52 protein-coding genes and 4 tRNA genes (1 of these 56 cut by a window edge) are annotated in these 56,915 nt (G+C 71.0%); 49 read left to right on the top strand and 7 right to left on the bottom strand.

Features of this window, described 5'->3' with window-relative positions:
* The 8 genes from ACFVXJ_RS07425 to ACFVXJ_RS07390 all read left to right on the top strand — a co-directional run.
* Nucleotides 1-239, top strand: partial view of a DUF2637 domain-containing protein gene (locus ACFVXJ_RS07425; protein ID WP_389660017.1) — the end only. It extends 397 nt beyond the left edge of the window; only the last 239 of its 636 coding nucleotides appear in the window; its start codon lies off the left edge, out of view; it ends in the stop codon at nucleotides 237-239.
* A gap of 12 nt (nucleotides 240-251) precedes the next feature.
* Nucleotides 252-443, top strand: coding sequence for a mobile element transfer protein (locus ACFVXJ_RS07420; RefSeq protein ID WP_389660014.1), 192 nt, complete (start codon nucleotides 252-254; stop codon nucleotides 441-443).
* Nucleotides 444-460: 17 nt separating this feature from the next.
* Nucleotides 461-619: a hypothetical protein gene (locus tag ACFVXJ_RS07415; protein ID WP_136216955.1), complete on the top strand. Its 159-nt coding sequence runs from the start codon at nucleotides 461-463 to the stop codon at nucleotides 617-619.
* 23 nt (nucleotides 620-642) lie between these two features.
* Nucleotides 643-957, top strand: a complete 315-nt coding sequence (locus ACFVXJ_RS07410; RefSeq protein ID WP_389660011.1) for a hypothetical protein — start codon at nucleotides 643-645, stop codon at nucleotides 955-957.
* 89 nt (nucleotides 958-1,046) lie between these two features.
* Nucleotides 1,047-1,232, top strand: coding sequence for a hypothetical protein (locus ACFVXJ_RS07405; RefSeq protein ID WP_389660008.1), 186 nt, complete (start codon nucleotides 1,047-1,049; stop codon nucleotides 1,230-1,232).
* Nucleotides 1,229-2,593 (top strand): replication initiator protein RepSA, encoded by a 1,365-nt coding sequence (gene repSA / locus ACFVXJ_RS07400; protein ID WP_389660005.1) that lies wholly within the window; start codon nucleotides 1,229-1,231, stop codon nucleotides 2,591-2,593. The genes ACFVXJ_RS07405 and repSA overlap by 4 nt, the downstream gene beginning before the upstream one ends.
* Complete coding sequence (locus ACFVXJ_RS07395) at nucleotides 2,586-2,786, top strand: excisionase family DNA-binding protein (protein ID WP_389660002.1); 201 nt, start codon at nucleotides 2,586-2,588, stop codon at nucleotides 2,784-2,786. The genes repSA and ACFVXJ_RS07395 overlap by 8 nt, the downstream gene beginning before the upstream one ends.
* Nucleotides 2,786-3,931 (top strand): tyrosine-type recombinase/integrase, encoded by a 1,146-nt coding sequence (locus ACFVXJ_RS07390; protein ID WP_389659999.1) that lies wholly within the window; start codon nucleotides 2,786-2,788, stop codon nucleotides 3,929-3,931. The genes ACFVXJ_RS07395 and ACFVXJ_RS07390 overlap by 1 nt, the downstream gene beginning before the upstream one ends.
* A gap of 70 nt (nucleotides 3,932-4,001) precedes the next feature.
* On the opposite strand, the gene ACFVXJ_RS07385 is transcribed toward ACFVXJ_RS07390, so the two are convergent.
* A tRNA-Gly gene (locus tag ACFVXJ_RS07385) sits at nucleotides 4,002-4,072 on the bottom strand.
* A 178-nt stretch (nucleotides 4,073-4,250) separates the two neighbouring features.
* Between ACFVXJ_RS07385 and ACFVXJ_RS07380 the strand changes: the two genes are divergently transcribed.
* From ACFVXJ_RS07380 to clpX, 5 genes are all read left to right on the top strand, one after another.
* A tRNA-Pro gene (locus tag ACFVXJ_RS07380) sits at nucleotides 4,251-4,327 on the top strand.
* Between the two features lie 222 nt (nucleotides 4,328-4,549).
* Nucleotides 4,550-5,944: a trigger factor gene (tig, locus tag ACFVXJ_RS07375; protein ID WP_361310967.1), complete on the top strand. Its 1,395-nt coding sequence runs from the start codon at nucleotides 4,550-4,552 to the stop codon at nucleotides 5,942-5,944.
* 287 nt (nucleotides 5,945-6,231) lie between these two features.
* Nucleotides 6,232-6,849, top strand: coding sequence for an ATP-dependent Clp protease proteolytic subunit (locus tag ACFVXJ_RS07370; RefSeq protein WP_136216948.1), 618 nt, complete (start codon nucleotides 6,232-6,234; stop codon nucleotides 6,847-6,849).
* A 48-nt stretch (nucleotides 6,850-6,897) separates the two neighbouring features.
* Complete coding sequence (locus ACFVXJ_RS07365; protein WP_389659994.1) at nucleotides 6,898-7,572, top strand: ATP-dependent Clp protease proteolytic subunit; 675 nt, start codon at nucleotides 6,898-6,900, stop codon at nucleotides 7,570-7,572.
* Nucleotides 7,573-7,726: 154 nt separating this feature from the next.
* Nucleotides 7,727-9,013 carry an ATP-dependent Clp protease ATP-binding subunit ClpX gene (gene clpX / locus ACFVXJ_RS07360; protein WP_361310959.1) on the top strand — a complete coding sequence of 429 codons (1,287 nt, stop codon included), beginning with the start codon at nucleotides 7,727-7,729 and terminating at the stop codon, nucleotides 9,011-9,013.
* A 63-nt stretch (nucleotides 9,014-9,076) separates the two neighbouring features.
* Here clpX and ACFVXJ_RS07355 read toward each other — a convergent pair whose 3' ends face one another.
* Nucleotides 9,077-10,024: a hypothetical protein gene (locus tag ACFVXJ_RS07355; RefSeq protein WP_389659990.1), complete on the bottom strand. Its 948-nt coding sequence runs from the start codon at nucleotides 10,022-10,024 to the stop codon at nucleotides 9,077-9,079.
* Between the two features lie 93 nt (nucleotides 10,025-10,117).
* The gene (locus tag ACFVXJ_RS07350; protein WP_389659987.1) at nucleotides 10,118-10,759 is read right to left on the bottom strand and encodes a hypothetical protein; all 642 of its coding nucleotides are present in this window, start codon (nucleotides 10,757-10,759) and stop codon (nucleotides 10,118-10,120) included.
* Nucleotides 10,760-10,858: 99 nt separating this feature from the next.
* Between ACFVXJ_RS07350 and ACFVXJ_RS07345 the strand changes: the two genes are divergently transcribed.
* Nucleotides 10,859-13,480 carry a valine--tRNA ligase gene (locus ACFVXJ_RS07345; protein WP_389659984.1) on the top strand — a complete coding sequence of 874 codons (2,622 nt, stop codon included), beginning with the start codon at nucleotides 10,859-10,861 and terminating at the stop codon, nucleotides 13,478-13,480.
* 151 nt (nucleotides 13,481-13,631) lie between these two features.
* Here ACFVXJ_RS07345 and ACFVXJ_RS07340 read toward each other — a convergent pair whose 3' ends face one another.
* Entirely contained in the window at nucleotides 13,632-14,699 is a 1,068-nt protein-coding gene (locus ACFVXJ_RS07340) for a rod shape-determining protein (RefSeq protein ID WP_389659981.1), read from the bottom strand.
* A gap of 117 nt (nucleotides 14,700-14,816) precedes the next feature.
* On the opposite strand from ACFVXJ_RS07340, the gene ACFVXJ_RS07335 reads away from it, so the two are divergent.
* The 20 genes from ACFVXJ_RS07335 (at nucleotide 14,817) to galE (ending at nucleotide 39,445) form a co-directional block, all read left to right on the top strand.
* The gene (locus ACFVXJ_RS07335; RefSeq protein WP_389659978.1) at nucleotides 14,817-16,355 is read left to right on the top strand and encodes a bifunctional folylpolyglutamate synthase/dihydrofolate synthase; all 1,539 of its coding nucleotides are present in this window, start codon (nucleotides 14,817-14,819) and stop codon (nucleotides 16,353-16,355) included.
* A gap of 3 nt (nucleotides 16,356-16,358) precedes the next feature.
* Nucleotides 16,359-16,709 (top strand): DUF4233 domain-containing protein, encoded by a 351-nt coding sequence (locus ACFVXJ_RS07330; RefSeq protein WP_389659975.1) that lies wholly within the window; start codon nucleotides 16,359-16,361, stop codon nucleotides 16,707-16,709.
* Between the two features lie 62 nt (nucleotides 16,710-16,771).
* The gene (gene ndk, locus ACFVXJ_RS07325) at nucleotides 16,772-17,182 is read left to right on the top strand and encodes a nucleoside-diphosphate kinase (RefSeq protein WP_136216939.1); all 411 of its coding nucleotides are present in this window, start codon (nucleotides 16,772-16,774) and stop codon (nucleotides 17,180-17,182) included.
* A 329-nt stretch (nucleotides 17,183-17,511) separates the two neighbouring features.
* Nucleotides 17,512-18,531 (top strand): rod shape-determining protein, encoded by a 1,020-nt coding sequence (locus ACFVXJ_RS07320; protein WP_008738981.1) that lies wholly within the window; start codon nucleotides 17,512-17,514, stop codon nucleotides 18,529-18,531.
* Nucleotides 18,532-18,699: 168 nt separating this feature from the next.
* Nucleotides 18,700-19,644, top strand: coding sequence for a rod shape-determining protein MreC (gene mreC / locus ACFVXJ_RS07315; protein WP_389659972.1), 945 nt, complete (start codon nucleotides 18,700-18,702; stop codon nucleotides 19,642-19,644).
* Between the two features lie 13 nt (nucleotides 19,645-19,657).
* Entirely contained in the window at nucleotides 19,658-20,371 is a 714-nt protein-coding gene (mreD, locus tag ACFVXJ_RS07310; protein WP_389659969.1) for a rod shape-determining protein MreD, read from the top strand.
* Between the two features lie 13 nt (nucleotides 20,372-20,384).
* Entirely contained in the window at nucleotides 20,385-22,559 is a 2,175-nt protein-coding gene (mrdA, locus tag ACFVXJ_RS07305) for a penicillin-binding protein 2 (RefSeq protein ID WP_389659966.1), read from the top strand.
* A 7-nt stretch (nucleotides 22,560-22,566) separates the two neighbouring features.
* The gene (rodA, locus tag ACFVXJ_RS07300) at nucleotides 22,567-23,769 is read left to right on the top strand and encodes a rod shape-determining protein RodA (RefSeq protein ID WP_389659963.1); all 1,203 of its coding nucleotides are present in this window, start codon (nucleotides 22,567-22,569) and stop codon (nucleotides 23,767-23,769) included.
* Nucleotides 23,770-23,839: 70 nt separating this feature from the next.
* On the top strand, nucleotides 23,840-25,408 hold the full coding sequence (locus ACFVXJ_RS07295; RefSeq protein WP_389659960.1) for a CHAD domain-containing protein: 1,569 nt from the start codon (nucleotides 23,840-23,842) through the stop codon (nucleotides 25,406-25,408).
* A 73-nt stretch (nucleotides 25,409-25,481) separates the two neighbouring features.
* Nucleotides 25,482-27,407 (top strand): TIGR03960 family B12-binding radical SAM protein, encoded by a 1,926-nt coding sequence (locus tag ACFVXJ_RS07290; protein ID WP_389659957.1) that lies wholly within the window; start codon nucleotides 25,482-25,484, stop codon nucleotides 27,405-27,407.
* Between the two features lie 154 nt (nucleotides 27,408-27,561).
* Nucleotides 27,562-27,780: a type II toxin-antitoxin system VapB family antitoxin gene (locus tag ACFVXJ_RS07285; protein WP_389659954.1), complete on the top strand. Its 219-nt coding sequence runs from the start codon at nucleotides 27,562-27,564 to the stop codon at nucleotides 27,778-27,780.
* Nucleotides 27,780-28,211, top strand: coding sequence for a PIN domain nuclease (locus ACFVXJ_RS07280; RefSeq protein WP_389659951.1), 432 nt, complete (start codon nucleotides 27,780-27,782; stop codon nucleotides 28,209-28,211). The genes ACFVXJ_RS07285 and ACFVXJ_RS07280 overlap by 1 nt, the downstream gene beginning before the upstream one ends.
* 47 nt (nucleotides 28,212-28,258) lie before the next feature.
* Nucleotides 28,259-29,020, top strand: a complete 762-nt coding sequence (locus ACFVXJ_RS07275; protein WP_389659948.1) for a hypothetical protein — start codon at nucleotides 28,259-28,261, stop codon at nucleotides 29,018-29,020.
* A 131-nt stretch (nucleotides 29,021-29,151) separates the two neighbouring features.
* The gene (locus ACFVXJ_RS07270; RefSeq protein ID WP_361311376.1) at nucleotides 29,152-29,931 is read left to right on the top strand and encodes a TIGR03936 family radical SAM-associated protein; all 780 of its coding nucleotides are present in this window, start codon (nucleotides 29,152-29,154) and stop codon (nucleotides 29,929-29,931) included.
* A 233-nt stretch (nucleotides 29,932-30,164) separates the two neighbouring features.
* Complete coding sequence (locus tag ACFVXJ_RS07265) at nucleotides 30,165-34,190, top strand: ribonuclease E/G (RefSeq protein WP_389659945.1); 4,026 nt, start codon at nucleotides 30,165-30,167, stop codon at nucleotides 34,188-34,190.
* A gap of 278 nt (nucleotides 34,191-34,468) precedes the next feature.
* Entirely contained in the window at nucleotides 34,469-34,789 is a 321-nt protein-coding gene (rplU, locus tag ACFVXJ_RS07260) for a 50S ribosomal protein L21 (RefSeq protein ID WP_030159347.1), read from the top strand.
* Nucleotides 34,790-34,802: 13 nt separating this feature from the next.
* A complete protein-coding gene (gene rpmA / locus ACFVXJ_RS07255; protein ID WP_030840805.1) occupies nucleotides 34,803-35,057 on the top strand; it encodes a 50S ribosomal protein L27 in 255 nt (84 codons plus the stop codon).
* Between the two features lie 179 nt (nucleotides 35,058-35,236).
* A complete protein-coding gene (gene obgE / locus ACFVXJ_RS07250; protein ID WP_389659941.1) occupies nucleotides 35,237-36,682 on the top strand; it encodes a GTPase ObgE in 1,446 nt (481 codons plus the stop codon).
* A 66-nt stretch (nucleotides 36,683-36,748) separates the two neighbouring features.
* Complete coding sequence (locus tag ACFVXJ_RS07245) at nucleotides 36,749-38,374, top strand: glycosyltransferase family 2 protein (RefSeq protein WP_389659938.1); 1,626 nt, start codon at nucleotides 36,749-36,751, stop codon at nucleotides 38,372-38,374.
* A gap of 69 nt (nucleotides 38,375-38,443) precedes the next feature.
* Entirely contained in the window at nucleotides 38,444-39,445 is a 1,002-nt protein-coding gene (gene galE / locus ACFVXJ_RS07240; RefSeq protein ID WP_389659935.1) for a UDP-glucose 4-epimerase GalE, read from the top strand.
* Between the two features lie 69 nt (nucleotides 39,446-39,514).
* On the opposite strand, the gene ACFVXJ_RS07235 is transcribed toward galE, so the two are convergent.
* Both ACFVXJ_RS07235 and ACFVXJ_RS07230 read right to left on the bottom strand, forming a co-directional pair.
* Nucleotides 39,515-40,708 carry a glycosyltransferase gene (locus tag ACFVXJ_RS07235; protein WP_389659932.1) on the bottom strand — a complete coding sequence of 398 codons (1,194 nt, stop codon included), beginning with the start codon at nucleotides 40,706-40,708 and terminating at the stop codon, nucleotides 39,515-39,517.
* Nucleotides 40,705-43,575, bottom strand: a complete 2,871-nt coding sequence (locus ACFVXJ_RS07230) for a CDP-glycerol glycerophosphotransferase family protein (protein ID WP_389659929.1) — start codon at nucleotides 43,573-43,575, stop codon at nucleotides 40,705-40,707. The genes ACFVXJ_RS07235 and ACFVXJ_RS07230 overlap by 4 nt, the downstream gene beginning before the upstream one ends.
* Before the next feature lie 183 nt (nucleotides 43,576-43,758).
* On the opposite strand from ACFVXJ_RS07230, the gene ACFVXJ_RS07225 reads away from it, so the two are divergent.
* The 7 genes from ACFVXJ_RS07225 (at nucleotide 43,759) to ACFVXJ_RS07195 (ending at nucleotide 50,871) form a co-directional block, all read left to right on the top strand.
* On the top strand, nucleotides 43,759-44,769 hold the full coding sequence (locus tag ACFVXJ_RS07225) for a glycosyltransferase family 2 protein (protein ID WP_389659926.1): 1,011 nt from the start codon (nucleotides 43,759-43,761) through the stop codon (nucleotides 44,767-44,769).
* Nucleotides 44,770-44,936: 167 nt separating this feature from the next.
* The gene (locus ACFVXJ_RS07220) at nucleotides 44,937-45,365 is read left to right on the top strand and encodes a GtrA family protein (RefSeq protein WP_389660110.1); all 429 of its coding nucleotides are present in this window, start codon (nucleotides 44,937-44,939) and stop codon (nucleotides 45,363-45,365) included.
* Nucleotides 45,366-45,443: 78 nt separating this feature from the next.
* Nucleotides 45,444-46,571, top strand: coding sequence for a glutamate 5-kinase (gene proB / locus ACFVXJ_RS07215; RefSeq protein WP_389659923.1), 1,128 nt, complete (start codon nucleotides 45,444-45,446; stop codon nucleotides 46,569-46,571).
* A gap of 96 nt (nucleotides 46,572-46,667) precedes the next feature.
* Nucleotides 46,668-47,078: a hypothetical protein gene (locus tag ACFVXJ_RS07210; RefSeq protein WP_389659920.1), complete on the top strand. Its 411-nt coding sequence runs from the start codon at nucleotides 46,668-46,670 to the stop codon at nucleotides 47,076-47,078.
* Between the two features lie 638 nt (nucleotides 47,079-47,716).
* A complete protein-coding gene (locus ACFVXJ_RS07205) occupies nucleotides 47,717-48,991 on the top strand; it encodes a glutamate-5-semialdehyde dehydrogenase (RefSeq protein ID WP_389659917.1) in 1,275 nt (424 codons plus the stop codon).
* A 77-nt stretch (nucleotides 48,992-49,068) separates the two neighbouring features.
* Nucleotides 49,069-49,626 carry a hypothetical protein gene (locus ACFVXJ_RS07200; protein ID WP_389659915.1) on the top strand — a complete coding sequence of 186 codons (558 nt, stop codon included), beginning with the start codon at nucleotides 49,069-49,071 and terminating at the stop codon, nucleotides 49,624-49,626.
* Nucleotides 49,627-49,707: 81 nt separating this feature from the next.
* Nucleotides 49,708-50,871: a hypothetical protein gene (locus tag ACFVXJ_RS07195; RefSeq protein ID WP_389659913.1), complete on the top strand. Its 1,164-nt coding sequence runs from the start codon at nucleotides 49,708-49,710 to the stop codon at nucleotides 50,869-50,871.
* On the opposite strand, the gene ACFVXJ_RS07190 is transcribed toward ACFVXJ_RS07195, so the two are convergent.
* A complete protein-coding gene (locus tag ACFVXJ_RS07190) occupies nucleotides 50,858-51,958 on the bottom strand; it encodes a M48 family metallopeptidase (protein WP_389659909.1) in 1,101 nt (366 codons plus the stop codon). The genes ACFVXJ_RS07195 and ACFVXJ_RS07190 overlap by 14 nt on opposite strands.
* 150 nt (nucleotides 51,959-52,108) lie before the next feature.
* Between ACFVXJ_RS07190 and ACFVXJ_RS07185 the strand changes: the two genes are divergently transcribed.
* The 8 genes from ACFVXJ_RS07185 to ACFVXJ_RS07150 all read left to right on the top strand — a co-directional run bounded on the left by ACFVXJ_RS07185 (nucleotide 52,109) and on the right by ACFVXJ_RS07150 (nucleotide 56,826).
* Nucleotides 52,109-52,276: a hypothetical protein gene (locus ACFVXJ_RS07185; protein WP_389659906.1), complete on the top strand. Its 168-nt coding sequence runs from the start codon at nucleotides 52,109-52,111 to the stop codon at nucleotides 52,274-52,276.
* 117 nt (nucleotides 52,277-52,393) lie between these two features.
* Nucleotides 52,394-53,011 (top strand): nicotinate-nucleotide adenylyltransferase, encoded by a 618-nt coding sequence (nadD, locus tag ACFVXJ_RS07180; protein ID WP_389659903.1) that lies wholly within the window; start codon nucleotides 52,394-52,396, stop codon nucleotides 53,009-53,011.
* 30 nt (nucleotides 53,012-53,041) lie between these two features.
* Nucleotides 53,042-54,745 carry an LCP family protein gene (locus ACFVXJ_RS07175; protein WP_389659900.1) on the top strand — a complete coding sequence of 568 codons (1,704 nt, stop codon included), beginning with the start codon at nucleotides 53,042-53,044 and terminating at the stop codon, nucleotides 54,743-54,745.
* A gap of 118 nt (nucleotides 54,746-54,863) precedes the next feature.
* Nucleotides 54,864-55,310, top strand: a complete 447-nt coding sequence (gene rsfS / locus ACFVXJ_RS07170) for a ribosome silencing factor (protein ID WP_136215683.1) — start codon at nucleotides 54,864-54,866, stop codon at nucleotides 55,308-55,310.
* A gap of 86 nt (nucleotides 55,311-55,396) precedes the next feature.
* Nucleotides 55,397-56,017, top strand: a complete 621-nt coding sequence (locus tag ACFVXJ_RS07165) for a histidine phosphatase family protein (RefSeq protein ID WP_389660107.1) — start codon at nucleotides 55,397-55,399, stop codon at nucleotides 56,015-56,017.
* Between the two features lie 138 nt (nucleotides 56,018-56,155).
* Nucleotides 56,156-56,228 (top strand) — tRNA-Ala (locus tag ACFVXJ_RS07160).
* Nucleotides 56,229-56,371: 143 nt separating this feature from the next.
* Nucleotides 56,372-56,605, top strand: coding sequence for a hypothetical protein (locus tag ACFVXJ_RS07155; RefSeq protein ID WP_136215681.1), 234 nt, complete (start codon nucleotides 56,372-56,374; stop codon nucleotides 56,603-56,605).
* Between the two features lie 148 nt (nucleotides 56,606-56,753).
* A tRNA-Ala gene (locus ACFVXJ_RS07150) sits at nucleotides 56,754-56,826 on the top strand.
* Nucleotides 56,827-56,915: the final 89 nt, after the last annotated feature.

Raw genomic sequence — 56,915 nt, 5'->3', positions numbered from 1 at the left:
AAGTACCTCTGCCCGTGTTCGACCGGGCGACAGAACCCGGCGTACAGGACGCCCCGGTTCCCACTCTGTCTACCCCGACGCCGCCGGTCAGCGCTCCGCCCGCCCTCGTCGCCCACGCCCAGAAGATCGCCGCCGACCACCGCACCCGGACCGGCTCGGACATCGACACCGAGACCCTGCGCGCCCGGCTCGGCGTCCCGCCCCAGATGGCGGAAGCCATCGCCGCCCAACTCGCCTGACAGGAGACCGCCATGCCCGTCCGGATCAACTTCCGCTCCCTGATGAAGATCGGCCCCGTCCAGATCGGCACCTACCGCGACCGCCGTGGCCGCACCAAGGACACCGCCGTCTGCACCACCGACGGCTGCGGCTGGTCCTCCGATTACAGCTCCTCGACCGGCGCCCAGCTCGCCGCCCGCTCCCACCGCTGCCGCGTCAGCTGACCCGAAAGGCCAACGCCATGGACGTACCGCTCTGGTTCGCCCTCCTCGTCGTCGGTGTCCTCGGCTACAAGCTCATCCGCCCGCCGCTCTGGCTCGTCGCCGTGATCCTTCTCGGCGGCTTCCTGCTCGCGGACAGCTTCCTCGCCCCGGCCATCGACACCGCGATCAACAAGTAGCCCGCCCCGGAAGGAGAACAGCCGTGTTCAAGCCCCAGTACCCCCGGCCCGACACCTACGCCCCGGCGACCATCCGCCCCACCCCCACACCCGTTGAGCAGCCGGCATCGTCCCCGGTTCCCGCGAAGCACCCGACCGCCCTGGGCGGTTTGGTCCAGCCGTCGCCCGGCACCGCGCTCGCTCTCGCCGCCGGCGGAGTCGCTGGAGTCCTCGCCCTGGCCTCCGTCGCCGTCTCGCTGCTCCTGGCGGTCGCCGTCACCGCGGTCGCCCTGTCCGTCAGCGCCGTCGTCCTGCTCTTCCTCGTCCGCGCCCTGCGCCAGGAGTTCAAGAGCCACTGACCGGCCCCGGGACGGCCTCAACCGCCAAGTCTCCGCCGTCCCGGCGCCGTGCTCCTGCCCGATCCAACGAACCGGAAGGAACCCACATCATGGCCCAGCCCATGGCCTTGCCCGCCGAGCCCTGCCCCGACTGCGGCGGCTTCCCCGCCGTCCACATCACCCTCGGCGGCCGCGACCGCACCGGCGCCCTGCGCACCATCACCGCCCACTGCCCGGCTTGCCACGGCACCGGCATGCGCTCCATCCGCCGCCCCCGCCGGATGGTGGCCGCGTGACCGACCTGCTCCAGGACCCGGCCACCCTCGGCGACATGCTGAGGGTGGCCTCCGCCCCCGACTACCAGCGCTGGGCCGACCAGATCCACCGCACCGGCGGGTGCTCCGACCCCATCCACATCACCGGTTGGACCGTCGCCAAGGACAAGACCAGCGGCGAGATCCTCCACCGCTACTCCACCGAGACCGAACCGGGGGCCCGCCTGCGCATCGCCTGCGGCAACCGGCGCGCCTCCCGCTGTCCCGCCTGCGCGTGGACCTACGCGGGCGACGCGTACCACCTCATCCGGGCCGGGCTCGCCGGGGACGACCGCCGCGACATCCCCGCCACCGTCCGCGAACACCCCCGCGTCTTCGCGACCCTCACCGCTCCCTCCTTCGGCCCGGTCCACAACCGCCCGGCCGGTCGCCCTTGCCGCTGCGGCGTGCACCACCAGGAGGACGCCGCCGAACTCGGTACTGCCCTCGACCCGACCACCTACGACTACGCCGCGGCCGTCCTCTTCAACAACCACGCCGGGCAGCTCTGGCAACGCTTTACGACCCGACTGCGCCGCGAGATCGCCGCCTCCGCCGGGCTGACCCAAAGGGAGCTGCACGCCATCGCCCGGATCTCCTACGGCAAGGTCGCCGAGTTCCAGAAGCGCGGTGCCATCCACTTCCACGCCGTGATCCGCATCGACGGACCCACCGGCCCCTCCAGCCCGCCGCCCTCGTGGGCCAGCACTGGACTCCTGGACCGCTCGATCCGGGCCGCCGTCGCCCACTCGTACACGTCGATCACCGTCCCGGCCGTCGCCGACCAGCCCGCCCGGACCTTCCGCTGGGGCGCCCAGCTCGACGTCCGCCCCATCAAGGCGTTCGGCGACGGCTCCGACATCACCGAACAGGCCGTGGCTTCGTACGTCGCCAAGTACGCCACCAAAGCGGCTGAGAACACGGGCACCCTCGACCGCCGCATCGGCAACCGGGAGGCCCTGGTCCTCCTCGACGTCCCCGACCACACCGCCCGCCTCATCGGAGCCTGCCTCGACCTCGACCCGCTCTATCCGGACCGCCGCCTCGCCGCCTGGTCGCACATGCTCGGCTTCCGCGGCCACTTCTCCACCAAGTCCCGCCGGTACTCCACCACTCTCGGCGCCCTCCGCCAGACCCGCGCCGACTACCGCGCCGCGCAGGAACGCGAAGCACGCGGGCTCGGCGACGTCGAGCCGGACACCGTGCTCGTCCTCGCCTCCTGGCAGTACGCCGGCCACGGCCACAGCCCGGGGGAATCCGTCCTCGCCGCCACCATCGCCCGTGACATCCAGCTCAACCGCCAGACCGCCCGCGAAGCCCTGCAAGGAGAGCAGCATGAATGAGCGCTACCTCAGCGTCGTCCAGGTCGCCGAACTGCTGGGTACCACCGTGAGGTTCCCCCGCCGCCTGATCGAGGAGCGACGGATCACCTATGTGAAGGTCGGCAGGCACGTCCGCATCCCGGAGAGCGCCGTGCGGGAGTACATTGCCGCCCGCACCGTCGAGCCCCGCCGCCGTATGGGGGTGGCTGCCTGATGGCCGCGAAGCGCCGGCAGTTCGGGCGGGTGCGGAAGCTGCCCTCAGGTCGCTACCAGGCCCGGTACCTCGGCCCGGACGGGCAGCTGCGTCCCGCTCCGGAGACGTTCCGCACCAAGAGGGACGCGGATGACTGGCTTGCCGACAAGCAGACCGAGATGCGGCGGGGCGACTGGCACGACCCGGACGCGGGGAAGGTCCCCTTCGGGCCGTACGCCCTCGCCTGGATCAAAGAGCGCGAGCTGACCAGCACCACGCGGCAGCTCTACCGGTCCCTTCTCAAGCACCACCTGGAGCCGGTCCTCGGCTCCGTCAACCTGGCGGAGATCTCGCCGCCCCTCGTGCGGCGCTGGCGCGCCGACAAGCTCGCCGCCGGCACCGGGCCCACCACCGTGGCCAAGGCGTACGCCCTCCTGCGCGCCATCCTGGGCACCGCCGTGTCAGACCAGCTGATCCGGCGGAACCCGTGCCAGGTCAAGGGAGCCAGCACCGTCCACACGCCGGAGCGGCCGACCGCCACCGTGCAGGAGGTGTACGCACTGGCCGATGTGATTCAGCCGCGCTACCGCACCCTCGTGCTCATGGCCGGGTTCCTCGGCTTGCGCTGGGGCGAGCTGATCGGCCTGCACCGGCGGGACATCGACCTGGAGCACGGCACCGTGCGCGTCCGGCGGTCCGTCGCCGAGCTGGGGAACGGGCAACGGGAGATCAAGGCGCCCAAGAGCGCCGCGGGCAAGCGGACGGTCTCCATCCCCGGCGTGATCCTCCGGGACATCCGCGTGCACCTGAGTCTGTACGCCGAACCGGGGGCGGATGGGCGTGTCTTCATCGGGGCCAAGAAGGCCACCCCGCGCCGGAACCACTTCAACCGGCTGTGGCATAAAGCGTGTCGCGAGGCAGGGATCAAGGGGCTTCATTTCCATGATCTTCGGCACACGGGCAACACCCTGGCCGCGTCCACGGGAGCCAGCACACGGGAGCTCATGGCGCGAATGGGCCACAGCACCGCCCGCGCCGCGCTGATCTACCAGCACGCCAGTGCGGACCGGGACCGGCTGATCGCCGACGCACTGAGCGGGCTCGTGGAGAAGGGCAGAAAAGACACGGACGGGCGCAAGGGGCACGCGGGGGACACGGACGACTGATCACGGCCCCCGGAAACGACTCAGGGCCAGGCGGAGGAGACGTCCTCTGACCTGGCCCTTGAGTGTTCAGAGCGGGTGACGGGAATCGAACCCGCGTAGCTAGTTTGGAAGACTAGGGCTCTACCATTGAGCTACACCCGCAACGCGCGCGCCGCAGGTCCGGGGACCGCGGCACGGACAGCATCCTAGCGGGTCGTGCGGGGGGATCGCACACCACATTTCGGTCCGCCGCCCCGCTCGTGTGCCCGGGCGCGGCCGTATCCCCGGGAAACCCGCGCGTCGGACCGTCTTCGGGCATGTACCCTACGTGTCGCACCGACGGGGTGTGGCGCAGCTTGGTAGCGCGTCCGCTTTGGGAGCGGAAGGTCGTCGGTTCGAATCCGGCCACCCCGACCAGTAGCACCTTCTCCACGCAGTGTCCCCATGCTGCCGCCGGGCAGTGTCCCGGGCGCGCCTCACCGAAGATCGTCCCGGTGGTCGCGTTGTGGGCTGATTGCCGCTTGCGGTTACTATGCAAGCTGCGTGCCCGTGTGTCTGATGCCGGGCCGAATCCGCTGAACCGCTGAATCGCAGCGTGACGGCAGAACCCCCAGCAGTCAGCCACAAGGAGACCGAACCGTGAAGAGCGCCGTGGAGACCCTGAACCCGACTCGGGTTCGGCTCACTGTTGAGGTGCCCTTCGAGGAGCTCAAGGACAGCCTCGACGCGGCCTACAAGAAGATCAACCAGCAGGTCACGGTGAAGGGCTTCCGCAAGGGCAAGATCCCGGCCCGCGTCATCGACCAGCGCTTCGGCCGCGGTGCGGTGCTGGAGGAGGCCGTCAACGACGCCCTCCCGAAGTTCTACACCGAGGCCGTCAACGAGGCCGACCTGAACCCGCTGGGTCAGCCCGAGGTCGACATCACGGAGCTGAAGGACGGCGAGCTGCTGACCTTCACCGCCGAGGTGGACGTCCGCCCCGAGATCGAGATCCCGGACTACTCCGGCATCGAGGTCACCGTGGACGCCGTCGAGGTCACCGACGAGGACGTCGAGAAGTCGGTCGAGCAGCTGCGCGACCGTTTCGCGTCCACGAAGGACGTCGAGCGCGCCGCCCAGGACGGCGACGTCGTCACCATCGACCTGGAGGCCAAGGTCGAGGGCGAGGTGCTGGAGGACGGTGTCGCCCAGGACGTCTCCTACACCATCGGCTCGGGCGAGCTCCTCGACGGCATCGACGAGGCCGTCAAGGGCCTGGAGGCCGGTGGCGAGGCCACCTTCACCTCCCAGCTCAAGGGCGGCTCCGCCGAGGGCAAGGACGCCGAGGTCACCGTCAAGGTCACCAAGGTCTCCGCCCGTGAGCTGCCGGAGCTGGACGACGAGTTCGCGCAGATGGCGAGCGAGTTCGACACCCTCGAAGAGCTCAAGGCGGACAGCCGCAAGCGCCTCGAGAACATGAAGCAGTACGACCAGGCCACCCAGGCCCAGGAGCGCGTCCTGGAGAAGTTCCTGGAGCTCGCGGAGATCCCCGTCCCCGAGAAGCTGCTCGCGGACGAGGTGCAGACCCGCAAGCACAACCTGGAGCACCACCAGCTCGGCCAGATGGGTCTGGACCTGGAGAAGTTCCTGGAGATCCAGGGCAAGACGGTCGAGGAGTTCGACGCCGAGACCGCCGAGCAGGCCGTCAAGGGCATCAAGACCCAGTTCCTGCTGGACGCCCTGGTCAACAAGGAGAAGCTGGGCGTCAACCAGGAGGAGCTGACCGAGCACCTCATGCGCCGCGCGCAGTCCTCCGGCATGTCCCCCGACCAGTTCGCCCAGGCGGTCGTCGAAGGCGGCCAGGTCCCGATGCTGGTCGGCGAGGTCGCCCGCGGCAAGGCCCTCGCGGTCGTCGTCGAGGCCGCCAAGGTCGTCGACACCAACGGTGAGGTCGTCGACCTCTCCGACGACGAGGACGAGGTCGAGACGGCCGCCGAGACGGTCGAGGCGGCCGTGGAGGCCGACGCCGAGACCGAGGGCGACGAGGCCAAGTAACACCCCGGGCGGGCCCATACGCGCCGCCCGCCCCGCAGTGCCCCGGAGGGCCTGGACGCGGTCGCGTCCGGGCCCTCCGTCGTACCGCGGGAAGGGCCCGGGACCTTGCGCTCCGAGCGAACAGTTCGGGAAGCGGGATGGCGTTGTCCGACCTGCGCGTTAGGGTCCATGAATACGAGGGCACGGGAGTACCCGACGCCGGCGGACATCGTTCGCACCGGCTGGTCCGCGCCCCAGAAAGAGACGCTGAGACGGCATGTGGCCGTCGGAGACGAGCAGGTGGATACGTGACGAATCTGAAGCCTTACGCCGCGGGTGAGCCGTCCATCGGTGGTGGCCTCGGCGACCATGTCTACAACCGGCTGCTCAGCGAGCGCATCATCTTCCTCGGCCAGCAGGTCGACGACGACATCGCCAACAAGATCACCGCGCAGCTCCTCCTCCTGGCCGCCGAGCCGGAGAAGGACATCTACCTGTACATCAACAGCCCCGGCGGCTCGGTGACGGCCGGCATGGCGGTCTACGACACCATGCAGTACATCAAGAACGACATCGTCACCATCGGCATGGGCATGGCGGCCTCCATGGGCCAGTTCCTGCTCACCGGCGGTACGGCCGGCAAGCGCTTCGCGCTCCCGAACACCGACATCCTGATGCACCAGGGCTCCGCCGGCATCGGCGGCACCGCTTCGGACATCAAGATCCAGGCCCAGTACCTGCTGCGCACCAAGCAGCGGATGGCCGAGATCACCGCTCACCACTCCGGCCAGACCGTGGAGGCCATCATCCGCGACGGCGACCGCGACCGCTGGTTCACGGCGGAGGAGGCCAAGGAGTACGGCCTCATCGACGAGATCATCTCCGCCGCGTCCCTGGTCCCCGGCGGTGGCGGCACCGGGGCCTGATCCCCGGCCCCGCACCAGGCAAGCTCCCGCCCGCAGAACGCCACCAGGATGGTGAACACCCAGATGCACATGAACAACCTCTCTCCCGCGAGCGGCCTCTACACCGGCCCTCAGGTGGACAACCGGTACGTGATCCCGCGTTTCGTCGAGCGCACCTCGCAGGGTGTGCGCGAGTACGACCCGTACGCGAAGCTCTTCGAGGAGCGCATCATCTTCCTCGGCGTGCAGATTGACGACGCGTCCGCCAACGACGTCATGGCGCAGCTGCTGTGCCTGGAGTCGATGGACCCGGACCGCGACATCTCCATCTACATCAACAGCCCCGGTGGCTCCTTCACCGCGCTGACGGCGATCTACGACACGATGCAGTTCGTGAAGCCGGACATCTCGACGGTCTGCATGGGCCAGGCGGCCTCCGCCGCCGCGGTCCTGCTCGCCGCCGGTACCCCCGGCAAGCGCCTGGCCCTGCCGAACGCCCGTATCCTGATCCACCAGCCGTCCGGCGGCACCGGCCGCGAGCAGCTCTCCGACCTGGAGATCGCGGCCAACGAGATCCTGCGCATGCGCGACCAGCTGGAGACCATGCTGGCCAAGCACTCGACCACGCCGATCGAGAAGATCCGCGACGACATCGAGCGCGACAAGATCCTCACTGCCGAGGACGCACTGGCGTACGGCCTGATCGACCAGGTCGTCTCCACCCGCAAGAGCACCGCGGTCTGATCCTTGCCGCGAGTTGGCGTGGTCACGCTGTCGCATTCGGCGATGTGAACCACGTCAAGGGGGCCCCGTTGGGGGCCCCCGGCAAGGTACCGTCGGATATGAGGCACCAGGAGCCGCTGAACCAGGCGTCTCCCAGGCGAAGGGGAAGCACCTCGTGGCACGCATCGGTGACGGCGGCGATCTGCTCAAGTGCTCGTTCTGCGGAAAGAGCCAGAAGCAGGTGAAGAAGCTCATCGCAGGACCCGGTGTGTACATCTGCGACGAGTGCATCGACCTCTGCAACGAGATCATCGAAGAGGAACTCGCGGAGACCTCCGAGGTCCGCTGGGAAGAACTCCCCAAGCCCCGTGAGATCTACGAGTTCCTGGAGAGCTACGTCGTCGGCCAGGAGCCGGCGAAGAAGGCGCTCTCCGTCGCGGTCTACAACCACTACAAGCGGGTCCAGGCCGGCGAGAACGGCGGCGCGCAGGGCCGGGACGACGCGATCGAGCTCGCGAAGTCCAACATCCTGCTGCTCGGTCCCACCGGCTCCGGCAAGACCCTGCTGGCCCAGACGCTGGCCCGGATGCTCAACGTCCCGTTCGCCATCGCCGACGCGACGGCGTTGACGGAGGCCGGGTACGTCGGTGAGGACGTCGAGAACATCCTGCTCAAGCTGATCCAGGCGGCCGACTACGACGTCAAGAAGGCCGAGACCGGGATCATCTACATCGACGAGATCGACAAGGTCGCCCGCAAGAGCGAGAACCCGTCGATCACGCGCGACGTGAGTGGCGAGGGCGTCCAGCAGGCGCTCCTGAAGATCCTGGAAGGCACGACGGCCTCGGTCCCGCCGCAGGGCGGCCGCAAGCACCCGCACCAGGAGTTCATCCAGATCGACACGACGAACGTGCTCTTCATCGTGGGCGGCGCCTTCGCCGGCCTGGAGAAGATCATCGAGTCGCGTGCGGGCGCCAAGGGCATCGGCTTCGCGGCGACGATCCGCTCGAAGCGGGAGATCGAGGCGAGCAACCAGTTCCAGGAGGTCATGCCGGAGGACCTGGTGAAGTTCGGGATGATCCCCGAGTTCATCGGCCGTCTCCCCGTCATCACCTCGGTCCACAACCTGGACCGCGAGGCGCTGCTCCAGATCCTGATCGAGCCGCGCAACGCGCTGGTGAAGCAGTACCAGCGGCTGTTCGAACTCGACGGCGTCGAGCTGGACTTCGAGCGCGAGGCGCTGGAGGCCATCGCGGACCAGGCGATCCTGCGCCAGACGGGCGCGCGCGGTCTGCGCGCCATCATGGAAGAGGTCCTGATGTCGGTGATGTACGAGGTCCCGTCCCGCAAGGACGTGGCCCGCGTGGTCATCACCGCCGATGTGGTCCGCTCCAACGTCAACCCGACGCTGGTCCCGCGCATCGTCCCGAAGGACCAGGGCCCGCACGAGAAGTCGGCCTAGCCGCAACGGACATACGCGAAGGGGCGCCCCGGACAACCGGGGCGCCCCTTCGCGTCGTTTCGATCAGGCCTTGACGCGGGCGGTCTTGTAGAGCTTCGCGGTGAGATCCGCGGTCTGCTCCATGGTGTAGCCCGGCCTGCCGGCGAGGATGGAGGCCACGTCCGAGGCGCTGACGACGCTCAGCGTGCTGTAGTCACCCCAGATGCAGACGGGGACCGTCATGTCCTTGGGGCCCTTGGAGGCGGTGTCCTTGAAGGTCATCTTTATCTCCTGGCACTTCAGCACGGCCCCCTTGAACCCGGCGGGGTTGATCTCCTTGGGGCTCCCGACGAGTTCGGCGGTCACGTCCTTCTTGCCCTCGGCGGCCTTCAGCTTGGCCATGGCGAAGTACCCGTCCACGGTCTTCTCCGGGTCGGCGATCTGGCCGTAGACGCCCTGGAAGTTGAGGGCCTTCATCGACAACGGGTTCTTCGGGTCGCCCGCCAGGTACTCCATGCCCACCTGGGAGGCGTTCTTGATGCCCGCCGCTTCGGCTTCCTTCTTGTCCTGGTCGGTGAAGGGCTTCTGCTGGTACTTCGGGTCCTGCTTGAAGTCGTCCACCGACTGCGGTGCGACCAGCTTGTAGCCCTTGGTGTCCGCCGCCACCTTGCCCGAGGCGCCGCCGCCCTTGGTGAAGTACCAGCCGGCGCCCGCGAGGACCCCGAGGACGACGACCACCGCGATCACCACGCCGGCCTTCGACTTCTTCGGCGGCTGCTGCGGGGGCATGCCGCCGTAAGGGGGCTGCGCGGGCATGCCCGGCTGCGGGTAGCCGTACGGCTGCTGCGGGGGCTGCTGGGGGTAGCCCGGCTGCTGCGGGTAGGCCGGCGGCGGGGGCTGCTGGGGGTAGCCGTAGCCGGGCTGCGGGGCGGGCTGCCCGTAGGGACCCGGCTGCTGCTGCGGCGGCGGGCCCCCGTACGGTCCCGGCTGCTGCGGCTGCTGCCCGTACGGTCCCGGCTGGTTGTAACTCATGACCCGCGTCCCCCTCTAGGAACTTCTTATGTTGGTCATATCTTGGCCGAAGGCCCCGCAGGTCCGGGCTCCGGGCCCCCAGGCGTTACCGAACTACGACGCCGGGACCTCCATCACGCCCCGCAACGCCCGGGTCTGCTCCGCGAGCGCGGCGAGCGCGACCGGCTGGTTCTCCACGGGAACCGTGACCGTGACGAGCGAGCTGTGGTCCGCCCACATGCACGCCGGGAGCGTGCCGGCGCCGACGTGGACCGTGCCGCACCGCATGGCGGCTCCCTCCGGTGTCCCGGACGACTCCGTGACCGGGTCCGCCACCCCCATGTCGTGGAGGGCGCGGGTCAGCACCGAGCCGGGGTCCCGGTCGTCGAACCGGCCGGCCGCTCCGCTGACCACCAGCCGCGCGGTGCCCGACCCGTCGGCGTAGACCACGGCGACCTGCTTGGTGCCCGGCTTCTGCGGGCCCTGTCCCAGCTTGATCGCGTCGACGCGCGGCCCGGAGTCCTGGAGCGTCAGGCCCTGGAAGGAGACGGGCGGCGTCAGCCGGTACCGTCCGGCGTCGGACGGGCCGCCGTCGAGGACCGCGGTCACGGCCGCCTTGCCGGCGACCACGCCCACGATGGCCCCCAGCGCCACCCCGACCTTCACGAGCACGCGCTTCTTCGGCGGGACGTTGGGGACGGACGCGTAGGGATGTACCGAAGGGGCCGCGGCGGGCTGCCCGGTGATCTCGTTCATGAGCCCAGTCAGGCCGACCGGTCATGCTCCGGTCAAGCCGAGCCGCGCAGGGTGGAACGGATTCGTAACGCGGGTGGGGCCGCCCGTATCCTGTCGTGCGTGACCGAGAACACGCAGACACCCAGCAGCCCCCACTCCGAACTGCCGACCCAGTACGCGCCGGCCGAGGTAGAGGGGAAGCTCTATGAGCGCTGGGTAGAGCGTGGGTACTTCACGGCCGACGCGGCGAGCGAGAAGCCCCCGTACACGATCGTCATCCCGCCGCCGAACGTCACCGGCTCCCTCCACCTGGGCCACGCCTTCCAGCACACGCTGATGGACGCCCTGACCCGCCGCAAGCGGATGCAGGGCTACGAGTCGCTGTGGCTGCCCGGCATGGACCACGCCGGCATCGCCACCCAGAACAAGGTCGAGCAGCAGCTCGCCGAGGAGGGCAAGTCCCGCCACGACCTGGGCCGCGAGGAGTTCGTCGAGCGCGTCTGGCAGTGGAAGGAAGAGTACGGCGGCAAGATCCTCGGCCAGATGCGGCGCCTGGGCGACGGCGTCGACTGGTCCCGTGAGCGCTTCACCATGGACGAGGGCCTGTCCAAGGCCGTCCAGACGATCTTCAAGAAGCTCTTCGACGACGGTCTGATCTACCGCGCCGAGCGCATCATCAACTGGTGCCCGCGCTGTCTGACCGCCATCTCCGACATCGAGGTGGAGTACCAGGAGGACGCGGGCGAGCTCGTCTCCATCCGCTACGGCGAGGGCGACGACAGCCTGGTCGTCGCCACGACCCGGGCCGAGACGATGCTCGGTGACACCGCCGTCGCCGTCCACCCGGACGACGAGCGGTACAAGCACCTCGTCGGCCGGCAGATCAAGCTGCCGCTGACCGACCGCACCATCCCGGTCGTCGCCGACCCGCACGTCGACCCGGAATTCGGCACCGGCGCCGTCAAGGTGACCCCGGCGCACGACCCGAACGACTTCGCCATCGGGCAGCGCCACGGCCTGCCCAACATGACGATCATGGACGAGCACGGTGTCATCACCGTCCACGGCCCGTTCCTCGGCCAGGACCGCTTCGAGGCCCGCTCCGCGGTCGTCGGCGCCCTGCGCGAGCAGGGTCGGATCGTCGCCGAGAAGCGCCCGTACCTGCACTCCGTCGGGCACTGCTCGCGGTGCAGCACCACCGTCGAGCCGCGCCTGTCCCTCCAGTGGTGGGTCAAGGTCGAGACCCTCGCGAAGGCCGCCGGTGACGCGGTCCGCGACGGCCGCGTCGCGATCCACCCGCAGGAGATGGAGAAGCGCTACTTCGACTGGGTCGACAACCTCAACGACTGGTGCATCTCGCGCCAGCTGTGGTGGGGCCACCGCATCCCGGTCTGGTACGGCCCGGACGGCGAGGTCGTCTGCCTGGGACCGGACGACGAGGCGCCCACGGGCGAGGGCTGGACCCAGGACACCGACGTCCTCGACACCTGGTTCTCCTCCGGCCTGTGGCCGTTCTCCACGCTCGGCTGGCCGGAGCGGACCCCGGACCTGGAGAAGTTCTACTCCACCGACGTCCTGGTCACCGGCCACGACATCATCTTCTTCTGGGTCGCCCGGATGATGATGTTCGGCCTGTACGCCATGGACGGCGAGGTCCCCTTCAAGACGATCGCGCTGACCGGCCTGGTCCGCGACGAGCGCGGCAAGAAGATGTCGAAGTCCTTCGGCAACGTCGTCGACCCGCTGGACTGGATGGACAAGTACGGCTCCGACGCCGTCCGTTTCACCCTCGCCAAGGGCGCCAACCCGGGCACCGACGTGCCGATCGGCGAGGACTGGGTCCAGGCGTCCAGCAAGTTCGCCAACAAGATCTGGAACGCCACGCGCTTCGCGCTGATGAACGGCGCGACCATCGAGGGCTCGCTGCCGGCGCCCGAGGAGATGTCGGCGACGGACCGCTGGATCCTGTCCCGGCTGAACAAGACGGTCGCCCAAGTCGACGCGTACTACGAGGACTTCCAGTTCTCCAAGCTCAGCGAGGCGCTCTACCACTTCGCGTGGGACGAGGTCTTCGACTGGTACGTGGAGCTCTCGAAGACGACGTTCTTCGCGGGCGGCGAGGGCGCCAGGGTCTCCGGCCGCGTCCTCGGTGAGGTCCTCGACGTCACGCTGCGGCTGCTGCACCCGGTGGTCCCCTTCGTCACCGAGACGCTGTGGACCACCCTCACCGGCCGCGAGTCGCTGGTCATCGCCGAATGGCCGCAGGACAGCGCGTTCCGCGACGAGGCCGCCGAGGCCGAGATCGGGACCGTCCAGGCCCTGGTCCGCGAGGTCCGCCGGTTCCGCAAGGAGCAGGGGCTCGACGACAAGCAGAAGGTCCCCGCCCGCCTGGACCTGTCCCGCACCGCGCTGGTCGCGCACGAGGCGGCCATCCGCCAACTGCTGCGCCTCCAGCCGGAGGGCGACGACTTCAACGCCACCGCGACCCTCCCGGTCGGCGGCGCCACGGTCGCGCTCGACCTGTCGGGCACCATCGACGTGGCGGCCGAGCGCAAGCGGCTCTCCAAGGACCTCGGCGCCGCCGAGAAGGAGAAGCAGCAGGCGGAGGCGAAGCTGGGCAACGAGGCGTTCCTCGCCAAGGCGCCCGACAACGTCGTGGACAAGATCAAGGGCCGCCTCGCCAAGGCCGAGGGCGACATCGCCCGCATCCAGGCCCAGCTGGCCGGGCTGCCGGAGGCGTAGGCCGCTCCCGGGCCCCGTCCCGGGCGACATACGAAGGCCCCCGCACCGTCGATCGGTGCGGGGGCCTTCGCCGTACGCCGCTTCCCGTCCGGAGCGCGGGACATCACCCCCGTGCCGCGGTTGTCGAACCGCGGGGGACCGGCGCCGATGCCTACGGTTTGGCCGGGGCGAGCAGGCTGCCGAGCGTGTCCATGTCCTCCACGCACCGGCCCGAGCCGAGCACCACACAGTCCAGCGGCGCGTCCGCCACGAACACCGGAATGCCCGTCGCGGAGGCGATGCGCAGGTCCAGACCCGGCAGCAGCGCCCCGCCTCCGGTCAAGGTGATGCCGCGCTCCATCACGTCGCCGGACAGCTCCGGCGGGCATTCCTCCAAGGTGGCGCGCACGGCGGCGATGATCGCCGCCACCGGCTCGTCGAGCGCGGCCCGGACGTCGAGCGCCGTGAGCTCCAGGGTCTTGGGCATGCCACCGACCTTCTCCCGCCCGCGCACCGTGTGGGTGCGGCTCTCCAGCTCGGGCAGACCCGGCACCGGCCAGGCCGAGCCGACGGCGATCTTGACGTCCTCGGCGGTGCGCTCGCCGATGAGCAGCGCGTGCTCCCTGCGCACGTGGTCGGTGATCGCGGCGTCCATCCGGTCGCCGCCCACGCGCAGCGACCGTGAGGTGACGATGCCGCCCAGGCAGATGACGGCGACCTCCGAGGTGCCGCCGCCGATGTCCACCACCATCGAGCCGCGCGCCTCCGAGACCGGCAGCCCCGCGCCGATCGCCGCGGCCATGGGCTCCTCGATCAGGTGGACGGTCTTGGCGCCGGCCCGGGTGGACGCCTGGACGATGGCCCGCCGTTCGACCTGGGTGACCCCCGACGGCACGCAGACCACCATCCGGGTGCGCGGCCGGCGGCCGGGGACCGCCTTGCGCACGAAGTGCCGGATCATCTCCTCGGCGGCCTCGAAGTCGCAGATCACGCCGTCCCTCAGGGGGCGGATCGCGGTGATGGAACCCGGCGTCCGGCCGAGGGTCTCCTTGGCTTCCGTGCCCACCGCCAGGGCCGTCGTCGTGCCGGTCCTGACCGCCACCACGGACGGCTCATCGAGGACGATCCCGTGCCCCCGGGCGTAGACGAGGGTGTTCGCGGTCCCGAGGTCGATCCCTATGTCACGGCTGGACGCCGTCCGGTCCGCCCGGTCCGCCCTGTCCGTACTGGCCTGCGGCATTCGTTCCCCTCTCTGCTGCCGCAAGGCTCGCATAACGAGACGGTCGCGAAGGCGGCCGAAGGTCCCGAAACGGCCGGGCCGAAGGTCCCCCCGGTCCTCGTCCGTAGACTGGTCCCCGTGAGTGAGCAGCAGCCCGACAGCCACGGCCCCGATGACCTCGGCCGACCCTCCGACGCGATCGACGAGTTCGATCGGATCGTCGCGGAGGAATCCGACCGCGACCCCGACCTGGCGGTGATCGAGGCCGGCAGCCGCACCCTGCGCGCACACGGCGGAGCGCCACAGGGCGAGCAGGTGCCCGCCGCGCCCGCCGACCCGGAGGTGGCCAAGGCCCTCCAGGAGGTGGAGCAGGAGTTGGCCGGCCGCTGGGGCGAGACCAAGCTGGAGCCGTCGGTCTCGCGCATCGCCGCGCTGATGGACGTCCTGGGCGAGCCGCAGCGCGCGTACCCCTCGATCCACATCACCGGCACCAACGGCAAGACCAGCACCGCCCGTATGGTCGAGTCCCTGCTGAACGCCTTCGACCTGCGCACCGGCCGTTACACCAGCCCCCACGTGCAGTCGGTGACCGAGCGGATCAGCCTGGACGGGGCGCCGATCAGCGCCGAGCGGTTCGTCGAGACCTACCACGACGTCAAGCCGTACGTGGAGATGGTCGACGCGTCCGAGGAGTACCGGCTGTCCTTCTTCGAGGTGCTCACCGGGATGGCGTACGCGGCCTTCGCGGACGCGCCCGTCGACGCGGCGGTGGTCGAGGTCGGCATGGGCGGCTCGTGGGACGCGACCAACGTGATCGACGGCGCGGTCGCCGTGATCACCCCGATCAGCCTGGACCACACGGACCGGCTCGGCTCCACGCCGGCCGAGATCGCCGGGGAGAAGGGCGGCATCATCAAGCAGGGCGCCACCGTGATCCTGGCGCAGCAGCCGGTGGACGCGGCGCAGGTGCTGCTCAAGAAGGCCGTCGAGGTCGACGCGACCGTGGCCCGCGAGGGCATGGAGTTCGGCGTCGTCTCCCGCGAGGTGGCGGTCGGCGGCCAGATGCTGACCCTGCGCGGCATGGGCGGCGAGTACGACGGCATCTTCCTGCCCCTGTACGGCGCCCACATGGCGCACAACGCGGCGGTGGCCCTGGCCGCGGTCGAGGCGTTCTTCGGCGTCGGCGGCGAGCACGCCCGGGAACTGGACGCGGACACGGTTCGCCGGGCCTTCGCCTCGGTGACCTCGCCGGGCCGGATGGAGGTCGTCCGGCGCAGCCCCACCGTGGTCCTGGACGCGGCGCACAACCCGGCCGGGGCGCAGGTCACCGCGGAGGCGGTGACCGAGGCGTTCGGGTTCAGCCGGCTGATCGGCGTCGTCGCCGCGAGCGAGGGCAAGGACGTGAAGGGGGTCTTCGAGGCGTTCGAGCCGATCTTCGCGGAGGTCGTCGTCACGGAGAACACCAGCCACCGGGCGATGTCGGCCGACGAACTGGCGGCCATCGCCGTCGAGGTCTTCGGGTCCGACCGGGTACAGGTGGAGCCCCGGCTGGACGACGCGCTGGAGGCGGCGATCACCCTGGCGGAGGAAGAGGCCGAATACGGTGGGGCCGGGGTCCTGGTGACCGGGTCCGTGATCACGGTGGGCGAGGCCCGCCTGCTGCTGAAGAGGGGCTGAGGAATGCGCACACTGTGTGCTTCGACGCTGATCGGCGAGTTCTTCGTGATCGGTTTCGCGGGCCTGGTGGCCATGAAGGACCCGGACTTGACCCAGGCGACCGTGTGGGCGGTGTGCGGCGTCGCGATGCTGCTGTCCGTGCTGCTGTGCGGGATGCTGTCGCGCCCCGGCGCGGTCCAGCTGGGCTGGGCCCTGCAGATCGGGCTGGTCCTCAGCGGGTTCGTCGTGCCGACCATGTTCTTCCTGGGCGCGGTCTTCGCCGGCCTGTGGTGGTGCTCGGTGCACTACGGGCGCAAGGTCGACGCCGCCAAGGCCCGCTGGGCGGCGCAGAGCGAGGCGCAGGCCGAGGCGTAGACCGCCCCGGGGCCCCCTGTAGCCTCGTCGGACCGCACCCGTATGCCGCAAGGAGTTACCACATGACCCAGCGCACGCTCGTCATCCTCAAGCCCGACGCCGTCCGTCGTGGCCTGATCGGCGAGATCATCGGCCGCATCGAGCGGAAGGCCGGCTGGACCGTTCCCGCGCTGGAGCTGCGCACGCTGGACCAGGAGACCCTGGAGACCCACTACGGCGAACACAAGGGCAAGCCGTTCTACGAGCCCCTCATGGGGTTCATGGCGAGCGGCCCCGTCGTCGTCCTGGTCGTCGAGGGCGAACGCGTGATCGAGGGCGTCCGGCAGCTCGCCGGCCCCACCGACCCGATCGCCGCGGCGCCCGGCTCCATTCGGGGTGACTTCGGCACCATCACCCGGGAGAACCTCATCCACGCCTCCGATTCCGAAGCGTCGGCGGAGCGCGAGCTGAAGCTCTTCTTCCCCGCTCTCTGAGCCGAACCGGAACCCGCGCCGCGCCGCGGACACACCGGTGGTCCCGACGCGGCATCAGCCAAACAGCGCTCATGACCTGGGGCGACCGAAGTAATTTCGGTCGCCCTTCGGTATGACGGGCGGCGAGCGGGAACGCATGTGCAGGACACGACGTCACCACTAAGGGGGCGGGTATCCGTTCCGGCGGGATTGCCGGAGTCCCGTCGCGCGATGTCCGTACCCGCGGCACTACGATGGGGCCTCCACCCACACACCCACCTCGCCGACCTGACAGCAGCCGCTATCAACTGGAAGGCCAGACGCTCCTCATGGGGAACAAGGGGAACAACATGTCGTTCATCGGCCGTGACATGGCGATCGACCTCGGGACCGCCAACACGCTGGTGTACGTGAGGGGCCGGGGGATCGTCCTGAACGAGCCGTCCGTGGTCGCCATCAACACGAACACCGGTGGAATCCTGGCGGTCGGCTCCGAGGCGAAGAAGATGATCGGCCGGACGCCCGGCAACATCGTCGCCGTACGGCCCCTCAAGGACGGCGTGATCGCCGACTTCGAGATCACCGAGCGGATGCTCCGGTACTTCATCCTCAAGATCCACAAGCGCCGCTACCTGGCTCGTCCGCGCGTCGTGGTCTGCGTCCCCTCCGGCATCACCGGAGTGGAGCGCCGCGCCGTCATCGAGGCGTCCACCCAGGCCGGCGCCCGCCAGGTACACATCATCGAGGAGCCGATGGCCGCCGCCATCGGCTCGGGCCTGCCCGTCCACGAGGCCACCGGCAACATGGTCGTGGACATCGGCGGCGGCACCACCGAGGTCGCGGTCATCTCCCTCGGCGGAATCGTCACGGCACAGTCCATCCGGGTGGCCGGCGACGAGCTGGACAACGCGATCATCCAGCACATCAAGAAGGAGTACTCGCTCCTCCTCGGCGAGCGCACCGCCGAACAGATCAAGATCACCATCGGGTCGGCGTACGACCTCGACAAGGACGAGCACACCGAGATCCGGGGCCGCGACCTCGTCTCCGGCCTGCCGAAGACGGTCGTCATCTCCGCCGCCGAGGTGCGCAAGGCCATCGAGGAACCGGTCAACGCCATCGTGGACGCGGTGAAGACCACCCTCGACAAGTGCCCGCCGGAACTCTCCGGCGACATCATGGACCGCGGCATCGTCCTCACCGGCGGCGGCGCCCTGCTGCGCGGACTCGATGAGCGGCTGCGCCGTGAGACGGGCATGCCGATCCACATCGCCGAGGACCCCCTCGACTCCGTGGCCCTCGGCTCCGGCAAGTGCGTCGAGGAGTTCGAAGCACTCCAGCAGGTCCTGGACGCCCAGCCCCGGCGGTGATCGAAGTCCCCGTAACGGGGCATGTGGAACACAAGGATCCGCCGTACGGGCGCTACCGCGCCTGTGCGGCGGATCGTTGATATACAGGCACAGTCCGGTGCGAGCCCCGGCTCCGTCCGGAGCGGCTCCGGCACCGCGAATACCTACGAGGAAGGCACGCCGCCGCACGTGAGGGACACACGAGAGAGCCGGCTGCTCCTGGTGCTTCTGATCGCCATCGCGTTCGCATTGATCACGGTGGACATCAGGGCGGGCGAGGAGTCACCGGTCGACGGTGCCCGGCAGGCCGCCGCGACGGTCTTCGGCCCCGTGGAGAAGGGCGTGGCGACCGCGGTCGACCCCGTCGCCCACGCCATAGGCGCCGTACGGGACTCCGGAGAGCGCCACAACCGGATCAAGACCCTCGAACGCGAGAACACCGCGCTCAAGGCGAAGCTGGGCAGCGACGACCAGACCCGCAGCCGCATCCACGAGCTCGACGAGATGCTCAAGCGCGCCGGCGCGGGGCAGTACGGCATCAAGGGCGCCGAGGTCATCGGGATAGGAGCGGCCCAGGGCTTCTCCTGGACCGTCACCATCGACGCCGGCAGCAAGGACGGCATCGAACGCGACATGACCGTCCTCAACGGCGACGGCCTCGTCGGCCGCGTCACGACCGTCGGCCCCGACACCGCCACCGTGGTGCTCGCCAACGACCCCGACTTCACCGTGGGCACCCGCCTGGAGAAGACCGGGGAACTCGGCTTCGCCACCGGCCAGGGCGACCGCGCCCTGTCGGTGCAGATGCTGAACGGCAAGGCCAAGATCGCCCCCGGCGACCGGCTCGTCACCTTCGGCTCGCGCGGCAACAAGCCCTTCGTACCGGGCGTCCCCATCGGCGAGGTGGTCAAGGTCGACCCCTCGCGCGGCGACCTGACCCGCACCGTGTGGGTGCGTCCGTTCGTCGGCTTCTCGCGCCTGGACATCGTCGGCGTCGTGGTGATGCCGCCGCGCGAGGACCCGCGCGACGCGGTCCTGCCGCCCAAGCCCGAAGCGAAGCCCACCCCGACCGTCACCGTCACCGTGACCCCGTCGGCGTCCGCCAGTGCCCCCGCCAAGCCGGCCGACGAGTAGGAGCTGACCGCCCATGCGCTTCAACCGGATCCTGCTCTCGGCCACGCTGATCGTGGTCGCCCTCGTCATCCAGGTCACCGTCCTCGGCCGGCTCCAACTCCCCGGCGCCGTACCCGACCTGCTCCTGCTGACCGTCGTCGCGCTCGCCCTGGTCTACGGACACGTCAGCGGCGCCTTCGTCGGCTTCGGCGCGGGCCTCCTCGCGGACCTCGCCCCGCCCGCCGACCACGCCGCCGGACGGTACGCCCTCGTACTCTGCGTCATCGGCTACCTCGTCGGCCTGGTCCGCCCCGACAACGGGCGGTTCCGCTCCGCCTGGGGGCCCCTGACCACCGTGGTGGCCGCCGCGATCGGCTCCACCCTGCTCTACGCGAGCGTCGGCGCCCTCGTCGGCGACACGGCCGCCCGCCACGTGGGCATCACCGAACTGCTGTTCACCGCCACGCTCTACGACCTGCTCCTCGCGCCCTTCACCGTGCCCCTGGTCATGGCGCTCGCCCGCCGCGCCGAGAACGACCCGATGGCCGTAGACGCGGGCGGCGGACCGCCCATGGGCAAGGACATGTCCTCCGGCTGGCTCACCGGCGGCACCGGGCTGCGGATCGGCAGCCAGCGCGGCGGACTGCGGTTGAAGACCGCGCGCGGCCGGGCCAACCGGGCCGGCCGCATAAAGGGCGTCAAGGGCGTCAAGGGTGTCAAAGGCGTGAAGAGCGTCAGGAAGCTGTGACGGGGGACCAGGCGTGACCAATATTCCGGAGACCGGCCGCACCCCCCGGGTGCAGATCCGGCTCGTCATCATCCAGGTACTCGTCTTCTCGCTGCTGCTCACGCTCGGCGGCCGGCTCTGGTACCTCCAGATCCGCAACGGCACCGAGTACGCCGACGAAGCCAAGAACAACCACGTCCAGCAGGTCGTCCAGCCCGCCGTGCGCGGCTCGATCCTGGACGACCGCGGGGTGCCGCTGGCCGACAACGAGACGCGCCTGGTCGTCTCCGCCAGCCGCACCGAGCTGTCGAAGATAAAGGACAAGGGCAAAGGCGTCCTCACCCGGCTGGCCGGCGTACTGGACATGAAGCCGCAGGACGTCATGGACAAGGTCCGCCTCTGCGACTCCAAGACCCCGCAGCCCTGCTGGAACGGTTCCCCCTACCAGCCGATCCCGGTCACCCTGGAAGCCACCACGCAACAGGCCCTCCAGATCCGCGAACGCCCCGAGGACTTCCCCGGCATCACCGCCGAACCCACCGCCGTACGCCGCTACCCGGCCCCCGGCGGCGCCAACACCGGCCAGGTGCTCGGCTACCTCTCCCCGGTCACCGACGAGGAGATCCAGAAGGCGAAGAACACCAACTCGCCGTTCCTGCGCTCCGACCAGGTCGGCCGCTTCGGCCTGGAACGCACCTACGACAAGGAACTGCGCGGCAAGTCCGGCGTCACCCGCTACGAGGTCGACAACCTCGGCCGGGTCATCGGCGAGGCCAAGAACGACCCGGCCGTCCCCGGCGCCCACATCGTCACCAGCATCGACGCCCGCGTCCAAGGTGTCGCCGAGTACGAGCTGAACAACGCGATGGTCCAGGCGCGCAAGGAGATCGACCGCAACACCGGCGTCCCCTACAAGGCCGACGCCGGCGCCATCGTCGTCCTGGAATCCAAAACGGGCCGCGTCGTGGCCATGGCCTCCAACCCCACCTACGACCCCAACATCTGGGTCGGCGGGATCTCCGGCAAGGACTACGCCAAGCTCACCGCCAAGGAGTCCAACGTCCCGCTGATGAACCGGGCGATCCAGGGCCAGGCCGCCCCCGGCTCCATCTTCAAGGTCATCCCGACCACCGCCGCGGTCAACGCCGGGTACAAGTTCGACGGCAGCTACCCCTGCCCCAGCTCGTACTCCATCGGCGGCCAGGTCTTCAAGAACTTCGAGTCCCAGGGCCACGGCTCGATCACCCTCGGCCAGGCCCTCGAAGTCTCCTGCGACACCGTCTTCTACGGCCTCGCCCACCAGCAGTGGCTCAAGGACGGCGGCCTCAAGCCCGTCAAGCAGCCCGGCGACATCTTCTTCAAGACCGCCCACCAGTTCGGCCTCGGCGCCGAGACCGGCGTGGACCTGCCGGGCGAGGAGAAGGGCCGCGTCCCGGACCGCCAGTGGAAGCAGCGCTTCTGGGCGGCCAACAAGGACGAGTGGTGCAAGACCGGCAAGAAGGGCGGCACCTACGTCGAGCTGCTCAACTACGAGAACTGCCTCGAAGGCAACCTGCTGCGCGCCGGTGACGCCGTCAACTACTCCATCGGACAGGGCGACACCCTCGTCACCCCGATCCAGATGGCCACCATCTACGCCGCCATCTCCAACGGCGGCACCATGTGGAACCCCACCATCGGCAAGGCCATCGTCAGCGCCGACGGCAAGAGCGTCCAGGAGATCCAGCCCAAGGCGCACGGCAAGCTCCCCATGGACGAGAAGACCCGGCAGCAGATAGGAGAAGCGCTGGAGGGCGTCGCCACCCGCGGCACCGCCGCCTGGCGCTTCGGCGGCTGGCCGCAGAAGCAGATCCCGATGCACGCCAAGACCGGTACCGCCGAGGTCTACGGCAAGCAGACCACCTCCTGGTTCGCCACGTTCACCGACGACTACACGATCGTGATGACGATCTCCCAGGGCGGCACCGGCTCCGGCGCCTCCGGTCCGGCCGTGCGCAACGTCTACAACGCCATCTACGGCCTCGACATGGCCGGCAAGCAGGACCTGTCCAAGGCCCTGCTCCCCAAGCCGCAGGCGCAACTGCCGGCCATCCAGCCGGACGGCTCCATCGACGCCCCCGAGATCAAGCCGTACGTGCCGCCGTCCCCGGAGGACGCGCCACCGCCCCTCGCGGGACCGCCGGCGCCGCCCGTCGCGAAGCAGGACTGAGGACCCGATGCAGACCGCCAACAAGTTCTCCGTCTCCCGGTACGCGCCCCGGCAACGCGGGACGCTGACCCGGCTCACCGCACGCGACTCCGTCCTGCGCCGACTCGACTGGGCGATACTGCTCTCCGCGCTCGCGCTGTCGTTCATCGGCTCGCTGCTGGTGTGGTCGGCGACCCGCAACCGCACCCACCTCAACCAGGGCGACCCGTACTACTTCCTGGAGCGGCACGCCCTGAACACCGGCATCGGCCTGGTGCTGATGATCGGTACCGTCTGGCTCGGCCACCGCACCCTGCGGGGCGCGGTGCCGATCCTGTACGGGCTCTCGCTGGTGCTCGTCCTCGCCGTCCTCACCCCGCTCGGCGCCACCATCAACGGCGCCCACGCGTGGATCGTCATCGGCGGCGGCTTCTCCCTCCAGCCCTCAGAGTTCGTGAAGATCACGATCATCCTGGGCATGGCGATGCTGCTGGCGGCCCGGGTGGACGCCGGCGACCTCGAACACCCCGACCACCGCACCGTCGTGAAGGCGCTCTGCCTGGCCGCCGCCCCGATGGGCATCGTCATGCTGATGCCCGACCTCGGCTCGGTCATGGTCATGGTCGTCATCGTGCTCGGCGTACTGCTCGCCTCCGGCGCCTCCAACCGCTGGGTACTGGGCCTGATGGGCGCGGGCGCGGCGGGCGCCGTCCTCATCTGGCAGCTCGGCATCCTGGACGAGTACCAGATCAACCGGTTCGCGGCCTTCGCCAACCCCGAACTCGACCCGGCGGGCGTCGGCTACAACACCAACCAGGCGCGCATCGCGATCGGCTCCGGCGGACTGACCGGCTCCGGGCTCTTCAAGGGCTCCCAGACCACCGGACAGTTCGTGCCCGAGCAGCAGACCGACTTCGTCTTCACGGTGGCTGGGGAGGAGCTGGGCTTCATCGGGGCCGGGCTGATACTGGTGCTGCTCGGCGTGGTGCTGTGGCGGGCCTGCGTGATCGCCCGGGAGACCACCGAGTTGTACGGCACGATCGTCGCCGCCGGGATCATCGCCTGGTTCGCCTTCCAGGCGTTCGAGAACATCGGGATGACCCTCGGCATCATGCCGGTGGCGGGGCTGCCGCTGCCGTTCGTGTCCTACGGAGGATCGTCGATGTTCGCCGTGTGGGTGGCGGTGGGGCTCTTGCAGTCGATCAGGGTCCAGCGGCCGATATCGGCCTGATCCGGCCGCTTGGCGGGCGAGGCATCGTCTTCCGTTCACGTCGTGATCCGTCCAGGGCTACGTTCGAAGCATGGCGGACACGAAACGAGAGATCGAACGTAAATTCGAGTTCACGTCGGCCGCGGGGAAGACCGCAGGCCACGGCCCGGCAAAAGGCGCGCGGAAGGCCGGGGCGAAGCGGTTGCCGGACCTGACGGGCACGGCCGGCATCACGGCCGTGCGCCGTCAGGGCACCGTGACCCTCGACGCCGTCTACTACGACACCCCCGACCTGCGGCTCGCCGCCGACGGCCTCACCCTGCGCCGCCGGACCGGCGGCGCCGACGAGGGCTGGCACCTCAAACTGCCCGTCGCCCCCGGCGTCCGCGACGAACTCAGGGCCCCGCTCGGCGACACCACCGTCCCCCGCTCCCTCGCCTCCCTCCTGCGCTCCCGAACCCGCGACGCCGAACTGGTGCCCCTGGTACGGCTCGTCTCCCGGCGCAAGGTCAAGCACCTCCTCGACGCCGACGGAACCCTGCTGGCCGAACTGAGCACCGACACCGTCACCGCCGAACGCGGCCCGGCCCACGCCACCTGGACCGAAGTCGAGGTCGAACTCGCCGACGGCGTCGACCCCGCCCTGCTCGACGCCGTCGAGGAGACCTTCCGCGAGGCCGGCCTCAAGGTCAGCGACGCCCCCTCCAAACTGGCCCGGGCCCTCGCCGAGACCGGCGCCGCCCCGGCCGCCCGACCCGCACCCCGCCCCGCCGACGACAGCGCGGGCGCGCACGTCCTCGCGTACCTGCGCGCCCAGCGCGAGGCCCTGATCACCCAGGACCCCGCAGTACGCCGCGAGCTGCCCGACTCCGTCCACCAGATGCGCGTCGCCGGCCGCCGGCTGCGCGGCGCCCTCGCCACCTACCGCACCGTCCTCGACCGCACGGCCACCGACCCGCTGCGCGCCGAACTGCGCTGGTTGGCCGGCGAACTCGGCGCCGACCGCGACCAGGAAGTCCTCCGCGAACGACTGCGCACCCGACTGGGCGAGGTCGACGTCACCCTCCTGCTCGGCCCCGTCCGCGCCCGCCTGCGCGTCTGGGACACCGCCCGCCGCACCGAGACCCGCCTCCGCGTCCTCGCGGCCCTCGACAGCGAGCGGTACCTGACCCTCCTCGACTCCCTCGACGCCCTCCTCGCCGACCCGCCGCTACGCGAAGCAGCGGCCCGCCCGGCGGAAAAAGTCCTGGCCAAGGCGGTACGACGCGACCACGACCGGCTCGCCCGCAGGATCGAACGCGCCCTGGCCTCGCAAGTCGGGCACGAACGCGACCTGGCCCTGCACCAGGCCCGCAAGGCCGCCAAACGCGCCCGCTACGCGGCGGACGCCGCGGCCCCCGCGCTCGGCAAGCGCGCCGAGCGCCTCGCCAAGGCCACCAAGAAGGTGCAGACCCTGCTCGGCGACCACCAGGACGGCGTCGTCGCCCGTGAGGCCCTGCGCGGCCTGGCCGTCCAGGCCGCCGGCGCCGGCGAGACCACCTTCACCTGGGGCCTCCTCCACGGCCGCGAGGAAGCCCTCGCCGAGCGGTACGAACGGGAGCTGCCGAAGGTGTGGGCGAAGACCTCCCGCAAGGGCGCCGCCTTCGCCCGCGGCCGATGATCACCGCGGCCGGGGGCGACCGGGCCGCGCGGTACGCTTGAGAGTCGCCCCCTGCCCGCTTCACGAAAGTCGCGTGATGTCCGAGTCGGTCTTCCCACAGCTCGAAGCGCTGCTCCCGCATGTGCAGAAGCCCATCCAGTACGTCGGTGGTGAGCTCAACTCCACCGTCAAGGTATGGGACGAGTGCGACGTCCGCTGGGCGCTGATGTACCCGGACGCGTACGAGGTCGGTCTGCCCAACCAGGGCGTCATGATCCTCTACGAGGTGCTGAACGAGCGGGACGGCGTGCTCGCCGAACGCACGTACAGCGTGTGGCCGGACCTCGAAGAGCTGATGCGCGAGCACAAGGTCCCGCAGTTCACCGTCGACTCCCACCGCCCCGTCGGTGACTTCGACGTCTTCGGGCTCTCGTTCTCCACCGAGCTCGGCTACACCAACATGCTGACGGCGCTGGACCTCGCGGGCATCCCGCTGGAGGCCCGCAACCGTACGGTCGACCACCCCATCGTGCTCGCCGGCGGCCACGCGGCCTTCAACCCCGAGCCGATCGCGGAGTTCATCGACTGCGCGATCATCGGCGACGGCGAGCAGGCCGTCCTCGACATGACCGAGATCATCCGGACCTGGAAGGCCGAGGGCCGCCCGGGCGGCCGCGAGGAAGTCCTCCTGCGGCTGGCCAAGACCGGCCAGGTCTACGTCCCCGGTTTCTACGACGTCGACTACCTGCCGGACGGCCGCATCGCGCGCGTCGCCCCGAACCGGTCGGGCGTCCCCTACCGGGTCTCCAAGCACACGGTCATGGACCTCGACGAGTGGCCGTACCCCAAGCAGCCGCTGGTCCCGCTCGCCGAGACCGTCCACGAGCGGATGTCCGTCGAGATCTTCCGCGGCTGCACCCGCGGCTGCCGTTTCTGCCAGGCCGGCATGATCACGCGCCCCGTGCGGGAGCGAAGCATCACCGGCATCGGCGAGATGGTGGAGAAGGGCCTCAAGGCCACCGGCTTCGAGGAGGTCGGCCTCCTGTCGCTGTCCTCCGCCGACCACACCGAGATCGCGGACATCGCCAAGGGCCTGGCCGACCGCTACTCCGACGACAAGGTGGGCCTGTCCCTCCCGTCGACCCGGGTGGACGCGTTCAACGTGGACCTGGCCAACGAGCTGACCCGCAACGGCCGCCGCTCCGGCCTCACCTTCGCCCCCGAGGGCGGCTCCGAGCGGATGCGCAAGGTCATCAACAAGATGGTCTCGGAAGAGGACCTCATCCGCACCGTCGCCACCGCGTACGGCAACGGCTGGCGCCAGGTGAAGCTGTACTTCATGTGCGGCCTGCCGACCGAGACCGACGAGGACGTCCTCCAGATCGGCGACATGGCGGTCAACGTCATCGCCAAGGGCCGCGAGGTCTCGGGGCAGAACGACATCCGCTGCACGGTGTCGATCGGCGGCTTCGTACCGAAGCCGCACACCCCGTTCCAGTGGGCGCCGCAACTGTCGGCGGAGGAGACGGACGCCCGCCTGGGCAAGCTCCGGGACAAGATCCGCGCCGACAAGAAGTACGGCCGCTCGATCGGCTTCCGCTACCACGACGGCAAGCCCGGCATCGTGGAGGGCCTCCTCTCGCGCGGTGACCGCCGCATCGGCGACGTCATCCGCGCGGTCTACGAGTCCGGCGGCCGCTTCGACGGCTGGCGCGAGCACTTCTCCTACGACCGCTGGATGCGGGCGGCGGAGCAGACCCTGCCCGCGTACGGCGTGGACGTGGCCTGGTACACCACCCGCGAGCGCACCTACGAGGAGGTGCTCCCCTGGGACCACCTCGACTCCGGCCTGGACAAGGACTGGCTCTGGGAGGACTGGCAGGACGCGCTCGACGAGACGGAGGTCGACGACTGCCGCTGGACCCCGTGCTTCGATTGTGGCGTGTGCCCTCAGATGGACACCCAGATCCAGATCGGCCCGACGGGCAAGAAGCTCCTCCCGCTGACGGTCGTGAAGTGAGCTGAGCCCGCGCTTCGCGATATGCCCCCCACCGGATCCGGTGGGGGGCATATCTATTGGAGCCGTAGGTAAAGGTTTCTACATAGGACGGTCGAGTATATCCTGTGAAGGTGTGAGTGGGAATACTCCGCAGTCCGTTTCAGGAGGTGGCCGTATGGCCAAGACCGTGATCGACATCAACGAGGAAGCGCTCGCGCTCGCCGCGGAAGCGCTGGGTACGACCACGAAGAAGGACACGGTCAACGCCGCGCTGGCGGAAATAGGGGCACGGCTCCTTCGACAGCGGGCACTGGAACGGCTCCTCAAGCTCGATGAGGAAGGCGCCTTCGACAAGGGGCGGGAAGCCGGGTTCAAGCAGGAGGTGCGGGGATAGTGGGGAACTCGACCGAGGGGTCGTTCCTGATCGACACCTCCGCCGCGCACCGGATCACGCTGCCGGGGCCGTTCTCCGTCTGGCGCCCCGCGCTTGCCGCGGGACGGATCGGCATGTGCGCGGTGACCGAGGCGGAGGCACTGTACTCCGCCCGCTCCCCTGCCCAATACGCCGAGCTGCGGCAGGCGTTCGCCGACCTCTACGTCTGGCACGACATCCCGGATGACGTGTGGGAGAGGGTCCGGGCGGCCCAGGGCATCCTGGCCGAGGCCGGTTGCTTGCGCTCGGCAGGAGTCGTCGACCTGGTGCTCGCGGTCACCGCCGCGCGGCACCGGCTGACCGTGCTGCACTACGACCGCGACTTCGAGACGCTCGCCAAGCACACCGACCTGCGGACCCGGTGGTTGGCCGAGCCGGGATCGATCGACTAGCAGTCGCCGTGCGCAACGGTGCGGGGGTTTTCGGCGTCCCCGACGGTATGGAACATGAAGTGCGGCAGGGCGGCGGGGCCGGGGGCGGGTGCCTGGTGGTGCCCGTGAAGATCGTGGCGGTACTCGTCGTACTGCCCGTACGGGTGGTGTGGGAGCTGTTGGTCGGGTTCGCCCGTGCCGTCCACCGATACCTGCTGGGCCCCCTGTACACGTACGTCCTCGGGCCGGTGCTGCGCGCGCTGGGGCAGGTGGTTTCCTTCCTGCTCAGGCTGGTGTTCGTGTGGCCCTGGGTGGGGTTGTGGCGGTACCTGCTGGGGCCGCTGGTGCGCGCGCTGTACGGCTACCTGATCGCGCCCGTCGCCCGGGTGGTGTACCGGTACCTGCTGCGGCCCCTGGCGCTCGCCGTGTGGCGGTACCTGCTGGTGCCGGTCGGGCAGGGGCTCGCCTGGCTGTGCGTGCGGCTGTACCGGTACGTGCTGCGCCCGGTGGGGGAGGTCCTCGGCTGGGCGTGGGCGGTGTCGGCGCGGGTGGTGCGGGCGCTCGGGCGCGGGCTGCGGTGGGTCGGGTGGGTGCTCCTGGGGTGGCCGCTCTCGCAGGTGTACCGGTACGTGCTGACGCCGGTGGGGCACCTGCTGCGCGGGGTGTGGCGCACGGCCCGCGCCGCGGTGCGCGAGGCCCGGGCCGAGGTGCGGCGGATGCTGTTCGGTACTCCTCCCGGGGAACCGGCGAGGTCACGGGCGCGTACTCTGAGTAGTACGACAGCCGCCGCCGACGCGGCGCCCGCCGCCGAGTTCTCCCCGCCGCGCTGAGCCGCGCCAAGCGGGGGTGAGCCGCGACGGGGTCGACGGACCTCAGGGCGACGCGCGAGCCGCGGAGCCCCGCACAAGGAGAAGAACCACTGGGCAAGCGACAGCCCGAAGGCCCGCCTCCCGCACCGGTGGTGCAGCGCATCCGACTGCGCTACACCAAGCGCGGACGCCTCCGGTTCACCAGCCACCGGGACTTCCAGCGTGCCTTCGAGCGGGCCCTGCGCCGCTCGGAGGTGCCCATGGCGTACTCGGCGGGCTTCACCCCGCACCCCCGGGTCTCATACGCGAACGCCGCGCCCACCGGCACCGGCAGCGAGGCCGAGTACCTGGAGATCGCCCTCGCCGAGCCCCGCGACCCCGCGACGCTCCGCGAGCTGTTGGACGAGTCGATGCCGGTCGGGCTCGACATCGTCGACGCCGTCGAGGCCCGGACCTCCGGGCTGGCCGAGCGGCTCACGGCCTCCGTGTGGGAGCTGCGCCTGGACGGCGTGGACCTCGCGGACGCCGAGCGGGCCGTGACCGCCTTCCTCGCGGCCGAAACCGTCGAGGTCCAGCGCCGCACCAAGAACGGCATGCGGACCTTCGACACCCGAAGTGCCGTGGTCAGCCTCGAAGCGCATCCCGCCCCGGTTGATAGGCCACTGGACAATGCCTGTGCGATACTGCGGCTGGTTGTTCGGCATCTGACACCTGCCGTGCGACCCGACGACGTCCTGTCCGGTCTCCGAGCTGTGGCCGACCTGGCGCCGCCGGTCCCCGCAGCGGTGACCAGGCTGGCGCAGGGGCTCTTCGACGAGGAGTCCGGCACGGTGACCGACCCGCTCGCGCCCGACCGCGAGGCCGACACGGCCGCCCCACCCACGGCCGCCGTAGCGGCCGACGCGAAGGCTCTGGAAGGTCCCGCCGCGTAAGGAACGCCGTCGTCGCGCCGCCCTGGCACCCGGGAGCCAACCGGGTCGGGCAGCGCACAGACCTGAAGACTTCCGCCAGGCCGTACCGACAACGCGTACGGAACCGGCGGCCACGAACTGAGCTCCCGTGTGGCGAACGCGCCCCGGAGGCCGGCTCCACGCCCCTCGCGCGAAGCCGTGCCGGACCGGATGTCAGCCGCGGCGCCCGGGAGCGTGACGGGAGAACCGCCCGCATGCTCGACAACGAAACCGAGAACACCAACCCCACCGCCGCCGGCAACGCCGACAGCGGAACCCCGAGCGACAGCCTGCCGCCGCGCAGGCGTCGTCGTGCCGCGTCCCGGCCCGCCGGGCCGCCCGGCGCCGCTGCCGCGGAGGCCGCTCCGGCCGCCGCCGAGGGCGCACCGGCTCCCGCCGAGGAGGCCGCTCCGGCCGCCGCCCCGGCCCGTACCCGCCGCCGCGCGACCCGCGCCGTGGCCGCCCCGGTCGCCGACACGGTGGCGGAGGTGGTGGTCGAGGCTCCGGCCCCCGCCGCCGCTGCCGCCGCGGAGGCTCCGGTGGCGCAGGAGCCGGCCGCTGCCGCGCCGCGTGCCCGTCGTCGGGCCACCCGCGCAGTGACGGCCCCCGAGGCTCCGGCCGCGGAAGCCGTGCCGGTCGTGGAAGAACCCGTCGCGGAGGAGCCGGCCGCCCCGGCGCCGCGTGCCCGTCGTCGGGCCACTCGCGCAGTGACGGCCCCCGAGGCTCCGGCCGCGGAAGCCGTGCCGGTCGTGGAAGAGCCCGTCGTGGAAGAGCCGGCCGCCCCCGCGCCGCGTGCCCGCCGCCGGGCCACCCGCGCCGTGTCCACCCCGGAGGCTCCGGCCGCGGAAGCCGCCGCCGCGCCCGCCGCCGCGCCCGCTGTGGAGGAGCCGGTCGCCGCCAAGGCCACCGTCACCGTCGCGGACGCCGTCGACTCCCCGAAGCGCGGCGGACGCCGCCGCGCCACCCGCTCCGCCGCGCCGGCCGCCTCCGCGCAGCCCGCCGCCGCCGAGCCCGAAGCGCCCGCCGCCGCGGCCCCGTCGCGTGGCGCCCGCCGCGCCGCCCGTCCCGCCGTGGCCGTGTTCCAGGCGCCGGTGTTCGCCGAGCCGATGTTCCAGACCCCGGAGACCGCCGCCATGGCCGCCGCGGCCGCTGCCGCCGCCTCCCGGGCCGAGGAAGCCGAGGAGGAGGACGAGGCTGAGGTCGAGGCCCCGGCCGCCGCGGCCCCCGCCGCGCAGCCGGCCGGCCGTCGTCGCCGCCGCGGCCGTGGCGCGGTCGAGACCGCTCCCGCCGCCGAGTCGGCCCCCGCCGCCCCCGCCCCGGCCGCGTCCGCCCCCGTCTCGCTGGCCGACGTAGAGCTTCACGAGGCCGAGGAGTCCGAGGTGGAGGCCGAGGCCGCCGACCTCGACGACGAGGAGGGCGACGGCGAGCGCCCGTCGCGTCGCCGCCGTCGCGGTGGCCGTCGCCGTCGCCGCGGTGAGGCCGCCGACCTGGACGAGTCCGCCGATGAGGACGCCGAGGCCGAGGCCGAGCAGGAAGCCGACGAGGAGGCGGAGGAGGACGACGCCGACGAGTCCGGCGCCCTGGGCTCCAGCTCCAGCCGGCGTCGCCGGCGTCGTCGCCGTCGCAGCGGTGACAGCGGCACGGACGTCGAGGCGGCCGAGGAGGACGGGATCCGTACCGTCGTCAAGGTCCGCGAGCCGCGCCCGGCCCGCGAGAAGGCCGAGCCGTCGGACGAGGTGCAGTCCATCAAGGGCTCGACCCGTCTGGAGGCGAAGAAGCAGCGTCGCCGCGAGGGCCGTGAGCAGGGCCGTCGTCGGGTCCCGATCATCACCGAGGCCGAGTTCCTGGCCCGCCGCGAGGCCGTCGAGCGCGTGATGGTCGTCCGCCAGGCGGGCGAGCGCACCCAGATCGGCGTCCTCGAGGACAACGTGCTCGTCGAGCACTACGTCAACAAGGAAGAAGCCACCTCGTACGTCGGCAACGTCTACCTGGGCAAGGTCCAGAACGTGCTGCCGTCGATGGAGGCCGCCTTCATCGACATCGGCAAGGGCCGCAACGCCGTCCTGTACGCCGGCGAGGTCAACTTCGAGGCGCTGGGCATGGCCAACGGCCCGCGCCGCATCGAGTCCGCCCTCAAGTCGGGCCAGTCGGTCCTGGTGCAGGTCACCAAGGACCCGATCGGCCACAAGGGCGCCCGGCTGACCAGCCAGGTCTCGCTGCCCGGCCGGTACCTGGTCTACGTGCCCGAGGGCTCGATGACCGGCATCAGCCGCAAGCTGCCCGACACCGAGCGCGCGCGGCTGAAGACCATCCTCAAGAAGATCGTCCCCGAGGACGCGGGCGTCATCGTGCGCACCGCCGCCGAGGGCGCGAGCGAGGACGAGCTGCGCCGTGACGTCGAGCGCCTGCAGGCCCAGTGGGAGGACATCCAGAAGAAGTCGAAGCAGATCACGACGTCTTCGCCGAGCCTGCTGTACGGCGAGCCGGACATGACGGTCCGGGTCGTGCGTGACATCTTCAACGAGGACTTCTCGAAGGTCATCGTCAGCGGTGACCAGGCGTGGGAGACCATCCACGGCTACGTGTCCCACGTGGCGCCGGACCTCGCGGACCGGCTGTCGCGCTGGACCTCCGAGGTGGACGTCTTCGCGACGTACCGGATCGACGAGCAGCTCGCCAAGGCGCTCGACCGCAAGGTGTGGCTGCCCTCGGGCGGTTCCCTCGTGATCGACAAGACCGAGGCGATGATCGTCATCGACGTCAACACCGGCAAGTTCACCGGTCAGGGCGGCAACCTGGAGGAGACCGTCACCAGGAACAACCTGGAGGCGGCCGAGGAGATCGTGCGCCAGCTGCGGCTGCGCGACCTGGGCGGCATCGTCGTCATCGACTTCATCGACATGGTGCTGGAGTCCAACCGCGACCTGGTGCTGCGCCGCATGCTGGAGTGCCTGGGCCGGGACCGGACCAAGCACCAGGTGGCCGAGGTCACCTCGCTGGGTCTGGTGCAGATGACCCGCAAGCGGGTCGGTCAGGGTCTGCTGGAGTCCTTCTCCGAGACCTGTGTCCACTGCAACGGCCGCGGTGTCATCGTGCACATGGACATCCCGACCGCGGCGGGTGGCGGTGGCAACGGCAAGCGCTCCAAGCGCCGTGCCGGCCGCGGTCACGAGCACGACCACGAGATCGAGGCCGTGGACACGGTCGAGACCGTCGACGTCGAGGAGTACGAGGCCGAGACGGAGGCGGAGGTCGCGGCCGAGGTCGCGGCGCCGCGTGCGCTGCCCGAGCCGGAGTTCGTCGCGGGCGAGGAGCTGTACAGCAGCCCGGCCGAGGCGGAGGCCGCCGCGGGTGTCAGCAGCCGTCGCAACCGTCGCCGTGCGACCCGTAAGGCGACCGCTCCGGGGGGCGCCCCGCGCGGTGCGACCGCCGCACCGGCGCAGGCCCCGGCCGAGGCCGAGGCCGCTCCGGTGGCCCCGGCCGTCCCGGTGACCCCGGTCATCGAGGAGGAGCCGGTCGTGGCACCGGCCGACACCGTGCTGGAGCCGGCCGTGGAGGTCGTCGAGGAGGCCGTGGAGGCCGCCGAGACGATCGTGGCCACGCCGGTGGAGGAGGCCCCGAAGGGCCGTACGCGTCGCCGTGCGACCCGTAAGGCGACCGCCCCGGCGGGTGCCCCGGCGGCTTCGGCCGAGCCGGAGATCGTGGTCGAGGCCGTGGTCGAGCCCGAGCCGGCCCCCGTGGTCGAGCCCGAGCCCGCGCCGGTCGCCCCGGAGGAGGCCCCGGCCGAGCCCGTGGCCGAGGCGGCTCCGGCCCGTCCGCGTCGCCGTGCGACCCGTAAGGCCACCGCCCCGGCCGGTTCCCCGGCGGGCGCGGCCGAGGCGGCCGTCCTGGTCGTCGAGACGCCGTCGGCGGAGCCGCAGACCCCGGCCGAGGCGCCGGCGGAGGCGGAGCAGCCCGCGGCGCAGGCCGAGGAGGACGCTCCGGTCGTCGCCAAGAAGGCGGTCCGCAAGACCGCCGCCAAGAAGGCGACCACCACCGCGGCGAAGAAGGCCCCGGCCAAGAAGGCCCCGGCCAAGAAGGCGGCGGCCACCAAGACCGCCACCGCGAAGAAGACGGCCGCCAAGAAGGCCACCACGGCCACCACGGCGGCCAAGAAGGCCCCCGCCAAGCGGGCGACGAAGAAGACCGCGGCGGCCGAGCAGCAGACGCCGCCGTCGGTCTCGGCTCCCGCCGAAGGCTGATCCGTCGTACGGCCGTGGGCCCCCGCCGTCCGGCGGGGCCCACGGCCTTGCGGAGGCCGGTTTGACCCCCTGGAACCAGGCCCGTAACCTAGACCGTCGGCATGTCCCAGGCGATTTGTACGTCTGGTGCGCGTCGCGCTCCTGAGCACCTTCCTCCCATTCGCTGCGCTGTGCGCCGCACGGGAGAGGCCGCTCGTCCAATCCGGATCACCGTGGGCCCCGGCCCATGTGAGCGGCTGGCTTCAGGAGCATCCGTCCCGAGTGAGAGAGAGATCCGCGTGTACGCCATCGTGCGCAGCGGTGGTCGCCAGCACAAGGTTGCTGTTGGTGACATCGTTGAGGTTGACAAGATTTCCACTGCCAAGGTTGGCGACACGGTCGAGCTCTCGACCCTGCTCGTTGTCGACGGCGACGCCGTGACCAGCGACCCGTGGGTGCTGGCCGGGATCAAGGTTCAGGCCGAGATCGTGGACCACCACAAGGGCGCCAAGATCGACATCCTGCGCTACAAGAACAAGACCGGCTACCGCCGTCGCCAGGGTCACCGCCAGCAGTACACGGCGATCAAGGTCACCGGTATCCCCACGGCTGCGAAGTAAGAGGGACTGAGACATGGCACACAAGAAGGGCGCATCGTCCACCCGGAACGGGCGCGACTCCAATGCCCAGCGGCTCGGCGTGAAGCGCTTCGGCGGTCAGGTCGTTTCCGCCGGTGAGATCCTCGTCCGCCAGCGCGGCACCCACTTCCACCCGGGTTCGGGTGTCGGTCGTGGTGGCGACGACACGCTGTTCGCGCTGCAGGCCGGTTCGGTCCAGTTCGGCACGCACCGTGGCCGCAAGGTCGTCAACATCGTTCCGGCCGCCTGATCTCAGCTCTGCTGACCAGGCGTTCGTAACCTCCCGAGGGCGGATCTCAGCTCTTTCCGGCGCGAGCCGGGAAGAGAGGTCCGCCCTCGGCGCGTTGGTCATATAGACCACGTTTAATGGGCAGCGGTAGCAATACGGACTGCCCGGGACATATCCCGTATGTATCTGGAGGAACACCCATGACCACCTTCGTGGACCGCGTCGAGCTGCACGTCGCCGCGGGTAACGGGGGCCACGGCTGCGCCTCCGTTCACCGGGAGAAGTTCAAGCCGCTCGGCGGCCCCGACGGCGGCAACGGCGGCCGTGGCGGCGACGTCATCCTGGTGGTGGAGCAGGCGATCACGACCCTGCTCGACTACCACCACAGCCCCCACCGCAAGGCCACCAACGGCAAGCCCGGCGAGGGCGGCAACCGCTCCGGCAAGGACGGCCAGGACCTGGTCCTGCCCGTGCCGGACGGCACCGTCGTCCTCGACAAGGAGGGCAACGTCCTCGCCGACCTCGTCGGCCAGGGCACCACGTACGTCGCCGCCGAGGGCGGTCGCGGCGGCCTCGGCAACGCCGCGCTGTCCTCCGCGCGCCGCAAGGCGCCCGGCTTCGCGCTCCTCGGCGTTCCCGGCACCACCGGCGACATCGTCCTGGAGCTCAAGACCGTCGCCGACGTGGCGCTGGTCGGCTTCCCGAGCGCCGGCAAGTCCTCGCTGATCTCGGTGCTCTCCGCCGCCAAGCCGAAGATCGCGGACTACCCGTTCACCACCCTGGTCCCGAACCTCGGCGTGGTCACGGCCGGCTCGACCGTCTACACCATCGCCGACGTCCCCGGTCTGATCCCGGGCGCCAGCCAGGGCAAGGGCCTCGGCCTGGAGTTCCTGCGCCACGTCGAGCGCTGCTCGGTGCTGGTGCACGTACTGGACACCGCCACCCTGGAGTCCGACCGCGACCCGGTGGCCGACCTCGACGTCATCGAGGAAGAGCTCAAGATCTACGGCGGCGGTCTGGAGAAGCGCCCGCGCCTCGTCGTCCTCAACAAGGTCGACATCCCGGACGGCAAGGACCTCGCCGACATGGTCCGCCCGGACCTGGAGGCCCGTGGCTACAAGGTCTTCGAGGTCTCCGCGGTCGCCCGTACGGGCCTCAAGGAGCTCTCCTACTTCCTCGCCGAGGTCGTCGCGAAGGCGCGCGCCCGCAAGCCGAAGGAGGAGGCGACCCGCATCGTCATCCGCCCGAAGGCCGTGGACGACGCCGGCTTCACCGTCACCTACGACGAGGTCGAGGACGTCTACAACGTGCGCGGCGAGAAGCCCGAACGCTGGGTCCGCCAGACCGATTTCAACAACGACGAGGCCGTCGGCTACCTCGCCGACCGGCTCAGCCGCCTCGGTGTCGAGGACGCGCTCAAGAAGGCCGGCGCCCGCGCCGGTGACGGCGTGGCCATCGGCTCCGACGAGAACGCCGTCGTCTTCGACTGGGAGCCGACCATGATGGCCGGCGCCGAGATGCTGGGTCGTCGTGGCGAGGACCACCGCATGGAGGCCCCGCGTCCGGCCACGCAGCGCCGCAAGGAGCGGGACGCCAAGCGCGGTGACGCGGCGCAGCAGGAGTACGACGAGTTCCGCCCGTTCTGACGCCCGCCCCGGCGCTGACCGGTCCGGTTGAGGTGACCTTTACCCGGGTCGCCTAGGATCCACCAGGTGACCAGCACCAATGCCGCCACCGTTTCCGTCGTGGTGATCGCGTACAACGACGCCGGGCTCGTGGGCGAGGCCGTTACCTCGGCTCTCGCCCAGGGCCCGGTGGTCGCCGAGGTCCTCGCCGTGAACGACGCCTCCTCCGACGACACCGCGAGGGTGCTGGACGAGCTGGCGGCCCTGCACCCCCGGGTGAAGGTCCTGCACCGGACCGAGAACAGCGGCGGCTGCGGGACCCCGCGCAACGACGGGATCGCGGCCGCGACCGCCCCGTACGTCCTCTTCCTGGACAGCGACGACGTCCTGCCGCCGGGTGCGGCCGACGCCCTGGTCAGCGCCGCGCGGGAACACCGGACGCCGGTGACCGTGGGCGCGTGCGTGCGGCGCGAACTGCCGCAGTACCAGGACGTGCCGTGGGTGCCGGGGCTCTACACCCCCGGTGACGTGATCGAACGGCCCGCGCAGCGGCCCGGGCTGGTCCGCGACACCCTGTGCGTCAACAAGCTGTACGAGCGCGCCTTCCTGGACGCGCACGCGATCCGGTTCCCCGACGGCCGGTTCCGCTACGAGGACTTCGTCTTCACTGCCCGCGTGCTGGCCGCCGAGCCCCGCGTCGCGGTGATCGACGACCTCGTCTACGTCTGGCACGTGCGCCGCGGCGCCGCGCGGGTGTCGATCTCCCTCGACCGCAAGGACGTCGGCAACTGGCGTTCGCGCATCGAGGCCCACCGCACCGCCTCCCGGATCCTGACCGAGTCCTCGCCGGAGCTGGGGCACGCCTGCCAGGTCAAGTTCCTGGAGTACGACCTGCGCATGTACCTTCGCGAGATCGGCCGGGACCCCGAGTACCAGGCCGCCTGGTGGACCCTGACCCGGGACTACCTGGCCGGCTTCGCCGACGCCGACATCGAGGCCGCCGGGGCGCACGCGCGGTGGATCGTACGGGTCCTGCGGGCCACCGCGACCCCGCCCGGCGACCTCGACCGGCTCGCCCGCTTCGCCGCCGAACCGCCGCGCCTGGAGCCCCCCTACGCCACCGCCCCCGACGGGACGCCGGTGTGGAGCGAGGAGCTTCCGGTGGAGCTGGACCGGCTCGCGGAACTGCCGACCGAGGCACTGCCCGTCACCATCGACGCCCGGGCGGCGGGCGTCGCGTCGCTGCGCCTGCGGGTGCGCGACCTGTACGGGCGGCTCGCCGCGGCCGGCCCGCGCACCGCCCGGCCGCTGTTCGTGCCGCGTTCGGGCGGGGAACCCGTACACGGGGCGCCGGTGGAGCTGCGCCCCGCGGAGGACGGCGACGGCTGGGTCTGCGACGTGCCGTTCCACCTCACCACGCTGGCGGAGGCCGGGCGGCGGCAGGGTCGGCGCGGGATGCAGGCGTGGGGCGTGCGGATCGGCGTGGAGTGTGCCGACGGCAGCTCCCTGGTCACCTCCCCGCGCCCCCTGGACGACCTGCTGCGCCGACGCGCCCTGCCAAGTAGCCGGTACGGTGTTCTGTTGGCGCAGCCGTACCGGACGGCCGGCGGTTCGCTGGCGGTCCGGCTCGCGCCGGGGGCGGCGGGTGCGCTGAGCTTCGTACGCAACCGGCTCGGCCGGGCCGGGGCCAAGGCGGCGCCGCGGTCGGGCTGAGGGCCGGGTGACCTCCGCCGCCGGGACAGAGCAAGACCCACAGGACTGACAGGACTCGGGAGACTAGGCATGACATTTCTGATCACCGGTGGCGCCGGGTACATCGGCGCGCACGTCGTCCGCGCGATGCTGCTCGCCGGCGAGGAGGTCGTCGTCCTGGACGACCTCTCCACGGGCGACGAGAGCCGTGTCCCGGAGGGCGTGCCGCTGGTGATCGGCTCGGTCCTGGACCGGCTGACCCTCGACGAGACCATCGCGCGGCACAAGATCACCGGCGTGGTGCACCTCGCGGGCAAGAAGCAGGTCGGCGAGTCCGTCGAGAAGCCGCTGTACTACTACAACGAGAACGTGCAGGGCCTGACGGTCCTGCTCCAGGCCGTGGCCGCCGCCGGCATCCGCAACTTCCTGTTCTCCTCCTCCGCCTCCGTCTACGGCATGCCGGACGTCGACCTCGTCACCGAGGACACCCCGTGCCTGCCGCTGAGCCCGTACGGCGAGACCAAGCTGGCCGGCGAGTGGCTGGTCCGCGCCGCCGGGAAGGCGCACGGCATCTCCACCGCCTGCCTGCGCTACTTCAACGTGGCGGGCGCCGCGACGCCCGAGCTCGCCGACACCGGCGTCTTCAACCTCGTCCCGATGGTCTTCGAGCGCTACAGCGCGGGCGAGGGTGCGCGGATCTTCGGCGACGACTACCCGACCCCGGACGGCACCTGCATCCGCGACTACATCCACGTCGAGGACCTCGCGGACGCCCACGTGGTGGCCGCCCGCAAGCTCGCCGAGTGGGGCGCGCAGGGCCAGTACCAGGACCTCACCGTCAACATCGGCCGCGGCGAGGGCGTCTCCGTCCGCGAGATGGTCGAGCTGATGAACGCCCACACCGGGCACGACCTGGCCCCCGTGGTCACCCCGCGCCGCCCCGGTGACCCGGCGAAGGTGGTGGCCTCCGCCGACAAGATCGCCGCCGAGCTGGGCTGGAAGGCCAAGCACGACGTACGCGAGATGATCACCTCGGCCTGGGCGGGCTGGGAGGCCAACCGCGTCGGCGCCGTGGAGCAGGTGGGCAGGTAATCCGCTCGTACGAAGCCGCCCGCCCCGGATCGGTTCCGGGGCGGGCGGCTTCGTACGCAGGCGCGGAGGTCAGCGCTCCAGGAAGGAGAACAGCTCCTCCCAGCGGTCGGTGATCTCGGCGCTGGAGTAGCGGCGGACATCGCGGAACGCGGTGTCGCCCAGCCGGTCGCGCAGCCCCCCGTCCGTCATCAGCACGTCCAGGTGCCCCGCCAGCTCCATCGTGTTGCCGAGCCGGGCCAGCAGCCCGTCCTCACCGTGCCGCACGATCTCCCGCACGCCCGGCGCGCAGTCGAACGCGACCACCGGCAGGCCCGCGGCCATCGCCTCCAGCAGCGTGATGGGGAAACCCTCGGCCCGCGACGCCTGCGCGAAGACCGAAGCCCCGCGCAGCGCGCCCAGCACGTCGTCGGTGCTGCCCATCCACCGCACGGAGGCCTCGATGCCCAGGTCGGCGGCGTGCGCCCGCAGTTTCGGCTCCTCCACGCCCGCACCGTAGATCCGCAGGACCCAGTCGGGGTGGCGCGGAGCCGCGTCCGCCCAGGCGTCGAGGAGCAGGTCCATGCCCTTCTCGAACGCGAGGCGGCCGACGCTCGCGACGACCTTCTCGGTGCGCGGGGCGGGGGAGTCCGGCATGAACGGCAACGGGTTCGGCATGCTGTCCACGTTCTGCACGCCCGCCCGGATCCAGGCGTCCGCGTCCTCCGGCGTGAGCACCAGCAGCCGGTCGGCGTCCTTGAAGAAGCGGCGCACCCGCTCGCCCCGGGAGGACGTGTGGCTCGCCTCGTACGACTCGTGGCTCATGCCGATGAGGGTGAGCCCCTTGGTGTCGGCGAGCGCCACCCACTCCATCGCCCACACCTGCGTGACGATGACCACGGCGCCCGGGCGGGCGGCGCGGAACAGCGAGTTCAGCGTCTCGGCCTTGGCCCGCATCCCCGCGCGGCGGGCCGCCTGGCGACGCCGTTCGGGGGCGTTGAGCCGGCCCTTGATGCCGGTCAGCCTGCGCGCGCCCGGCGGACGGGTCGCGTACAGGGTCGTCGTCTCGTACGGGAGGTCCTGCGGGAACTTCTGCCGCAGCTCCTCCTCGACCGGCGCGATGCCGATGACGTGCACCCGGTGCCCGCGGTCGGTGAAGAGCCGGGCCATCTGGTGCGACCACGTGGTCACACCGCCGAGCTCGTCCACGCTGTTGGAGACGAGGAAGATGTCACGTCCGTCCGACGCGGGCGCGACGGCCGGTTCGGCGGCGCTCTGCTGGCTCACTTGCCGCTCCTGGTGAAGAACTTCTCGACGATCTGGCGGGCGGCGTCCCCGCGGTCGTACTCGCCGAACTCGGTGAGGAAGCGCCGGCGCGCCTCCGCGTACTTGACGTCGGCCTCGTCGAAGGCGGAGACGGCCTGCATCAGCTCGTCGGCGGTGGCCACGACCGGCCCCGGCGCCTTCTCCTTGAGGTCGAAGTAGGTGCCGCGGATGTCCGTCGCGTACGCCTCGTAGTCGTAGGCGAAGAACATCATCGGCCGGTCCAGGACGGCGTAGTCGAACATCACCGACGAGTAGTCGGTGATCAGGCCGTCGGCGAGCGCCAGCAGCGGGGTGATGTCGTGGTGCCGGGAGACGTCGATCACCCGGCCGGCGACCGACGGCGGCAGCGAGACGCTGTTCAGGTAGTGCGTGCGCACCAGCAGGACGAAACGGTCACCCAGCCGGTCCGCGAACTCCTCCACGTCGAAGGGGAAGGCGAAGTTCTCCACCGCGCCGTCGGCGGCCGCCCGGAAGGTCGGCGCGTACAGCAGCACCCGCTTGTCCGGGTCGATGCCGAGATCCGCGGCGAGCGACCCGCGGACCCGCTCCCCGCTCTCCACCTCGGCGCGGTGCGCCTCGACCAGGGCGTCGTTGCGCGGGTAGCCGCTGCGCATCAGCACCTCGTCGCGCAGCCGGAAGCCCTTGGCGAGGGTCCGGGCGTCGTGCTCGGAGCGGATCAGGAAGTGGTCGAAGCGGTCCACGGCCGCCTGGAAGCGGTCCTGGCCTGCCTTGCCCTGGGCCTTGGTGCGGGGCTCGTGGAAGCCCATCCGCTTGAGCGCCGAGCCGTGCCAGGTCTGGATGTACGTGGTGCCCGCGCGCTTGGTCAGCGCCAGTGGGAAGCCCTGGTTGTCGATCCAGAACTCGGCCTGGGCCAGCGCCCGCAGGTACGGCCAGCTCCAACGGCGCACCAGGGTGGCCTCCTTGGGGAAGCCGGTGGGCTTGCCGCCCGCGTAGGACCAGATCGCCTCGAACGGCACGCCCTGGCGCACCATCTCCTCGTAGATCGCCTTCGGGCTGTCGCTGTACTGCTTGCCCATGTGGCTCTCGAAGACGACGGTGCCCTTCTTGAGCGGCAGCTTCGAGAAGACCTCGTGGTAGACCTTCACCTTCTGCTCGCCCGAACCGATGTTGCGGCGGGCCCGCAGGGCCTTGCGCAGACCGCGCTTGACCACGCCGGCGGCCTTGCCGTGCATCGCGCTGTCGATCAGCGTCCGGGTGCGTACGGCGGCGGCGCCCTCGGCGGTCAGGACGTAGGAGAGGTTGCCCTTCTTGGTCACCTCCGGCTCGAAGCGGTCGGAGACCAGCCGGGTCAGCCGGGGCCGCACGCGCAGCCGGGCCGCCGATTCCAGGTCGACGCCGCCGACCGAGACGCGGGTGGTGATCCGCTCGGTGCCGGCCGTCAGCTTCAGCCGGACGTCCCAGACGGCGTCGATGATGCCCAGCGGGCGGACGGTGCCCGCGACATCGGCGGTCGCGGTCCACTCGATCGTGTCACCCGCGTGGCGCACGGTCGTCGCCGGGAAGGCGAACGAGCGCACGCCGATCTGGCGGCGGGCCCGGAATTCGAGGGTGGCCTTGAGCTCCTGCCCCTCCGGGATGCGGCCGAGCGGGTTGACGACGGCGCCGGACAGCGTCACCGTGCCGCGCCCGTCGTCCTCGTACGAGGTGAGGCGGTTGCCCAGGGACAGCGAGGGGAGCGCGGTGGTGTGGAAGCCCTGCTCGGTGACGTCCAGTATCCGGCGGCCCTCGGCGTCGTCGAGGTGGCCGGCGCACCAGTAGATCCGGCCGTCGCGTTCGGCCAGCGGGGACGTGAGGCGCCCCTTGTTGGTCATCGCGTCCGCGGCCAGCAGCAGGTTGTCCCAGTCCTCCTTGCCGAGCAGGTAGGCGCAGATGGCCTGGAGGTGGTTGACGCTGTCGTACGCGGCCGGGTCGATGCCGGCCAGGTAGCCGTTGGCCAGGCGGGCGAACTCCTGGCGGTACGCGTCGCCCAGCAGGGGCAGGTCGCGCAGGTGCAGCACCAGGTCGTGCTTGAGGAACTTGGCGTCCTTGGCGGTCTTGATGTCGGTGTGGCCCTTGGCGGCCAGCAGTTCGTCGACCCGCCGGTGGATCTCCATCCGGTGGACGAAGTTCGCGATCTCGTGGCGCCGGTTGCTGATCGACTTCGCCGCCGCCTTCTCGACCACGTTCCAGAAGTAGACGTGGTTGGGGATCAGCGTGATGCGGCGCGCGGCGACGTACGCCTGCGCGGAGAAGAGCAGGTCCTCGTAGTGGATGCCGACCGGGAACTCCAGGCCCTGCTCCAGCAGGAACGCGCGCCGGTAGCACTTGTTCGTGGAGAGGGTGTCGTACACCAGCAGGTCCGGGTACTCGGTGATCGACTCCAGGGTGCGGGTGCCCGAGTAGATCCAGGGGTACCACTCGGTGGTCTTGCCCCACCGGTTGTCCAGGTGTACGCGGACGCACATGCCGGAGACCAGGTCGGAGCCCGTCCGCTCGGCCGCGGCCAGCATGTTGCGGCAGGCGTTGCGTTCCAGCACGTCGTCGCTGTCCAGGAACATGACGTAGGTGCCGGTGGCCTGCCGGATGCCGTGGTTGCGCGGCGCGCCGCAGCCGCCGCTGTTCTCCGGCAGGCGAAAGGCCCGCACCCTGCCCGGATGCGCTGCTTCCAGTTCCTGGGCGACCGCGTAGGACCGGTCCTTGCTGCAGTCGTCCACGATCACGACTTCGACCCCGTGAAGGGTTTGGTCCAAAACCGACTGGACGGCTGTCGACAGACGCTCTGCGTCGTTATAGACGATGACGACCACGGAGACGTCAGGCACGTGCACCTCGATCCCTTTGTTCCATTCCGCCCTCGGACTCCGTCCGAGGGGACCCCCCGCCCGTCAAAGCTACCGTGTGTCACGCCAGACTCCGGCAGGCCGGCCCCGGCCGTGCATACTTCTGAGGAAGAGGTGTGTGGCGGGTCCGGTCGCCGACAATCACCCGTTCGGACCCAGCAGGAAGTGTTCATGACCAAGCTGTCGGTAGTTGTCCCTTGCTACAACGAAGAAGCAGTCATCGACAGTTTCGACGTCGAGATCCGCAGGGTCCTGGACGCGCTGCCCGTCACCTATGAGGTGTGTTACGTCGACGACGGCAGTCGCGACGGGACCCTGGAGAAGCTCCGCAAGATCGCCGAGGCGCACGGCGAGCAGACGCGCTACGTCTCCTTCAGCCGGAACTTCGGCAAGGAGGCCGGCATGCTCGCCGGCCTGCGCGAGGCCACCGGCGACGCCGTGGTGATCATGGACGCCGATCTCCAGCACCCGCCCGAGCTGATCGCCACCATGCTCGACTACCACCGGCAGGGCCACGACCAGATCATCGCCCGGCGCACGCGCGAGGGGGACAAGAAGGTCCGCTCCGCCCTCAGCCGGCTCTACTACCGCGGCGTCAACCGCTGGGTCGACGTCGAGCTGACCGACGGCGTCGGCGACTTCCGGCTGCTCTCCCGCGCGGCCGTCGACGCCCTGCTGTCGCTGCCGGAGTACAACCGGTTCTCCAAGGGACTCTTCTCCTGGATCGGCTTCGACACCGTCCACTTCGACTACCGCAACGCCCAGCGCGAGGCGGGGGAGACGAAGTGGAAGTTCGGCTCCCTGCTGAACTACGCCATGGACGGCCTGATCTCCTTCAACAACCGGCCGCTGCGGATCGGGATCTGGCTCGGCGTGTCCCTCGTGGGGCTCACCGGGCTCTACGCGCTGTGGATCACCGTGATGGCGATCACCCACGGCGTCGAGTCCCCCGGGTACGTCACCCTCGTCGCGCTGATCACGGGCCTGGGCGGCGTGCAGATGATCATGCTGGGGTTGATCGGCGAGTACATCGGCCGCATCTACTACGAGACCAAGCGCAGGCCGCACTTCCTGGTCAAGGAAGCACACGGCGCGGGGCGGGACGGCACCGCCCGAGGCGCGGCCGTGAGCGGGGCCGGGGCCGTCGGCGAGGCCGTGATCGTGGAGCGCGGTCGCGGATGACCGACGGCACCCGGGGCACGAACGGCACCGGCGGCACCGGCGGCACCGGCAGCCCCTCCGGCCCGTCCGGCCCGTCCGGCCCGTCCGGCCCGTCCGGCCCGTCCGGCCCGTCCGGCCCCTCCGGCCGGTCCGGCCCCTCCGGCACCCGGCGCGAGCAGCTCGGGCAGATCCTCCGCTTCGGCCTGGTCGGCGGGGTGAACACCGGCACCTTCTTCGGCATCTACCTGTTCCTGCACCCGTGGATGCCGTACTTCGCCGCGTACACCCTGGCCTTCCTGCTCTCGATGGTCGGCTCGTTCTTCATGAACACCTACTTCACCTACCGGACCAGGCCGACCTGGAAGAAGTTCGCCCTCTTCCCGCTGACCAACGTCACCAACTACGTGATCCAGTCGGTCGGCCTCTACGCCCTCGTCACCTGGGCCGGGATGGACACCCGGATCGCCCCGCTGGTCGCGGCCGTGGTGGCGATCCCGTTCACCTTCCTGCTCTCGCGCAAGATCCTCGTCCCCGGGGCGGCCCGGGCGGCGGCCGGGCCGGGGCCGGACCGGGCCGGCACCGGTCAGGACCCGGCCCACAGCTCGTCCACGCTCTGAAACCGCCGCGCGGCGCCCTCCGGCCACCCCGTAGATTGAGGGCGCAAGGATCAGGCAGGCAAGGGGCAAGGGGAAGACGTGTCAGCGGCTAGGCAGAGCGTCGTGGACGCCCGCAGGATCGTCGTCAAAGTGGGCTCCTCCTCGCTGACCACCGCGGCGGGCGGACTCGACGCCGACCGGGTGGACGCGCTGGTAGACGTCCTGGCCAAGGCCCGCAGCGGTGGCGAGAAGGAGATAGTCCTCGTCTCCTCCGGCGCCATCGCCGCCGGCCTCTCCCCCCTGGGACTGCGCCGCCGGCCCAAGGACCTCGCCCGCCAGCAGGCCGCCGCGAGCGTCGGACAGGGACTGCTCGTCGCCCGTTACACCGCCTCCTTCGCCCGCTACGGCATCCGCGTCGGCCAAGTGCTGCTGACCAGCGACGACACCAGCCGGCGCGCCCACTACCGCAACGCCTACCGGACCCTGGACCAGCTCCTCGTCATGGGCGCCCTGCCCGTCGTCAACGAGAACGACACCGTGGCCACGGACGAGATCCGGTTCGGCGACAACGACCGGCTGGCGGCCCTCGTCGCCCACCTGGTCCGCGCCGACCTGCTGGTCCTGCTGTCCGATGTCGACGGCCTCTACGACGGCGACCCGTCGCTCCCCGGCACCACCCGCGTCGAGGAAGTCCGCGGCCCGGAGGACATCGCCCACGTCTCGATCGGCAGCGCGGGCAAGGCGGGCGTCGGCACCGGCGGCATGGTCACCAAGGTCGAGGCCGCCCGGATCGCGGCGGCGGCCGGTGTCCCGGTGGTCCTCACCTCCGCCAGCCAGGCAGCGGACGCCCTCGCCGGGCGCACCACCGGCACCCTCTTCCACGCGACGGGCCGCCGCTCCGCCGACCGGTTGCTGTGGCTCCAGCACGCCTCGACCCCGCAGGGACACCTCGTACTCGACGACGGCGCGGTGCGGGCGGTCACCGAGCGCGGCAGCTCGCTGCTGCCCGCCGGGATCGCCGCGGTGGAGGGGGAGTTCGTCGCCGGTGATCCCGTGGAGCTGCGGTCCGCGGACGGTCGCGCGGTGGCCCGGGGCCTGGTCAACTTCGACGCCAAGGAACTCCCGAGGCTGCTGGGGCGCTCCACCCGCGAGCTCGCGCGAGAGCTCGGACCCGAGTACGAGCGGGAGGTCGTCCACCGGGACGATCTGGTGCTGCTGGAGGGCTGAGGTTCGGTAAAACCGCCGCACGGCAGGCCAAGGACTGGTCAACTGTGAGAGGCAGACGGACACGCGGGGCGTGGTGGAGCAGACAGGAGGCGGCTGGTGAGGCGAGCGCTGACCAGCGTCGGCACCGGGGACGGTGACGGCGGCGGAGGCGGGCATCAGGGCGACACCTCCCGTCTCTGGCACGTGACCCTGAGCGTCTCCGGCAAGCCGGCCCCGCTGTGCGAGGTGCGGCGCGGGCTGGAGCAGCTCGCGCATGATCACCCGTTTCTGTTGACCAGCCGGTATGCCGATGATCATGCGGAGATCCGGTACTGGGAGGAGGCCCGCGACCTCCACGACGCGGCGGCCGTCGCCCTGCGGCTGTGGGGCGAGCACCGCTCCTCGGCGCGGCTGCCCCCGTGGGAGATCGTCGGCCTGGAGGTCATCGACCGCGCGACCTACCACCAACGCGTGGCCGAAGGTTACGGCCCACCCCCGGCCCACCCGGTCGGCGTGCACCCGTATTAGACGCGTCCCTCGCACCGGTCAGCGCCGGGACGCTTCCCGGGCTTCGGCCCGCTGCGGCGGCCTCCGACCGCCGGACGAGGGGCGGGGTCCCGTGGCTGCCTGTCTCGGAGGCCGTTCCGTCGCCCCGCGCTTGAGGGCCCGGCGCCGGCGGGCCGGACGTTCACCGCCGAACTCGGGGACTTGAGGCTCCGGCCCCTGGCATTTCCAGCCCCGCCGGCGTTTGAGGCGCGGGGGTCCGGGCGGAGTCCCGGGAGGCGGTGAAAGGGCGGGGCGGGGAGAAGGCCCGCGCAGCGCACCCCGGCTCCGCCGAGTCCGGGGCCCGGAGGCCAAGGCCGACCGTTGCCGGGCCACCGCCCCGGCCAGGGCCGCGGCTCAGCTCGGCGCCCGGCTGCGGCTCCGCCCGGCCGGGCATTCGCAGTTCGTCCGGCGTTCGAGGACCGGGTCCGGGCGGAGCCCGAGTGGCTGCCGTGCAGCGGCTCACTCTCCCCGCTCGGCCGAGCAGGGGGCGGGGCAGACCCCGCACTGCCGAGGGGCAACGGGTCGGTCCCCTTGGTGCCCGGTGGAGCCCCGCGGCGGGACGCGTCTCGCGGGGTGAAACCGCGTCGGGTGGCGACCCGCCGGGGATTACCCTGGGCCGCATGACCTCGTACGACGCCCCCAGCCCCGTCACCGCCACCGCGCGCGCCGCCCGGACCGCCGCCGCGGCCATCGCCCCGCTCCCGCGGTCCGCCAAGGACGCCGCCCTGCTGGCCATCGCGGACGCGCTGGAGGCCCGTACCGCCGAGATCGTCGAGGCCAACGCCGTCGACACCGCCAAGGCCGCCGCGGCCGGCACGAGCGAGACCGTCATCGACCGTCTCACCCTCACCCCCGAGCGGGTCCGCGCCATCGCCTCCGACGTGCGCGACGTCGCCGCCCTCCCCGACCCCGTCGGCGAGGTCGTCCGCGGCTCGACCCTCCCCAACGGCATCGACCTGCGCCAGATCCGCGTCCCGCTCGGCGTCGTCGGCATCATCTACGAGGCCCGTCCCAACGTCACCGTCGACGCCGCCGCCCTCTGTCTCAAGGCCGGCAACGCCGTTCTGCTGCGCGGTAGTTCCTCCGCCTACGCCTCGAACACCGCCCTCGTCGGCATCCTCCGCGACGCGATCGTCTCCGCCGGCCTCCCCGCGGACGCGATCCAGCTCGTCCCCGGCGAATCCCGCGACTCCGTCCGCGAGTTGATGCGCGCCCGCGGCCTCGTCGACGTCCTCATCCCGCGCGGCGGTGCCTCGCTCATCAAGACCGTCGTCGAGGAATCCACCGTCCCGGTCATCGAGACCGGCACCGGAAACTGCCACGTCTACGTCGACGCCCAGGCCGACCTCGCCATGGCCGTGGACATCCTCGTCAACTCCAAGGCCCAGCGGCCCTCCGTCTGCAACTCCGCCGAGACGCTCCTGGTGCACCGCGACATCGCCGCCGCCTTCCTGCCCCTGGCCCTCGACGCCCTCGCCGACGCCGGCGTCACCGTCCACGGCGACGGCGAGGTGCTCTCGTACGCCGAGGGCACCAAGGTGACCGCGCTGCCCGCCACCGACGAGGACTGGGCCGCCGAGTACCTCTCGTACGACATCGCCGCCGCCGTCGTGGACTCCCTCGACGCGGCCGTCACCCACATCCGCCGCTGGACCTCGGGGCACACCGAGGCGATCGTCACCACCTCGCAGGCCGCCGCCCGCCGCTTCACCCAATTGGTCGACTCGACCACGGTCGCCGTGAACGCCTCCACCCGGTTCACGGACGGTGGTCAGTTCGGCTTCGGCGCGGAGATCGGCATCTCGACCCAGAAGCTGCACGCCCGCGGCCCGATGGGCCTTCCCGAGCTGACCTCGACCAAGTACATCGTCACCGGAGACGGTCACATCCGGTAGCCCGGCCGGCCACGCGGTGTGGCCGGATTTCCGGTTACACCCTGCCCAAAGCGGCCCCCCAGGTCTACGCTGTTCCCGTGCCGGACGACGTGGGGGGCAAGCCGTTCCCGGACGACGGTGAGCCCGACGACGACCGCGGAGGCGCGGATCAGGACTTCGCCTCCGTGGTGTTCGACGAGGCCTTCGTCCGGAACGCCGAGATTCACGAACCGAGCGCGGCCGAGCGCCAATGGGCCGCCGACCGGGCCCGCGCGGAAGCCGCCGAGGCCGCGCGCGTGGCCGGTGGCCGGCCCGGCGAGGACGACCACGAGGCATTCGGATACGGGCCGCCCGGCGCCTTCGGCATCGACGAACCCGGTTGGGAGCACGGCGCCTACGGCCCCGGCTACCCGGAGGGTCCCTACGGGGCCTACGGGGGCCGGCTGCGGCCCTACCGCGGTCGCTCGCCGTGGCTGCGGCCGGTCGCCTGGGTGTTGGCCGTCGTCATGGGCCTGGGCATGGTCGCCCTGGCCTTCAGCGCGGTGTACCGCAGTGCCGAAGGCGACCCGGACCCGGCCCCCGTCCCAGCCAGTACCCCGCTGCGTGAAGTCACCGGCGCGGGGGCGTTTATGTACCCCGTCGGCCGCCAACCCTGAAAGTACGACCCCTTGAGCACGACCCCACTCGCGTGATCGGAGCCGGGGGCTTCTCTGAAGCGGGGACAGCGGGGAGAAGCGATGGCCGTTCCAGGAGATCCGCCCAACGGCACCCCCGACGGAATCGGCGGGGGCGACGACGACTTCCGGCCGGACGAGTACCGGTCCGTGGTGTTCGACGAGGAGTTCGTGCGCGCCGCCCGGCTCCAGGAGTTCTCCGCCGAGGAACGCATGGGCGAGCACGCCCGAGCCGTACGCAGCCGCTCCCTCTGGTCCGGCGGCGGCGTCGGGCACCGCACCGGCGCGCCCGGCAGGGGCGCCCGGCAGGGCATGCTGCTCGTGCTGCTCATCGCCACCGCCTTCGCGGTCGCCGTGTACATGGGCCTGCGCAACCCGTACCTGCCCGCGCCCCAGGGCGAGGCGCAGCCGCTCGCGAGCGTCGTCGTCCCGCTCGCGCCGACCGTGCCCGTGCCCGGTGGACGCCCCGCCGACCTGTTCGCGAACAGCCCCGCGGCGCAGTACCTCGTCGGGGCGGCCGGGATCAGCCTGCCCGCCGTGCGCCGTACCCCGCATTTCAGCGAGAGCCAGGTCCTCTCGGCGCTGTCCATCGCCAAGGACTACCTGGTGCAGTCCTCGCTGGACCCGGACGTCCTGGCCGGCGCCGCCTCCCGGCCCGTACGGGTCCTGCTCGACCCGGGGCAGGACGCCCAGTTCGACCAGAGCATGACCTCGCCCTCCGGGGACGGCCGGCACGCCGCCACCGGCTGGCTGGTCCGCTTCGACGCCGGGACCGCCGCGCTCGCCGACGCCCGCGTACGGGTGAACGGCACGCTCGCCTTCGATGAGGTCACCCCGGACGCGTTGCAGGTGACCTCCGACCACACCTTCGTCTACGCGGTGCGTCCCGCCAGCGGGTCGCCGGCGGCCGCCGACGGAGCCTCGCTCTTCACCGTGCGGCGCGAACTGCAGATGCGCTTCGACCGCGCCGACCTGACCGCCCGACGCACGGAGCTCGTCGCCGCCTACGTGATGGCCGGACCGCAGGACTGCGCCGCCGACCCGGCGGCGGGTTTCAAGCCGCTGCTCGCCGGGGCCGGCCCGACCACCGTCGGCCCGCCGGCCAGCGATCCGTACGCCGGCGGTCAGCCGAGGCGCGCGGCCGGGCTGTGCGGCGTCCTCGCGACCCCCGCGACCCCGGACGCCGCCGTCCCGAGCGCGCCGGACGGCGCGACTACGCCTCCGTAGCCCCGCCCTTGCCGGCGTCGCCCCTGCCTTCGTCCCGGCGCCCGGCGGCTCCGTTGGAACCGGAACCGGAGCCGGTGAACGCGTCGCGGAGCTTGCCGCCCAGGTCGCCCGCGCCGCCGGCGATGTCGCCGACCAGCTTCATCAGCGGATCCTTGCTGCCGCGCACCGAGTCGGCGTAGTGCGAGGCGGACTCACGGAAGGAGTCGCTCACCGACGCGTCCTTGTCCTCGTCCCGCCGCGGGTAGTGGCCGTCCATGATCCGCTGGTAGTCCCGGCTCTGCGACCACTTCTTCAGCTCGGCCGCGCGGACCGTGGTGAAGGGGTGCGTACGCGGCAGCATGTTGAGGATCTTCAGCACGGAGTCGCGCAGGTCACCGCTCGACTCGTACTCCTCGGCCTGGGCCAGGAAGGCGTCCACGTTCATCTCGTGCAGGTGGTGACCGCCCGCCAGCTTCATCAGGCCGCGCATCGACGCGTGCGCGTCCTGTCCCACCAGCAGCCCGGCCCGGTCCGCCGACAGCTCCGACTTGCGGAACCACTCGCGCAGCGCGGTGACGATCGCCATGATCGCCACATTGCCCAGCGGGATCCAGGCCACCTTGAGCGCCAGGCCCGTCAGGAACAGCAGGACCGTGCGGTACACGGCGTGCCCGGACAGCGCGTGACCCACCTCGTGGCCCACCACGGCCCGCATCTCCTCCTCGTCGAGCAGCTCGACGAGGCCCGTCGTCACCACGATGATCGGCTCGTCCAGCCCGATGCACATGGCGTTCGGCTTGGGGTCCTGCTGTACGTACATCTGGGGGACCCGCTCCAGGTCCAGGACGTAACAGGCGTCGAGCAGCATGCCGTGCAGGTGGGGGAACTGCGTCTCGCCCACCCGGACCGAATCGGAGAGGAACAGCAGTCGCAGGCTCCGCTCCGGCAGCAGCCCGCTGAGGGCCTTGAACACCGTGTCGAAGCCGCTGAGTTTGCGCAGGGCGACGAGGGCGGAGCGGTCCGCCGGATGCTCGTACGCCCGCGAGGAAATGCCGGGGAACCTCCTGCGGTTCCGGGCCGGTACCTTCTCGGTTCCGGTGTTCGTCATAGCGCCCTCCCCCTGGATAGACCTGGACAGACACGTCTGCTCACGCGTCCATCCTCTCCAACGCCTGAGTCGGCGTGAGCGTGCCCGGGGCCCCCGCATACGATGTGAGGGAAGTCTCCGCTCCCTCCCGACTCGATAGGTACCTGCCTGATGAGCCTCTCCACCACCACCCACAACCTGGTCGTTCTCGCCTCGGAGGGTGCCGAGCAGCACGGCGGCAACCACGACAGCCTGAGCCCCTACCTGACCGGTGGCGGCGCCTTCTGCATCCTGCTGCTCCTGCTCTGGGTGACCACGCGCCTCAACCGCGACCGCTAGGCCCCGTTGTCCTCGCCGTCCTCGCGGTCCCCGCGCGACGCCCGGCAGCCCGTGTCCCCGGGCAGCCGCTCGGACGCGGGTCGGGGCCGGGCCACCGGGCCAGTAGGCTCTGCGCTCATGGGAGAGCAGGGAACGCCTACCGGCCCGGTCAAGCGCCGTCTCGGCGTGATGGGCGGGACATTCGATCCGATCCACCACGGACACCTGGTGGCCGCCAGCGAGGTGGCCGCCCTCTTCCACCTCGACGAGGTGGTGTTCGTACCGACCGGCCAGCCGTGGCAGAAGTCGCACAGCGTCGTGTCGCCGGCCGAGGACCGCTACCTCATGACGGTCATCGCGACGGCCTCGAACCCCCAGTTCTCGGTGAGCCGGATCGACATCGACCGCGGCGGCCCGACCTACACCATCGACACGCTGCGGGACCTGAGCGCCCTCAACCAGGACTCGGACCTGTTCTTCATCACCGGTGCCGACGCCCTTGCGCAGATCCTGACCTGGCGCAACGCCGAGGAGCTGTTCGCCCTCGCGCACTTCATCGGGGTGACCCGGCCGGGCCACGTGTTGACCGACGACGGGCTGCCCGAGGGCGGTGTCTCCCTCGTCGAGGTGCCCGCGCTCGCGATCTCGTCCACCGACTGCCGGGCGCGCGTGGCGCAGGGCGACCCCGTCTGGTATCTGGTGCCGGACGGTGTGGTGCGCTACATCGACAAGCGTGAGCTGTACCGGGGAGCCTGAGCTTCCGGTTCCGGAGAGAGGGGCCCCGCGGTGAACGACCGACAGGATCCGTACGACCCGTACGCCGCCCAGGAGCAGCAGCAGTTCATCGGCTACGACCCGTACGGTCGGCCGGTGTACGGGCGAGGGCCGGCCCAGGCCCCCGACGCCGCCCAGGAGGCGTACGAGCAGCCGTACGGATACGCGTACGAGGGCTACGCCCCCCAGCAGCCCGCCTACCCGCAGCAGCAGCAGGCGGCGGCGCCGGACCCCGGCGCGCAGGACGGCACGTACGGCCGGGAGCAGTACGCCCACGGCGCGGGCCACGGGTACGACACGCAGCAGGCCCGGCAGTGGATCCCCCAGCAGCAGGCGCCGCAGCAGCCGGCCCCGGACCCGCGGCCCGCACCGCACGTCCCCGAGCCGCGCCGGGCCGCCCCCGAGGCCGCCTCCGAGGCCGGGCCCCGTCCCGCCCGCGCCGCCGAGCCCCAGGCCGGCCGGGACTACCGCACCGAGATGTTCGCCTTCATCGACCAGCCGGACGAGGAGTCCGAGGACGTCATCGACTGGCTCGCCTTCACCGAGAGCCGTACCGAGCGGCGCGAGGAGGCCCGCCGCCGCGGCCGCAACCGGATCGTCGCGCTGATCGTCGTCGTCGCCCTGTTCGTCGTCGGCGGCGTCGGCTACCTCTGGTACGCGGGCGGGCTGCCCTTCCTCGACGGGCCGGACGCGCAGAAGAAGACGGCCGCCCCCGGGGCGCAGAAACGCGACATGATCGTCGTCCACGTGCTCAACACCAAGAAGGGCGGCTCCTCCACGGCGCTGCTCGTCGACAACGTGACGACGAAGCAGGGTGCCACCGTCCTGCTGCCGAACACCCTGAACGTCCCCAAGGAGGACGGCACGGTCCGGCCCTTGTCCAAGGCGGTCGAGGACGGCGGCCTCGGCACCCGTGAGGCACTCGACTCGGTCCTGGGCACCCGCATCGGCGGAACCTGGCGCCTGGACACCCCCTTCCTGGAGCGGCTCGTCGAACTGGTCGGCGGCATCGAGGTCGACACCGACACCGCGGTCCCGGCCGACGACCAGGCCAAGACGCCGGCCGTGACCCAGGGCGCCAAGCAGAGCCTGACCGGCGCGATGGCCGTCGCGTACGCCACCTACCGCGCGCAGGGCGAGCCGGAGGGCAGGCAACTGGAGCGGCTCGGCAAGGTGCTCTACGCGGTCCTGCGCAAGGTCCCCGGCGATCCGAAGGCGGCCGCGGCGACCGTCGACAGCATGGGCCAGATCCTGGACCCGGCGCTCAACGCGCAGAACCTGGGCGCCCTGCTGTCGCGGATCGGCGAGCACGCCAAGGTGGGCGCCTACCGCACCGAGGTACTGCCCGTGAAACCGGACGGCTCGCTCGACGACGGCCCGGGCAAGAAGGCCGTCGACGACATCCTCGGCGGTGCCGGCGCCTCCGTTCCCGGCGCCGCTCCCCGGATCGGCCTCAAGGACGCCACCGGGGACGACAAGACGCAGCTCGCGGCGAAGGCGGCCTTGCTGAACGGCGGCTACACGCTGGTTCAGGGCGGCAAGGCCGACAAGACCGCGGCCCTCTCACAGATCACCTACCAGGACGACGCGCAGCGGCCCAAGGCGATCGAGGTGGCCAGGACGCTGGGGCTGCCGGAAACGGCCGTGAAGAAGGCCGAAAGTACGGTGAACGCGGACGTCGTGGTGCTGCTCGGCAAGGACTACAAGGCGGGCTGAGCCCTCGCGTCCAGGCTGTGAGCTGGGCGTTCGCCCGGGCGGAACCTTCCGCGCGGGCGGTGTCTGCGGTACGTGAGACCCTTGAGAGGATCTGCCCGCCAACCCGAAAGCATGGCCAGTGACCGCCACGGACCGCTCCATCGAGCTCATCACCGCCGCCGCCCAGGCCGCGGCCGACCGGCTCGCGCACGACATCATCGCGTACGACGTCAGCGACGTGCTGTCGATCACCGACGCCTTCCTCCTCGCCTCCGCGCCCAACGACCGCCAGGTCAAGTCGATCGTGGACGAGATCGAAGAGCGCCTGCTCAAGGAACTGGGCGCCAAGCCGGTGCGCCGCGAGGGCGACCGCGACGCCCGCTGGATCCTGCTCGACTACGTCGACATCGTCGTGCACGTCCAGCACAGCGAGGAGCGGGTCTTCTACGCGCTGGAGCGCCTGTGGAAGGACTGCCCCGAGATCGAGCTGCCCGAGGACGCCAAGCTCACCATCGGCAAGGCCGAGGAGCACGCGAAGCTGCGCGAGGCGCAGGGCGACGACGAACTGGACGGTGATCTGTTCTGAGCACGACCGACACGGGCACGACCGGTACGTCCGCCTCCACCGCACCGGCCGTATCGGCCGGCAAGAGCGGCGGGACCGGCCGGAAGATCGTCCTTTGGCGGCACGGACAGACCTCCTGGAACCTGGAGCGCCGCTTCCAGGGGTCCACGGACATAGAGCTGACCGAGACCGGTGTGGCGCAGGCGCGCCGCGCCGCCCGGCTGCTCGCGTCGCTGAAGCCGGACGCCATCGTCGCCTCCGACCTCCGTCGCGCCTCCGCCACGGCCGCCGAACTCGCCGGCGTCACCGGCCTTCCGGTGGCGCACGACGCGGCGCTGCGCGAGACGTACGCGGGCGAGTGGCAGGGGCTCACGCACGAGGAGATCCTGCACAAGTACGGCGAGCAGTACGCGGCGTGGAAGCGCGGCGAGCCCGTACGGCGCGGTGGTGGCGAGCTGGAGACCGAAGTCGCCGACCGGGCCGCGCCGGTGGTGCTGCGCCACGCCGACCTGCTGCCCGAGGGCGGCACGCTGGTCGTGGTCAGCCACGGCGGGACGATCCGTACGACCATCGGGCGGCTGCTGGGGCTGGACTCGTCCTCCTGGGAGAGCCTGGGCGGGCTCTCCAACTGCTGCTGGTCGGTCCTCGGCGAGGGCGCGCGCGGCTGGCGGCTCATGGAGCACAACGCCGGCACGCTGCCGGAGCCGGTGCTCGGCGACGACGACTGAGCACGTCGGCCGAGCACTCTCGGCTGAGCAGCGCCGATGCGGGCGACGGCCGGATTTCACTTTCCGGCTGGTCCCAGGCTAGAGTTCTTCTTGTTCGCAGCGCGGAACACCGGAAACGGGCCAGGCGCGGCGGAGAGCGGGGCTATAGCTCAGTTGGTAGAGCGCCTGCATGGCATGCAGGAGGTCAGGAGTTCAATTCTCCTTAGCTCCACAATCGGTATCCCGTCCCCAACAGGGGGCGGGATACTTGCGTTTGTTCCTTTTGTGCTTGCTGACCCGGCCCGTACCGGCATGGCAGAATCGGACGGCCGGAGGGGGACACGACGGCCCGACGCGGGAGGGAGTCGCTGACGGATGGGTGCACACCGGCGGCGGTGCGACTGGTGCAACAACGGCACGCCGATCGTGCGGGACATGGAGCCGGTCAATCCCGACTACCAGTACTGGTGCGAGGAATGCGCGCGGGCGCTGATCATAAAAGGCGACCCCATCGAGACCTACCGCGAGCTGGAGGGGGAGCCGATCTACGGCCGGCTGCTCGACGAGCACTGCACGCTCAAGCGGTTCTACCAGTTCGCCAAGGCATGATGAAACGGGCGTAGCGATACATATCGGTCATGGCCTCGGGGTCGCGGAAACCGATTTTTGGACCAGGGCCATGACCGTGTAATGTTTGGGACGTCGCCGAGGGGAACCGGCAAGGGAAACCGAAGCGGCGGCCAGTACAGCGGTACAAGGGGCTATAGCTCAGTTGGTAGAGCGCCTGCATGGCATGCAGGAGGTCAGGAGTTCAATTCTCCTTAGCTCCACAGTGAAGAGAAGCGGGGGCCCCCGCGCGGGGGGGGGCCCACGGGTTGGGGGGGAAGCCGCCGGGCGGGGGGGGGGGGGCGGGGGGCGC

The sequence above is a fragment of the Streptomyces sp. NPDC058279 genome (assembly GCF_042881255.1).
GTDB lineage: Bacteria > Actinomycetota > Actinomycetes > Streptomycetales > Streptomycetaceae > Streptomyces.
Note: the sequence above shows the minus strand (reverse complement) of the source record. Positions and strands in the feature narration are given on the sequence as shown.

Excerpts from the sequence above, each read along its gene's own strand:
- ACFVXJ_RS07415 (WP_136216955.1), top strand. The coding sequence starts at position 461 with ATGGACGTACCGCTCTGGTTCGCCCTCCTCGTCGTCGGTGTCCTCGGC.
- ACFVXJ_RS07330 (WP_389659975.1), top strand. The coding sequence starts at position 16,359 with ATGCGCACACTGTGTGCTTCGACGCTGATCGGCGAGTTCTTCGTGATC.
- ACFVXJ_RS07405 (WP_389660008.1), top strand. The coding sequence starts at position 1,047 with ATGGCCCAGCCCATGGCCTTGCCCGCCGAGCCCTGCCCCGACTGCGGC.
- ACFVXJ_RS07355 (WP_389659990.1), bottom strand. The coding sequence starts at position 10,024 with ATGAGTTACAACCAGCCGGGACCGTACGGGCAGCAGCCGCAGCAGCCG.
- ACFVXJ_RS07275 (WP_389659948.1), top strand. The coding sequence starts at position 28,259 with ATGGAACATGAAGTGCGGCAGGGCGGCGGGGCCGGGGGCGGGTGCCTG.
- ACFVXJ_RS07185 (WP_389659906.1), top strand. The coding sequence starts at position 52,109 with ATGAGCCTCTCCACCACCACCCACAACCTGGTCGTTCTCGCCTCGGAG.
- ACFVXJ_RS07205 (WP_389659917.1), top strand. The coding sequence starts at position 47,717 with ATGACCTCGTACGACGCCCCCAGCCCCGTCACCGCCACCGCGCGCGCC.
- ACFVXJ_RS07420 (WP_389660014.1), top strand. The coding sequence starts at position 252 with ATGCCCGTCCGGATCAACTTCCGCTCCCTGATGAAGATCGGCCCCGTC.
- ndk (WP_136216939.1), top strand. The coding sequence starts at position 16,772 with ATGACCCAGCGCACGCTCGTCATCCTCAAGCCCGACGCCGTCCGTCGT.
- ACFVXJ_RS07265 (WP_389659945.1), top strand. The coding sequence starts at position 30,165 with ATGCTCGACAACGAAACCGAGAACACCAACCCCACCGCCGCCGGCAAC.
- ACFVXJ_RS07190 (WP_389659909.1), bottom strand. The coding sequence starts at position 51,958 with ATGACGAACACCGGAACCGAGAAGGTACCGGCCCGGAACCGCAGGAGG.
- ACFVXJ_RS07340 (WP_389659981.1), bottom strand. The coding sequence starts at position 14,699 with ATGCCGCAGGCCAGTACGGACAGGGCGGACCGGGCGGACCGGACGGCG.
- ACFVXJ_RS07365 (WP_389659994.1), top strand. The coding sequence starts at position 6,898 with ATGGTGAACACCCAGATGCACATGAACAACCTCTCTCCCGCGAGCGGC.
- galE (WP_389659935.1), top strand. The coding sequence starts at position 38,444 with ATGACATTTCTGATCACCGGTGGCGCCGGGTACATCGGCGCGCACGTC.
- nadD (WP_389659903.1), top strand. The coding sequence starts at position 52,394 with ATGGGAGAGCAGGGAACGCCTACCGGCCCGGTCAAGCGCCGTCTCGGC.
- ACFVXJ_RS07395 (WP_389660002.1), top strand. The coding sequence starts at position 2,586 with ATGAATGAGCGCTACCTCAGCGTCGTCCAGGTCGCCGAACTGCTGGGT.
- rpmA (WP_030840805.1), top strand. The coding sequence starts at position 34,803 with ATGGCACACAAGAAGGGCGCATCGTCCACCCGGAACGGGCGCGACTCC.
- ACFVXJ_RS07195 (WP_389659913.1), top strand. The coding sequence starts at position 49,708 with ATGGCCGTTCCAGGAGATCCGCCCAACGGCACCCCCGACGGAATCGGC.
- ACFVXJ_RS07155 (WP_136215681.1), top strand. The coding sequence starts at position 56,372 with ATGGGTGCACACCGGCGGCGGTGCGACTGGTGCAACAACGGCACGCCG.
- ACFVXJ_RS07390 (WP_389659999.1), top strand. The coding sequence starts at position 2,786 with ATGGCCGCGAAGCGCCGGCAGTTCGGGCGGGTGCGGAAGCTGCCCTCA.
- ACFVXJ_RS07295 (WP_389659960.1), top strand. The coding sequence starts at position 23,840 with ATGGCGGACACGAAACGAGAGATCGAACGTAAATTCGAGTTCACGTCG.
- ACFVXJ_RS07350 (WP_389659987.1), bottom strand. The coding sequence starts at position 10,759 with ATGAACGAGATCACCGGGCAGCCCGCCGCGGCCCCTTCGGTACATCCC.
- ACFVXJ_RS07225 (WP_389659926.1), top strand. The coding sequence starts at position 43,759 with ATGACCAAGCTGTCGGTAGTTGTCCCTTGCTACAACGAAGAAGCAGTC.
- obgE (WP_389659941.1), top strand. The coding sequence starts at position 35,237 with ATGACCACCTTCGTGGACCGCGTCGAGCTGCACGTCGCCGCGGGTAAC.
- ACFVXJ_RS07320 (WP_008738981.1), top strand. The coding sequence starts at position 17,512 with ATGTCGTTCATCGGCCGTGACATGGCGATCGACCTCGGGACCGCCAAC.
- rodA (WP_389659963.1), top strand. The coding sequence starts at position 22,567 with ATGCAGACCGCCAACAAGTTCTCCGTCTCCCGGTACGCGCCCCGGCAA.
- mreD (WP_389659969.1), top strand. The coding sequence starts at position 19,658 with ATGCGCTTCAACCGGATCCTGCTCTCGGCCACGCTGATCGTGGTCGCC.
- ACFVXJ_RS07285 (WP_389659954.1), top strand. The coding sequence starts at position 27,562 with ATGGCCAAGACCGTGATCGACATCAACGAGGAAGCGCTCGCGCTCGCC.